Source organism: Lelliottia nimipressuralis (genome assembly GCF_041464075.1).
GTDB classification, from domain to species: Bacteria; Pseudomonadota; Gammaproteobacteria; order Enterobacterales; family Enterobacteriaceae; genus Enterobacter; species Enterobacter nimipressuralis.
Window position 1 is genome coordinate 4,524,063 of record NZ_CP167172.1, and the last position, 57,671, is coordinate 4,581,733.

General features: G+C 55.2%; 44 protein-coding genes, 4 tRNA genes, 3 rRNA genes and 1 riboswitch (2 of these 52 cut by a window edge). Of the genes, 15 read left to right on the forward strand and 36 right to left on the reverse strand.

What is annotated here, in order from left to right; translation table 11 throughout:
• A protein-coding gene (trxA, locus tag ACB496_RS21690; protein WP_002437994.1) for a thioredoxin TrxA crosses the window boundary here: on the reverse strand, positions 1-115 show its 5' portion. 215 nt of this gene lie to the left of the window's left edge; only the first 115 of its 330 coding nucleotides appear in the window; its start codon is at positions 113-115; its stop codon lies beyond the left edge, outside the window.
• 144 nt (positions 116-259) lie between these two features.
• Between trxA and rhlB the strand changes: the two genes are divergently transcribed.
• On the forward strand, positions 260-1,528 hold the full coding sequence (gene rhlB, locus ACB496_RS21695; RefSeq protein WP_100778417.1) for an ATP-dependent RNA helicase RhlB: 1,269 nt from the start codon (positions 260-262) through the stop codon (positions 1,526-1,528).
• A 5-nt stretch (positions 1,529-1,533) separates the two neighbouring features.
• Positions 1,534-3,018, forward strand: a complete 1,485-nt coding sequence (gene gppA / locus ACB496_RS21700) for a guanosine-5'-triphosphate,3'-diphosphate diphosphatase (RefSeq protein ID WP_371973753.1) — start codon at positions 1,534-1,536, stop codon at positions 3,016-3,018.
• A gap of 5 nt (positions 3,019-3,023) precedes the next feature.
• On the opposite strand, the gene rep is transcribed toward gppA, so the two are convergent.
• Positions 3,024-5,045 (reverse strand): DNA helicase Rep, encoded by a 2,022-nt coding sequence (rep, locus tag ACB496_RS21705; RefSeq protein ID WP_371973755.1) that lies wholly within the window; start codon positions 5,043-5,045, stop codon positions 3,024-3,026.
• A 95-nt stretch (positions 5,046-5,140) separates the two neighbouring features.
• Here rep and ppiC point away from each other — a divergent pair, with 95 nt between their 5' ends.
• Positions 5,141-5,422, forward strand: a complete 282-nt coding sequence (ppiC, locus tag ACB496_RS21710) for a peptidylprolyl isomerase PpiC (protein ID WP_015960967.1) — start codon at positions 5,141-5,143, stop codon at positions 5,420-5,422.
• A gap of 151 nt (positions 5,423-5,573) precedes the next feature.
• Here the strand turns inward: ppiC and ilvC are convergent, their stop codons facing one another.
• The gene (ilvC, locus tag ACB496_RS21715; protein WP_100778414.1) at positions 5,574-7,049 is read right to left on the reverse strand and encodes a ketol-acid reductoisomerase; all 1,476 of its coding nucleotides are present in this window, start codon (positions 7,047-7,049) and stop codon (positions 5,574-5,576) included.
• Positions 7,050-7,197: 148 nt separating this feature from the next.
• Here ilvC and ilvY point away from each other — a divergent pair, with 148 nt between their 5' ends.
• Positions 7,198-8,088, forward strand: a complete 891-nt coding sequence (gene ilvY, locus ACB496_RS21720) for an HTH-type transcriptional activator IlvY (RefSeq protein WP_100778413.1) — start codon at positions 7,198-7,200, stop codon at positions 8,086-8,088.
• On the opposite strand, the gene ilvA is transcribed toward ilvY, so the two are convergent.
• The 7 genes from ilvA to ilvL form a co-directional block, all read right to left on the reverse strand.
• Entirely contained in the window at positions 8,085-9,629 is a 1,545-nt protein-coding gene (gene ilvA, locus ACB496_RS21725) for a threonine ammonia-lyase, biosynthetic (protein ID WP_102105673.1), read from the reverse strand. The two genes, ilvY and ilvA, sit on opposite strands and share 4 nt — an antisense overlap.
• Before the next feature lie 2 nt (positions 9,630-9,631).
• On the reverse strand, positions 9,632-11,482 hold the full coding sequence (ilvD, locus tag ACB496_RS21730; protein ID WP_107702630.1) for a dihydroxy-acid dehydratase: 1,851 nt from the start codon (positions 11,480-11,482) through the stop codon (positions 9,632-9,634).
• Between the two features lie 59 nt (positions 11,483-11,541).
• The gene (ilvE, locus tag ACB496_RS21735; RefSeq protein WP_100778411.1) at positions 11,542-12,471 is read right to left on the reverse strand and encodes a branched-chain-amino-acid transaminase; all 930 of its coding nucleotides are present in this window, start codon (positions 12,469-12,471) and stop codon (positions 11,542-11,544) included.
• A gap of 18 nt (positions 12,472-12,489) precedes the next feature.
• Positions 12,490-12,753 (reverse strand): acetolactate synthase 2 small subunit, encoded by a 264-nt coding sequence (ilvM, locus tag ACB496_RS21740; RefSeq protein WP_095283916.1) that lies wholly within the window; start codon positions 12,751-12,753, stop codon positions 12,490-12,492.
• Positions 12,750-14,396, reverse strand: coding sequence for an acetolactate synthase 2 catalytic subunit (gene ilvG / locus ACB496_RS21745; RefSeq protein ID WP_371973759.1), 1,647 nt, complete (start codon positions 14,394-14,396; stop codon positions 12,750-12,752). Before ilvG ends, ilvM begins: the two co-directional genes overlap by 4 nt.
• Complete coding sequence (gene ilvX / locus ACB496_RS21750) at positions 14,393-14,449, reverse strand: peptide IlvX (RefSeq protein WP_194514210.1); 57 nt, start codon at positions 14,447-14,449, stop codon at positions 14,393-14,395. The genes ilvG and ilvX overlap by 4 nt, the downstream gene beginning before the upstream one ends.
• A gap of 86 nt (positions 14,450-14,535) precedes the next feature.
• On the reverse strand, positions 14,536-14,634 hold the full coding sequence (gene ilvL / locus ACB496_RS21755; protein WP_023620831.1) for an ilv operon leader peptide: 99 nt from the start codon (positions 14,632-14,634) through the stop codon (positions 14,536-14,538).
• 342 nt (positions 14,635-14,976) lie between these two features.
• Between ilvL and ACB496_RS21760 the strand changes: the two genes are divergently transcribed.
• Complete coding sequence (locus tag ACB496_RS21760; protein WP_371973761.1) at positions 14,977-16,497, forward strand: YifB family Mg chelatase-like AAA ATPase; 1,521 nt, start codon at positions 14,977-14,979, stop codon at positions 16,495-16,497.
• Between the two features lie 31 nt (positions 16,498-16,528).
• Here ACB496_RS21760 and ACB496_RS21765 read toward each other — a convergent pair whose 3' ends face one another.
• Positions 16,529-16,867, reverse strand: coding sequence for a DUF413 domain-containing protein (locus ACB496_RS21765; RefSeq protein ID WP_100778408.1), 339 nt, complete (start codon positions 16,865-16,867; stop codon positions 16,529-16,531).
• Between the two features lie 118 nt (positions 16,868-16,985).
• On the opposite strand from ACB496_RS21765, the gene hdfR reads away from it, so the two are divergent.
• Entirely contained in the window at positions 16,986-17,807 is an 822-nt protein-coding gene (gene hdfR, locus ACB496_RS21770) for an HTH-type transcriptional regulator HdfR (protein WP_231275227.1), read from the forward strand.
• A gap of 91 nt (positions 17,808-17,898) precedes the next feature.
• On the opposite strand, the gene ACB496_RS21775 is transcribed toward hdfR, so the two are convergent.
• The 9 genes from ACB496_RS21775 to btuB form a co-directional block, all read right to left on the reverse strand.
• Positions 17,899-17,974, reverse strand: a tRNA-Trp gene (locus ACB496_RS21775).
• A gap of 53 nt (positions 17,975-18,027) precedes the next feature.
• A tRNA-Asp gene (locus ACB496_RS21780) sits at positions 18,028-18,104 on the reverse strand.
• A gap of 55 nt (positions 18,105-18,159) precedes the next feature.
• Positions 18,160-18,275: ribosomal RNA gene (rrf, locus tag ACB496_RS21785) — 5S ribosomal RNA — on the reverse strand.
• 95 nt (positions 18,276-18,370) lie between these two features.
• Positions 18,371-21,276: ribosomal RNA gene (locus tag ACB496_RS21790) — 23S ribosomal RNA — on the reverse strand.
• A gap of 207 nt (positions 21,277-21,483) precedes the next feature.
• Positions 21,484-21,559 (reverse strand) — tRNA-Ala (locus ACB496_RS21795).
• Between the two features lie 61 nt (positions 21,560-21,620).
• Positions 21,621-21,697, reverse strand: a tRNA-Ile gene (locus ACB496_RS21800).
• A 71-nt stretch (positions 21,698-21,768) separates the two neighbouring features.
• Positions 21,769-23,308: ribosomal RNA gene (locus tag ACB496_RS21805) — 16S ribosomal RNA — on the reverse strand.
• Together the 16S, 23S and 5S rRNA genes with 4 tRNA genes alongside form the textbook arrangement of a ribosomal RNA operon.
• A 383-nt stretch (positions 23,309-23,691) precedes the next feature.
• Positions 23,692-24,543 (reverse strand): glutamate racemase, encoded by an 852-nt coding sequence (gene murI, locus ACB496_RS21810; RefSeq protein ID WP_102105806.1) that lies wholly within the window; start codon positions 24,541-24,543, stop codon positions 23,692-23,694.
• Complete coding sequence (gene btuB, locus ACB496_RS21815) at positions 24,488-26,332, reverse strand: TonB-dependent vitamin B12 receptor BtuB (protein ID WP_312156595.1); 1,845 nt, start codon at positions 26,330-26,332, stop codon at positions 24,488-24,490. Before btuB ends, murI begins: the two co-directional genes overlap by 56 nt.
• Positions 26,333-26,397: 65 nt before the next feature.
• Positions 26,398-26,575: riboswitch (cobalamin riboswitch) on the reverse strand.
• 104 nt (positions 26,576-26,679) lie between these two features.
• Here btuB and trmA point away from each other — a divergent pair.
• The gene (gene trmA / locus ACB496_RS21820) at positions 26,680-27,780 is read left to right on the forward strand and encodes a tRNA (uridine(54)-C5)-methyltransferase TrmA (RefSeq protein ID WP_371973764.1); all 1,101 of its coding nucleotides are present in this window, start codon (positions 26,680-26,682) and stop codon (positions 27,778-27,780) included.
• A gap of 83 nt (positions 27,781-27,863) precedes the next feature.
• On the opposite strand, the gene ACB496_RS21825 is transcribed toward trmA, so the two are convergent.
• Positions 27,864-28,223, reverse strand: a complete 360-nt coding sequence (locus ACB496_RS21825; RefSeq protein WP_100778403.1) for a YijD family membrane protein — start codon at positions 28,221-28,223, stop codon at positions 27,864-27,866.
• Positions 28,223-28,867 carry an HTH-type transcriptional repressor FabR gene (fabR, locus tag ACB496_RS21830; RefSeq protein WP_129035629.1) on the reverse strand — a complete coding sequence of 215 codons (645 nt, stop codon included), beginning with the start codon at positions 28,865-28,867 and terminating at the stop codon, positions 28,223-28,225. The genes ACB496_RS21825 and fabR overlap by 1 nt, the downstream gene beginning before the upstream one ends.
• Before the next feature lie 196 nt (positions 28,868-29,063).
• Here fabR and sthA point away from each other — a divergent pair, with 196 nt between their 5' ends.
• On the forward strand, positions 29,064-30,464 hold the full coding sequence (gene sthA, locus ACB496_RS21835) for a Si-specific NAD(P)(+) transhydrogenase (protein ID WP_371973767.1): 1,401 nt from the start codon (positions 29,064-29,066) through the stop codon (positions 30,462-30,464).
• On the opposite strand, the gene oxyR is transcribed toward sthA, so the two are convergent.
• The 4 genes from oxyR to argC form a co-directional block, all read right to left on the reverse strand.
• A complete protein-coding gene (oxyR, locus tag ACB496_RS21840; protein ID WP_095283927.1) occupies positions 30,447-31,364 on the reverse strand; it encodes a DNA-binding transcriptional regulator OxyR in 918 nt (305 codons plus the stop codon). The two genes, sthA and oxyR, sit on opposite strands and share 18 nt — an antisense overlap.
• Positions 31,365-31,656: 292 nt before the next feature.
• Positions 31,657-33,030, reverse strand: coding sequence for an argininosuccinate lyase (gene argH, locus ACB496_RS21845; RefSeq protein WP_100778400.1), 1,374 nt, complete (start codon positions 33,028-33,030; stop codon positions 31,657-31,659).
• Between the two features lie 113 nt (positions 33,031-33,143).
• Positions 33,144-33,920 (reverse strand): acetylglutamate kinase, encoded by a 777-nt coding sequence (gene argB / locus ACB496_RS21850; protein WP_095283929.1) that lies wholly within the window; start codon positions 33,918-33,920, stop codon positions 33,144-33,146.
• Positions 33,921-33,926: 6 nt separating this feature from the next.
• Complete coding sequence (gene argC, locus ACB496_RS21855) at positions 33,927-34,931, reverse strand: N-acetyl-gamma-glutamyl-phosphate reductase (RefSeq protein WP_107702627.1); 1,005 nt, start codon at positions 34,929-34,931, stop codon at positions 33,927-33,929.
• 88 nt (positions 34,932-35,019) lie between these two features.
• Between argC and argE the strand changes: the two genes are divergently transcribed.
• The 3 genes from argE (at position 35,020) to ACB496_RS21870 (ending at position 40,024) form a co-directional block, all read left to right on the forward strand.
• Entirely contained in the window at positions 35,020-36,171 is a 1,152-nt protein-coding gene (gene argE, locus ACB496_RS21860) for an acetylornithine deacetylase (protein ID WP_100778398.1), read from the forward strand.
• A gap of 258 nt (positions 36,172-36,429) precedes the next feature.
• Positions 36,430-39,081 (forward strand): phosphoenolpyruvate carboxylase, encoded by a 2,652-nt coding sequence (gene ppc, locus ACB496_RS21865; protein ID WP_100778397.1) that lies wholly within the window; start codon positions 36,430-36,432, stop codon positions 39,079-39,081.
• A gap of 94 nt (positions 39,082-39,175) precedes the next feature.
• Entirely contained in the window at positions 39,176-40,024 is an 849-nt protein-coding gene (locus ACB496_RS21870) for a helix-turn-helix transcriptional regulator (RefSeq protein ID WP_371973771.1), read from the forward strand.
• Here ACB496_RS21870 and ACB496_RS21875 read toward each other — a convergent pair.
• Genes ACB496_RS21875 through ACB496_RS21895 form a run of 5 tightly spaced genes read right to left on the reverse strand, consistent with a single transcriptional unit; the run spans position 40,011 to position 44,970 of the window.
• Positions 40,011-40,367, reverse strand: a complete 357-nt coding sequence (locus ACB496_RS21875; RefSeq protein ID WP_129035626.1) for a PTS fructose-like transporter subunit IIB — start codon at positions 40,365-40,367, stop codon at positions 40,011-40,013. The two genes, ACB496_RS21870 and ACB496_RS21875, sit on opposite strands and share 14 nt — an antisense overlap.
• A 1-nt stretch (position 40,368) precedes the next feature.
• The gene (locus tag ACB496_RS21880) at positions 40,369-41,244 is read right to left on the reverse strand and encodes a [formate-C-acetyltransferase]-activating enzyme (protein WP_371973773.1); all 876 of its coding nucleotides are present in this window, start codon (positions 41,242-41,244) and stop codon (positions 40,369-40,371) included.
• The gene (locus ACB496_RS21885) at positions 41,210-43,504 is read right to left on the reverse strand and encodes a formate C-acetyltransferase (RefSeq protein ID WP_371973775.1); all 2,295 of its coding nucleotides are present in this window, start codon (positions 43,502-43,504) and stop codon (positions 41,210-41,212) included. Before ACB496_RS21885 ends, ACB496_RS21880 begins: the two co-directional genes overlap by 35 nt.
• 51 nt (positions 43,505-43,555) lie before the next feature.
• Entirely contained in the window at positions 43,556-43,876 is a 321-nt protein-coding gene (locus tag ACB496_RS21890) for a PTS fructose-like transporter subunit IIB (RefSeq protein WP_100778392.1), read from the reverse strand.
• 14 nt (positions 43,877-43,890) lie between these two features.
• Positions 43,891-44,970 (reverse strand): PTS fructose transporter subunit EIIC, encoded by a 1,080-nt coding sequence (locus tag ACB496_RS21895; RefSeq protein ID WP_100778391.1) that lies wholly within the window; start codon positions 44,968-44,970, stop codon positions 43,891-43,893.
• Between the two features lie 313 nt (positions 44,971-45,283).
• Here ACB496_RS21895 and ptsP point away from each other — a divergent pair, with 313 nt between their 5' ends.
• The 3 genes from ptsP to ACB496_RS21910 are packed head-to-tail and all read left to right on the forward strand — an operon-like array spanning position 45,284 to position 49,578.
• Positions 45,284-47,785, forward strand: a complete 2,502-nt coding sequence (gene ptsP, locus ACB496_RS21900; RefSeq protein WP_371973778.1) for a phosphoenolpyruvate--protein phosphotransferase — start codon at positions 45,284-45,286, stop codon at positions 47,783-47,785.
• A 14-nt stretch (positions 47,786-47,799) separates the two neighbouring features.
• Positions 47,800-48,462 carry a fructose-6-phosphate aldolase gene (fsa, locus tag ACB496_RS21905; protein ID WP_371973780.1) on the forward strand — a complete coding sequence of 221 codons (663 nt, stop codon included), beginning with the start codon at positions 47,800-47,802 and terminating at the stop codon, positions 48,460-48,462.
• A gap of 12 nt (positions 48,463-48,474) precedes the next feature.
• Entirely contained in the window at positions 48,475-49,578 is a 1,104-nt protein-coding gene (locus tag ACB496_RS21910; protein WP_312156583.1) for a glycerol dehydrogenase, read from the forward strand.
• A gap of 119 nt (positions 49,579-49,697) precedes the next feature.
• Here the strand turns inward: ACB496_RS21910 and katG are convergent, their stop codons facing one another.
• From katG to metB, 4 genes are all read right to left on the reverse strand, one after another.
• Positions 49,698-51,875: a catalase/peroxidase HPI gene (gene katG / locus ACB496_RS21915; RefSeq protein ID WP_371973782.1), complete on the reverse strand. Its 2,178-nt coding sequence runs from the start codon at positions 51,873-51,875 to the stop codon at positions 49,698-49,700.
• A 208-nt stretch (positions 51,876-52,083) separates the two neighbouring features.
• Complete coding sequence (metF, locus tag ACB496_RS21920; RefSeq protein ID WP_102105674.1) at positions 52,084-52,974, reverse strand: methylenetetrahydrofolate reductase; 891 nt, start codon at positions 52,972-52,974, stop codon at positions 52,084-52,086.
• 238 nt (positions 52,975-53,212) lie between these two features.
• Complete coding sequence (locus ACB496_RS21925) at positions 53,213-55,645, reverse strand: bifunctional aspartate kinase/homoserine dehydrogenase II (protein WP_102105675.1); 2,433 nt, start codon at positions 55,643-55,645, stop codon at positions 53,213-53,215.
• A gap of 2 nt (positions 55,646-55,647) precedes the next feature.
• Complete coding sequence (gene metB, locus ACB496_RS21930) at positions 55,648-56,808, reverse strand: cystathionine gamma-synthase (RefSeq protein WP_100778384.1); 1,161 nt, start codon at positions 56,806-56,808, stop codon at positions 55,648-55,650.
• 274 nt (positions 56,809-57,082) lie between these two features.
• Here metB and metJ point away from each other — a divergent pair, with 274 nt between their 5' ends.
• On the forward strand, positions 57,083-57,400 hold the full coding sequence (gene metJ / locus ACB496_RS21935; RefSeq protein ID WP_015960995.1) for a met regulon transcriptional regulator MetJ: 318 nt from the start codon (positions 57,083-57,085) through the stop codon (positions 57,398-57,400).
• A 42-nt stretch (positions 57,401-57,442) separates the two neighbouring features.
• Here the strand turns inward: metJ and ACB496_RS21940 are convergent, their stop codons facing one another.
• Positions 57,443-57,671: the 3' portion of an oligogalacturonate-specific porin KdgM family protein gene (locus ACB496_RS21940; RefSeq protein WP_371973786.1), read on the reverse strand. Its footprint extends 452 nt past the window's final position; only the last 229 of its 681 coding nucleotides appear in the window; its start codon lies off the right edge, out of view; the stop codon is at positions 57,443-57,445.

Sequence of the window (57,671 nt, forward strand, 5' to 3'; positions counted from 1 at the left end):
TCATTTTGCAAGGACCACACCATTCAGCCCAGAAATCGACGAGGATCAGCCCGTCAGCTTTAAGTACGTCCGTGTCAAAACTGTCGTCAGTCAGGTGAATAATTTTATCGCTCATATATAACTCCACAGGAATAAGCCTGGCGTGTTGGTGTAGGATTAATCAACGACGTGTTGATGTAGCATTAACCAACTAAAGGTTGACTTTATTTCACCGGATACGCTTTCGTAAAGCAATAGTAAGCTGATATTCTACCACACTATGAGCAAAACACATTTAACAGAACAGAAGTTTTCCGACTTCGCCCTGCACGCAAAAGTTATCGAAGCCCTTGAAAATAAAGGCTTTCATAACTGCACGCCCATTCAAGCCCTCGCTCTGCCGCTCACGCTGGCAGGTCGCGATGTTGCAGGGCAGGCGCAAACCGGTACTGGCAAAACGATGGCGTTTTTGACGTCAACGTTTCATTATTTACTTTCTCATCCAGCAATTGCTGACCGAAAAGTTAACCAACCGCGTGCGCTGATCATGGCTCCAACGCGAGAACTTGCGGTGCAGATCCATGCCGACGCTGAACCTCTGGCACAGACCACTGGCCTGAAATTAGGGCTGGCTTATGGCGGCGACGGCTACGATAAACAGCTCAAAGTGCTGGAAAGCGGCGTTGATATTCTGATCGGTACTACCGGTCGTCTGATCGACTACGCGAAGCAAAATCACATCAACCTCGGTGCCATCCAGGTTGTGGTCCTCGATGAAGCCGATCGCATGTACGATTTGGGCTTTATTAAAGACATCCGCTGGCTGTTCCGTCGTATGCCACCTACCACGCAGCGTCTGAACATGCTGTTCTCTGCGACTCTCTCTTACCGCGTCCGTGAACTGGCGTTCGAACAGATGAATAACGCCGAATACGTGGAAGTCGAGCCAGAACAGAAAACGGGTCACCGTATTAAAGAAGAGCTCTTCTATCCATCGAATGAAGAGAAGATGCGTCTGCTGCAAACGCTGATCGAAGAAGAGTGGCCAGATCGCGCCATTATCTTTGCCAACACTAAGCATCGCTGCGAAGACATCTGGGGCCACCTTGCCGCAGACGGACATCGCGTTGGCCTGCTGACGGGTGACGTTGCACAGAAAAAACGTCTGCGCATCCTTGAAGAATTTACCCGTGGCGACCTGGATATTCTGGTAGCAACCGACGTTGCTGCACGTGGCCTGCACATCCCTGCTGTCACACACGTCTTTAACTACGATCTCCCTGACGATTGCGAAGACTACGTTCACCGCATTGGCCGTACCGGTCGTGCTGGCGCAAGCGGCCACTCCATCAGCCTCGCCTGTGAAGAGTACGCCCTGAACCTTCCTGCCATCGAGACGTACATCGGCCACTCCATTCCGCAGAGCAAATACAATCCGGAAGCCCTGTTGAGTGAACTGCCTCCGGCGAAGCGCCTCACGCGCGCCCGCTCCGGCAATGGCCCACGCCGCACCGGCGGAGCACCACGTAACCGTCGTCGTTCAGGTTAAATATTATGCTCAGTTCCACCTCGCTCTATGCAGCTATTGATTTAGGTTCAAATAGTTTTCATATGCTGGTTGTACGCGAGGTGGCGGGGAGCATACAGACCCTGACGCGCATTAAGCGCAAGGTCCGCCTCGCGGCGGGCCTGAGCAGCGATAATTACCTCTCCCCTGAAGCGATGGAACGCGGCTGGCAATGCCTGCGCCTCTTCGCTGAACGTCTGCAGGATATTCCGCACAATCAAATTCGCGTTGTGGCGACCGCCACGTTGCGATTGGCTGTGAACTCCGTCGATTTTATTGCTAAAGCGCAGGAAATTCTCGGCTGTCCGGTACAGGTCATCAGCGGTGAAGAAGAAGCGCGCCTGATTTATCAGGGTGTCGCCCACACTACCGGGGGTGACGATCGCCGTCTGGTGGTGGATATCGGTGGTGCCAGTACGGAACTGGTCACAGGCAACGGATCGCAGGCGACGTCGTTGTTTAGCCTGTCGATGGGCTGCGTCACCTGGCTGGAGCGCTATTTTACCGATCGTAATCTCGCACAAGAGAACTTCGACGAGGCCGAAAAAGCCGCGCGCGAAGTGCTGCATCCGGTGATGGATGAGCTGCGATATCACGGCTGGAAAGTGTGTGTCGGCGCGTCGGGCACCGTTCAGGCTCTGCAAGAGATCATGATGGCGCAGGGAATGGACGAGCGGATTACGCTGGCGAAACTTCAGCAGCTTAAACAGCGCGCTATTCAGTGTGGACGTCTGGAAGAGCTGGAAATTGAAGGGCTGACGCTTGAGCGCGCGCTGGTGTTCCCGAGCGGTCTGGCGATCCTGATCGCCATTTTCACCGAATTAGAAATCCACTGCATGACGCTGGCTGGCGGCGCGCTGCGCGAAGGGCTGGTTTACGGCATGCTTCATCTGGCTGTAGAACAAGACATTCGCAGCCGGACGCTGCGTAACGTTCAGCGTCGTTTTATCGTTGATACGGAACAGGCACAGCGCGTGGCCCAACTGGCCTCAAGCTTTGCCGATCAGGTGGCAACCACCTGGGCGCTCGAACCCTTGAGCCGCGATTTACTCCTGAGCGCCTGTGCGCTGCATGAGATTGGCCTGAGTATCGATTTCAAACAGGCGCCGATTCATGCCGCGTACCTGGTGCGTCATCTGGATCTGCCTGGTTTTACTCCGGCACAGAAAAAGCTGCTGGCGACATTGCTGCTTAACCAGACCAACACGGTCGATCTCTCTTCTTTGCATCAGCAAAATGCCGTTCCGCCGCGCGTGGCCGAGCATCTCTGTCGACTGCTGCGCCTGGCGATTTTGTTTGCCAGCCGTCGTCGCGCGGATCTGCTGCCCGCCATTACCCTTTCTGCGGAAGGCGAAAACCTGACGCTTACGCTGCCGGATAACTGGCTGGATAATCATCCGCTTGGCGCGGAGATGATCGAACAGGAATGCCAGTGGCAGAGTTACGTCCACTGGGCACTGGAAATTAAATAGCGCCGCTATTTTTCTTTGGCTTTCGCCAGCATGGCGCGAATGTTCGCGACGTTCGCCTGGCCCTTGTGCATCCTCTCTTCCGCCGTAATCACTTTTCGTTCCTGTTCCCAGATCAGATCGTCCTGCGGCAGTTCCAACAGGAAACGGCTCGGCTCCGGGCGCACCAGTTCGCCATACTGACGCCGCTCTTTGCACAGGGTAAAAATCAGCTCTTTTTGCGCACGCGTGATACCCACGTAGGCCAGACGTCGCTCTTCGTCGACGTTGTCCTCATCAATGCTGCTCTGATGCGGCAGTAACCCTTCTTCCATTCCCACCAGATAGACATACGGGAACTCCAGGCCTTTGGACGCGTGCAGCGTCATCAGCTGAACCTGATCCGCCTCTTCTTCGCTCTCGCCGCGCTCCATCATATCGCGCAGGGTAAACCGCGTGACCACTTGCGTCAGCGTCATCGGCTCGTCGATATCAGAACCTTCCAGCATCTCGGTCATCCAGGTGAAGAGCTGGTTGACGTTTTTCATGCGCATTTCTGCCGCTTTCGGGCTGGCGGAGGTTTCATATAGCCAGGACTCATAATCCACGCCGTGGATCAGATCGCGCACGGCGGCGATCGGCTCGCGCTCGGCAAGACGCTGGATTTCCGCCAGCCACTGGGTGAAGCGCGTGAGCGACTCGTAGCCGCGCCCGGTCAGCGTCTGGCTAAGACCCATGTCGAAGCTGGCGGTGAACATGCTTTTGTTGCGGGTCATCGCCCACTCGCCCAGCTTTTGCAGCGTCGCCGGTCCAATTTCACGCTTCGGTGTATTCACGATGCGTAAAAAAGCGCTGTCATCGTCCGGGTTAGTCAGCACGCGTAAATAGGCAAGCAAGTCTTTGATTTCAGGGCGGGAGAAGAACGAGGTCCCGCCGGAAATTTTGTATGGAATGCGGTTTTGCATCAGCATTTTTTCAAAGACGCGCGACTGATGGTTTCCGCGATAAAGGATGGCGTAGTCTTTGTACGCGGTTTTGTTGACGAAGTGATGGGCGATCAGTTCGCCGGCCACGCGCTCGGCCTCGTGCTCTTCATTGTTGGCACTTAAGACTTTCAGTTCGGTGCCGTATCCCAGCTCAGAGAAGAGGCGCTTTTCGAACACGTGTGGGTTGTTGGCGATCAGGATGTTTGCCGCTTTCAGGATGCGCCCTGACGAACGGTAGTTCTGCTCCAGCTTAATCACCTGCAACGCCGGAAAATCTTTGCTCAGCAACACCAGGTTTTGTGGCCGTGCCCCACGCCAGGAGTAGATCGACTGGTCATCGTCGCCCACAACCGTAAAGCGCGCGCGCTGCCCCACCAGCAGTTTTACCAGCTCGTACTGGCTGGTGTTGGTGTCCTGGTATTCATCCACCAGCAGATAGCGGATTTTGTTTTGCCAGCGCTCGCGCACCTCTTCATTACGCTGAAGCAGTAGCGTCGGTAGCAGGATAAGATCGTCAAAATCGAGAACATTACAGGCCTTGAGATGGTCATCATACAGGCTGTAACAATGTGCAAAGATCCGATCCCGCTCGCCTTTGGCGCTCGCCGCCGCTTGCGCGGGAGTCATCAGATCGTTTTTCCAGTTTGAGATCGTGGAGATCAACTGCTGGAGAATCGTCTTGTCCTCTTCGAGCCGCCCTTCGGTCAACTCTTTCAGCAGCGCCATCTGATCCGTATCGTCGAACAGGGAGAAATTCGATTTCATTCCCAGCGCGGCGTATTCGCGCTTAATGATATCCAGGCCCAGCGTGTGGAACGTGGAGATCATCAGACCGCGCGCCTCTTTGCGCCCTAGCGTCTGCCCGACACGCTCCTTCATCTCACGCGCCGCTTTATTGGTGAAGGTAACCGCCGCAATGTGACGCGCCTGATAGCCGTAGCCGCGAATCAGATGGGCGATTTTATTGGTGATTACACGCGTCTTTCCGGAACCCGCACCCGCCAGCACCAGGCAAGGTCCGGTGACGAATTCGACGGCTTGTTGTTGTCCGGGGTTTAAACGCATAAGAAGTTCACTCAATGAAGGTCGGGAGGAGAAGAAAAAGGAAAATCGCGTGTGGTAGTATAGCGAGCCTAATCCATACCACTCAAGGCACGATCATGGCAAAAACAGCAGCAGCACTGCATATTCTTGTTAAAGAAGAGAAACTGGCACTGGATCTTCTGGAGCAGATCAAAAACGGCGCGGACTTCGAGAAACTGGCAAAGAAACACTCTACCTGCCCGTCAGGCAAAAAAGGCGGCCACTTAGGTGAATTCCGTCAAGGCCAGATGGTTCCTGCGTTTGATAAAGTGGTGTTCTCCTGCCCGGTGCTGGAGCCAACAGGCCCACTGCACACCCAGTTCGGTTACCACATCATTAAAGTGCTGTACCGCAACTAAGCAGCAAAAAGCCCGGTGGCGGCTACGCCTTACCGGGCTTACTGAGTGTCATTTCGATTTGCAAAAAAGCGCTTAATGCGCACAACCCTACTCAGTGACCGGGCTGTGCGAATGCTGCCAACGCATCTGCAACTCGAAAGGTGATGAGGTATCAGCCAGCGACGGCGATACGCTTCATATCTTTCATATAACCGCGCAGCGTATGGCCCACGCTCTCAATTGCATGGCTACGAATCGCTTCGTTCACATCACGCAGCTGAGCGTTATCCACCGTGCCTTCCGCAATCGCTTTACCCAGATCGCCTGGCTGCAGAGTCGTCATGAACTCTTTCAGCAGAGGTACGCAAGCGTAAGAGAACAGGTAGTTACCGTACTCAGCGGTATCAGAGATAACCACGTTCATCTCGTACAGACGCTTACGGGCGATAGTGTTGGCAATCAGCGGCAGCTCGTGCAGTGATTCATAGTACGCAGACTCTTCGATGATGCCGGAATCCACCATAGTTTCGAACGCCAGTTCAACGCCCGCTTTCACCATCGCGATCATCAGAACACCTTTATCGAAGTACTCTTGCTCGCTGATTTTACCGTCAAACTGGGCAGCGGTTTCGAACGCGGTTTTGCCGGTCTCTTCACGCCAGGTCAGCAGTTTTTTATCGTCGTTGGCCCAGTCAGCCATCATGCCGGAGGAGAATTCGCCGGAGATGATGTCATCCATATGTTTCTGGAACAGCGGCGCCATGATCTCTTTCAGCTGCTCAGAGAGCGCATAAGCACGCAGTTTTGCCGGGTTGGACAGACGGTCCATCATCAGCGTGATACCGCCCTGTTTCAGCGCTTCGGTGATGGTTTCCCAGCCGAATTGAATCAGTTTTTCTGCGTAAGACGGGTCGGTACCCTCTTCCACCAGCTTGTCGAAGCACAGCAGAGAACCGGCCTGCAGCATACCGCACAGGATAGTCTGCTCGCCCATCAGGTCAGATTTCACTTCTGCCACGAAGGAAGATTCCAGGACACCTGCACGGTGACCGCCGGTAGCCGCAGCCCAGGCTTTGGCAATCGCCATGCCTTCGCCCTTCGGATCGTTTTCCGGGTGAACCGCAATCAGGGTTGGCACACCGAAACCACGTTTGTACTCTTCACGCACTTCGGTGCCCGGGCACTTCGGCGCAACCATCACCACGGTGATGTCTTTACGGATCTGCTCGCCCACTTCAACGATGTTGAAACCATGAGAATAACCCAGCGCCGCGCCGTCTTTCATCAGCGGCTGAACAGAGCGCACAACGTCGGAGTGCTGTTTGTCCGGCGTCAGGTTAACCACCAGATCTGCCTGCGGGATCAGCTCTTCGTAGGTACCCACTTTGAAGCCGTTTTCGGTCGCTTTACGCCATGAAGCACGTTTCTCAGCGATCGCTTCTTTACGCAGGGCGTAAGCGATGTCCAGACCGGAGTCACGCATGTTCAGGCCCTGGTTCAGCCCCTGTGCGCCACAGCCGACGATGACCACTTTTTTACCCTGAAGGTAGCTCGCGCCATCGGCGAATTCATCGCGCGCCATAAAGCGGCATTTGCCCAACTGTGCCAGCTGCTGACGCAGATTCAGTGTATTGAAGTAGTTAGCCATGGTGAACTCCGTGATGTTGTGTTGCTTATTGTTCGGGTCGCTTATGCGAGAATGAACTTACTATATGACAGGAAATTTATTGCGGAAATTGATATATTCACAACGTCACATTGCAATTTCTGCAATGTAAAACCGTGGGGAGCGATCTGTGGATTTACGCGATCTCAAAACCTTTCTGCATCTGGCAGAAAGCCGTCATTTTGGCCGCAGCGCCCGGGCCATGCACGTCAGTCCCTCCACGCTCTCCCGGCAAATTCAGCGCCTGGAAGAGGACCTCGGTCAGGCGCTATTTGTGCGCGACAACCGCACCGTAACGCTCACGGAAGCGGGTGAAGAACTGCGAACGTTCGCCCAACAGACCTTACTTCAGTACCAGCAGTTGCGGCACACCATCGATCAGCAGGGGCCGTCCCTCTCTGGCGAACTGCATATCTTCTGCTCCGTGACGGCGGCTTATAGCCACCTGCCGCCGATTCTCGATCGTTTTCGTGCTGAACATCCGTCGGTAGAAATCAAGCTCACCACGGGCGATGCCGCAGATGCGATGGAAAAAGTGGTGACGGGTGAAGCGGATCTGGCGATTGCGGGTAAACCCGAAACGCTGCCCGGTGCGGTCGCGTTTTCGATGCTGGAGAATCTGGCCGTGGTGTTAATCGCTCCGGCTCTTCCGTGCCCGGTGCGCAATCAGATATCCGTCGATAATCCTGACTGGGCAACGGTACCGTTCATCATGGCCGACCAGGGGCCCGTCCGCCGCCGCATCGAACTGTGGTTCCGTCGCCAAAAAATCAGCAACCCGTCGATTTATGCGACAGTAGGCGGGCACGAAGCAATGGTGTCGATGGTGGCGCTCGGCTGTGGCGTGGCGTTGCTGCCGGAAGTGGTGCTGGAAAACAGCCCGGAGCCGGTGCGTAATCGCGTGATGATTTTAGAGCGGAGCGATGAGAAAACGCCGTTTGAGCTTGGCGTATGCGCACAAAAAAAGCGGCTACATGAGCCGCTTATTGACGCGTTTTGGCAGATATTGCCGAACCACTAGCCCGCCAGGAAGAACCTGAACGCCGGGTTATGGGTCTCGTCGTGACAATCGTAACCCAGCTCATTCAGCCGCGTTTCGAAATCCGGTTCGTGCTCGCCCAGTTCGAATGCCGCTAACACACGCCCGTAGTCGGTACCATGGCTACGGTAGTGGAACAGAGAGATGTTCCAGTGCGTGCCGAGGGTGTGCAGGAACTTCAGCAACGCGCCCGGTGATTCCGGGAACTCAAAGCTGAACAGACGTTCCTGTAACGGCTTCGACGGACGCCCGCCGACCATATAGCGCACATGCAGCTTCGCCATTTCGTCATCAGAGAGATCCACCACGCTGTAGCCGCCTTCATTCAGCAGGTGGAGGATCTCTTTGCGCTCCTCCAGCCCACGGCTCAGACGCACACCGACAAAAATGCAGGCATCTTTCGCATCGGCAAAGCGATAGTTAAACTCTGTGACGGAACGCCCGCCGAGCAGCTGGCAGAATTTGAGGAAACTGCCCTTCTCTTCCGGGATTGTCACCGCCAGCAGCGCTTCGCGTTGCTCACCCAGCTCGCAGCGTTCGGACACGTAGCGCAGGCCGTGGAAGTTGACGTTCGCGCCGGACAGCACATGCGCCAGGCGTTCCCCGCGAATGTTGTGCTGAGCGATGTATTTTTTCATTCCCGCCAGCGCCAGAGCACCCGACGGCTCCGCGACTGCACGGACATCCTCGAACAGATCTTTCATAGCCGCGCAGATCGCATCGCTGTCGACGGTGATGATGTCGTCGAGATACTCCTGGCAAACGCGGAAGGTCTCATCGCCAATGCGCTTGACCGCAACGCCCTCAGCAAACAGCCCGACGCGCGGGAGATCGACCGGATGACCGGCATCCAGCGCCGCTTTCAGGCAGGCGGAATCTTCCGCTTCCACCGCAATCACCTTGATCTGTGGCATCAGCTGTTTGATAAGCACTGCGACACCCGCCGCCAGACCACCGCCGCCCACCGGGACAAACACCCTATCGAGATGCGCATCTTGCTGCAACAGCTCCAGCGCCAGCGTGCCCTGCCCTGCAATCACCATAGGGTGATCGAACGGTGGCACCCAGGTAAAGCCCTGCTGCTGCGCCAGTTCGATGGCGCGTGCCTTCGCTTCGTCAAAATTGGCACCGTGCAGGAGCACTTCGCCACCAAAACCGCGAACCGCATCCACTTTGATATCCGCCGTGGCCACCGGCATCACGATCAGCGCCTTCAGCCCTAAACGCGCGGCGGAAAACGCCACGCCCTGGGCGTGATTCCCCGCAGAGGCGGTGATGACGCCGCGTGCTTTTTGCTCTTCGGTTAGCCCGGCCATCATCGCGTAGGCACCGCGCAGCTTGAAGCTGTGTACCGGCTGGCGATCTTCGCGTTTCACCAGGATCACGTTATCGAGACGGGACGACAGCTTGTCCATTTTCTGCAGCGGCGTGACCTGCACAGCCTCATAGACCGGTGCGCGCAGCACCGCTCTGAGATATTCCGCCCCCTCAGGGGCGGCGGATAAGGGTTGTGATTCGGCCATCATTAGCCCCCAAGCTTGGATTTATCGCGCACCGCGCCTTTGTCCGCACTGGTGGCAAGGGTGGCATAAGCGCGCAGGGCGAAGGAGACTTCACGCTGGCGATCTTTTGGCGTCCAGGCTTTATCGCCACGGGCTTCCTGTGCTTCACGACGCGCGGCAATTTCCTGCTCGCTCAGCTGCAGCTGAATGCCGCGATTTGGAATGTCGATCGCAATCATGTCGCCGTCTTCAATGATGGCGATGTTGCCGCCGCTCGCGGCTTCCGGAGAAACGTGGCCGATAGAGAGACCAGAGGTACCGCCGGAGAAACGACCATCGGTGATCAGTGCGCAGGCTTTGCCGAGACCCATGGATTTCAGGAAGGTGGTCGGATAGAGCATTTCTTGCATGCCCGGCCCGCCTTTTGGCCCTTCGTAGCGGATAACAACCACATCGCCCGCCACCACTTTACCGCCCAGAATCGCGTCTACCGCAGCGTCCTGGCTTTCGTACACTTTCGCCGGACCGGTGAATTTCAGAATGCTGTCGTCCACACCCGCTGTTTTTACGATGCAGCCGTTTTCAGCAAAGTTGCCGTACAGCACGGCCAGACCGCCGTCCTTGCTATAGGCATTTTCCAGAGAACGGATGCAGCCTTCAGCGCGGTCGTCATCCAGGGTGTCCCAGCGGCAGTCCTGCGAGAAGGCTTGCGTGGTGCGAATACCTGCCGGACCGGCGCGGAACATCTTTTTCACCGCATCGTCTTTGGTCAGCATCACGTCGTACTGCTCCAGCGTTTGCGGCAGCGTTAGGCCGAGAATGTTTTTCACTTCACGGTTCAGCAGACCGGCACGTTCCAGCTCGCCGAGAATACCCAGCACGCCACCGGCACGGTGTACGTCTTCCATGTGGTATTTCTGCGTACTTGGCGCGACCTTACACAGCTGCGGCACTTTGCGGGAAAGCTTGTCGATGTCACTCATGGTGAAATCAATTTCAGCTTCCTGCGCCGCAGCCAGCAGGTGCAGAACGGTATTGGTGGAACCGCCCATGGCGATATCCAGCGTCATGGCATTTTCGAACGCCGCTTTGTTGGCGATGTTGCGCGGCAGTGCGCTGACGTCGTCTTGCTCGTAATAACGTTTGGTCAGTTCCACGATGCGAGTACCCGCATTCAGGAACAGCTGTTTGCGGTCGGCGTGCGTTGCCAGCAGGGAGCCGTTACCTGGCTGGGAAAGGCCGAGGGCTTCGGTCAGGCAGTTCATGGAGTTGGCGGTGAACATCCCGGAACAGGAACCGCAGGTCGGACACGCTGAGCGCTCAACCTGATCGCTCTGCTCGTCGGAGACTTTCGGGTCCGCGCCCTGAATCATCGCGTCGACCAGGTCGAGCTTGATGATTTTGTCAGAAAGCTTGGTTTTACCGGCTTCCATCGGGCCGCCAGAGACGAAGATCACCGGAATGTTCAGGCGCAGGGACGCCATCAGCATCCCTGGGGTGATTTTGTCGCAGTTGGAGATACACACCATCGCATCGGCGCAGTGGGCGTTAACCATGTACTCGACCGAATCGGCGATCAGCTCGCGCGACGGCAGTGAATAGAGCATGCCCCCGTGGCCCATCGCGATACCATCATCGACAGCGATGGTATTGAACTCTTTCGCCACGCCGCCTGCGGCTTCAATTTGCTCAGCAACCAGTTTACCCAGATCGCGCAGGTGGACGTGCCCCGGCACAAACTGGGTAAAGGAGTTAACCACAGCGATAATCGGCTTACCGAAGTCAGCGTCGGTCATCCCGGTAGCGCGCCACAGCGCGCGGGCACCGGCCATATTACGGCCATGGGTGGTGGTGGCGGAACGATACTTAGGCATGCTCTTTTACTCCCGTCTGAATATTCACTGGGACGGTGCGTGCCGTCCCAAAATTATGCTTATGAATTAACTTGATCCAACCAGCCCCATTTATCTTCCGTTTCACCGGTGAAGAGGCCAAAGAATGCATCCTGAATACGTTTGGTGACCGGGCCACGACGGCCTTCGCCGACCTGAATGCCGTCCACGCTGCGAACCGGGGTGATTTCAGCCGCGGTACCGGACATAAATACTTCATCTGCCAGGTACAGGGATTCGCGGGACAGAACCTGCTCACGGACTTCGATACCCAGATCTTTCGCCAGCTTGATGATCGCATCACGAGTGATGCCCGGCAGTGCAGAGGAGGTGAATGGCGGGGTAAACAGAATGCCATCTTTCACTTCAAACAGGTTTTCACCGGCGCCTTCTGAGATGTAGCCGTTCACGTCCAGAGCGATACCTTCCTGATAACCGTGGCGGCGCGCTTCGCTACCGACCAGCAGGGAAGAGAGGTAGTTACCGCCCGCTTTCGCGGCCGTTGGGATGGTGTTTGGTGCGACGCGATTCCAGGATGAAACCATTGCGTCGATCCCCTGCTCCAGAGCTTCTGCACCCAGATAAGCTCCCCACGGGAACGCGGCAATGATGACGTCAGTGGAGTAACCGGCTGGCGGGTTAACGCCCATGCCCACATCACCCACGAAGACCAGCGGGCGAATATAGGCGCTGGTCAGATTGTTTTTGCGAAGCACTTCGCGGCACGCTTCCATCAGCTCATCAACGCTCTGAGAGACCGGGAAACGATAAATTTTGGCTGAGTCATGCAGACGCTGCATGTGTTCGCGATGGCGGAACACCACTGGTCCTTTGTGAGAGTCGTAGCAACGGACACCTTCAAACACAGAGGTACCGTAATGCAGGGCGTGAGACATCACGTGTACCGTGGCATCTTCCCAACGAACCATCTCACCGTTGAACCAAATGTAATCAGCTTTCTTCGTCGTCATGTTTTCTTCCTGTCACGCTTAAGCGCGGATTTGTTGTGATGTGGTTGTGCTCTGGCAGATGGCCACATGGGCAACATCTACCAGTTTACTTAACTGGCTAAACAGTAAGTCGACCGACCGTGGACTGGCAACGGTCAATTCGATATTTATGTTCTGGGCATCGGTGGCGGTTTCCATATTCATGGCACAGATCTGAAAACCACGGTGGCGAACTACGCGCAATACGCGTTCTAATGTTTCTGGGTTGAAGCGGGCCTGAACGGCGACCTGATGTTGCATCATGATAATTTCTCCATCATTTGTGCGTTACTGGCGCCAGGTGGCACCAACGGCCAGACATTCTCAAGTTCGTCGATTGAGACATGAAGCAGGTATGGCCCTTCGCTGGACAGCATGGTGTCGAGTGCCGCTTCAACCTGGTCTTTACGGGTGATGTGTTGGCCAGGGATGCCGAAGGCGCTGGCCAGCACGAGGAAATCAGGATTATCAGTGAGGGTAGTTTCGCTGTAGCGCTCCTGGAAAAAGAGCTGCTGCCACTGGCGAACCATGCCTAAACGTTGGTTATCCAGTAACAGGATTTTCAGCGGCAGCTGTTTGCGTTTGACCGTGCCCAGCTCCTGCACGTTCATCATGAACGACCCATCCCCCGAAACGCAGATGACCGTATCATTTGGGCGCGCAACCTGAGCGCCTACGGCTGCTGGCAGGCCGAAGCCCATGGTGCCTAATCCGCTGGAGGTGATGAAATTTTCCGGGCGGGTGTAGGTCATATGCTGGGCAGACCACATCTGGTGCTGGCCGACATCGGTGGTAACGACGCAGTCAGCTGGTTTGCGATCCGACAGCTGTTTTAACAGCAGTGGAGCGTAAATTGCCTCACCAGGATGATCGTAACGCCAGCTATTTTCCACGCGCATCTGCGCCGTGTGCTGACGCCATTCATTGATGGACAACGGCTGCTGCAACGCCGGTAACAGCGCGTTCAGATCGCCCTGCAACGCCACGTGCGCCTGGCGCAGTTTATTCATTTCGGCCGGATCGATATCCATATGGATCACTTTGGCATTCGGGGCGAAAGTGTTCAGCTTACCGGTCACACGGTCGTCGAAACGCGCGCCAACGGCGATCAGGAGGTCGCACTCTTGCACTGCTAGGTTTGCGGCCTTGGTGCCATGCATCCCCAGCATGCCGAGGTAATACGGGTAATCCGCTTCAACAGCACCCAGTCCTTTCAGGGTGCAGGTCGCAGGGATTTGCGTTGCAGCGATAAATTCACGCAGCGCGGGAACCGCTTGCGCCATCCCCACTCCGCCCCCGACATACAGCATCGGCTGCTGCGCCTGTGCCAGCATCTGGCGAGCCAGTTCAACTTCCACCTGCGGGAAAAAGTCATCATTTTCGACAGTGGAGAAGTGCGGTTCTAAATCGCCGACTGCTACCTGAATATCTTTAGGAATATCAATCAGAACGGGGCCAGGACGGCCTGAGTTTGCCACCTGGAAGGCCTCTGCCATGACACGCGGCAGCTCTTCCAGCGACTGCACCAGGAAGCTATGCTTGGTGCAGGCCAGGGACAAACCGAGAACGTCCACTTCCTGAAACGCATCGGTACCAATAAACGGTGAGGCAACCTGCCCGGTAATGGCGACGACGGGAACGGAATCGAGCAGCGCATCGGCAAGGCCAGTGATCAGGTTGGTCGCACCCGGTCCTGAAGTAGCCATGCAAACGCCCGTTTTACCGGTCGCGCGGGCGAAACCAATCGCCGCCATCGCCGCGCCCTGTTCGTGTCGACACAACAGGTGCTCCACGCCGCCGTCATACAGTGCATCGTAAATCGGCATAATTGCGCCACCCGGATAACCGAAGACCGTCTCGACTCCTTGCGCTCGCAACGCATGTACTACCCATTGTGCCCCGTTCATAGTGAGTTCCCCGTCATAAATCTGGAGAAACAGAATTTTGTGCTAGTTGTCATTATCTGCTCCTCATTTAATTTTTTAGGTCATAAAAAAACCCCCGGACCTTTCGGTGCGGGGGTCTTAGTTCGTTAAGGCTTGTTTTTTAAGCCTTTCCTCGTCCAAGTGCAGCCCCGCACGGTGGGATAATAATCACCACCACGCTAATCACGACCAGGCTAATCACTAGTAGAAGGGCTGTCATTTTGAGTTCTTTTGGCATCTTGTTCGAAGGAATACCTAAAGAGGTATCACAGACATTGAATTAAACACAAGAAATATTTATGACGCGATTGCTTAGCCAGCAAATACTTTCGCAAAAAATGTTTGTTTTATATAAGGAAAATAGAAAATGAATATTTTTCATTTTTTAATAGCGTCTCCAACAGAGAAAACGTCGATTTTTGCGCATTTGCGAGCCCTCTTCCGCCATAAAGCAAGTGTGACATTCTTTCACAAAAAAGCATGAACACGCCTCGTAATGTCTGCAATTGACGCTAAAAATCCACAAAACACACTGGCATAGTGACTGGCAAAGGAGAGACCTATGTCACTGTCAGTCGTTTATACTCGCGCAGCGTTGGGCGTTCAGGCGCCGCTGATTTCTGTGGAAGTTCATCTGAGCAATGGACTGCCCGGCTTAACCCTCGTCGGACTCCCGGAAACCACTGTGAAAGAGGCCCGGGATCGCGTGCGCAGCGCTATCATCAATAGCGGTTATACCTTTCCGGCCAAGAAGATTACCATCAACCTGGCCCCTGCCGACCTCCCAAAAGAAGGCGGGCGATATGATTTACCTATCGCCATAGCGCTTCTCTCCGCCTCTGAGCAGCTTAACGCTCCCCATTTGAATCGGTATGAGTTTGTGGGCGAACTGGCGCTTACAGGCGCGTTAAGAGGCGTTCCAGGCGCAATCTCGGGAGCGTTAGCCGCGTTAAAGTCCGGTAGACATATCATTGTGGCTACCGAGAACTCATCAGAAGTCAGCCTCATTGAGGAAAAGGGGTGCCTGATTGCCGGACATTTACAGGAAGTGTGCGCGTTTCTGGAGGGGCGTCATGAGTTGGCTGAACCCGAAGAGAATCGTATCGGTGTGCCGGAACATCTGGAGGATCTTAGCGACATCATCGGTCAGGAGCAGGGCAAGCGCGCGCTGGAAATTACTGCGGCAGGCGGCCACAACCTGCTGCTGATTGGGCCGCCAGGCACAGGGAAAACTATGCTTGCCAGTAGGCTGAACGGTTTGTTGCCCCCACTGAGCAACCATGAGGCTCTGGAGAGCGCAGCAATCATTAGTCTGACGAATTCCACATCCCTACAGAAGCACTGGCGCAGAAGGCCGTTTCGCTCCCCACATCACAGCGCTTCACTCACGGCGATGGTTGGCGGCGGTTCGATCCCGATACCTGGTGAAATTTCCCTCGCCCACCACGGGATTCTGTTTCTGGATGAATTACCTGAATTCGAAAGACGTGTTCTGGATGCCCTGCGCGAACCGATCGAGTCCGGGCAGATTCATATCTCCCGTACCCGGGCCAAGATCAGCTATCCGGCACAGTTCCAACTCATTGCTGCCATGAATCCCAGCCCATCAGGCCATTACCAGGGCAACCACAACCGGAGTACACCTGAGCAGACACTTCGCTATCTGGGACGACTGTCAGGCCCGTTCCTCGACCGCTTCGATCTCTCGCTCGAAATCCCACTGCCGCCACCGGGAGTGCTCAGCCAGATGAGTAACACAGGGGAGAACAGCAGCACCGTACGGGAACGCGTGATTCGTGCCCAGGAACGGCAGTACTTACGTCAGAAAAAGCTCAATGCGCGACTCGATAACGCAGAGATCCGTCAGTTTTGTTGTCTGTCCGAAGTTGATGCACGCTGGCTGGAAGAGACGCTGATGCGATTTGGCCTCTCAGTACGAGCATGGCAACGCCTGTTGAAGGTGGCGCGCACTATCGCTGATTTGGAGGGGAGTGGTGATATCGCGCGGCAACATCTGCAGGAAGCGCTAAGTTATCGCGCAATAGACCGTTTGCTGCTGCACCTGCAAAAGATGCTGGCGTAAAAAAGGGGCCGCAGCCCCTTTTCACATCATATCAATCGTCAGATTCGGTGTAGTCTTCTGCACCTTCCATCTGCGGCTTACCGCCGGAGAGAGTATGGAAACGCTTTGGTCGCTTAATGCGAGCCATGTATTTGATCCATACGCGTTCTGCTTCAGATTCTGGCTCACGCTCACCACGGCAAACGGCAACAAACAGTTTTTCGTCTTCAGTTGCAGGCTCACGTTTCCCCAGATCCAGCTCGTTAAAGGCATAACCATGGCGCTCAAGCAGTTGCGCCTCTTTGATGGTGAAATCGCCATGACGAGAGAACCCGCGCGGATAATTTTTATTGTCGAAAAAACGATTAGTTGTCGTAAAGCTTTCCGCCATCCTACACGCTCCTAATTCTTTGGCCGAGCTATTTATGGCGCGGAGTATTAGTTACGCTTGACAGAGCGTCAAACAAAACATTTAAATCATCACGACAAATAATTTTGCGGAGAAAGATGTGGATACGGAATTGCTAAAAACTTTCCTCGAAGTGAGCAGAACGCGTCACTTTGGGCGAGCGGCGGAAGCACTCTACCTGACACAGTCAGCGGTGAGTTTTCGTATTCGTCAGCTGGAAAATCAACTCGGTGTGAATCTTTTTACCCGCCATCGCAACAATATTCGCTTAACGGCGGCTGGTGAGAAGCTCTTACCCTACGCTGAGACACTGATGAATACCTGGCAGGCGGCGCGAAAGGAGGTGGCACATACTTCCAGATACAACGAGTTTTCTATCGGGGCGAGTGCATCCCTTTGGGAATGCATGCTGAGTCAGTGGCTTACACGATTGTATAAGTCGCACAACAACCTGCAATTTGAAGCCCGAATTGCACAGCGGCAGTCGCTGGTGAAGCAGTTACATGAGCGGCAGTTAGATCTGCTGATCACGACTGAAGCCCCCAAAATGGATGAATTTAGCAGCCAGATCCTTGGACAATTTAACCTGGCACTCTATGCTTCTCAGCCTTCGATGATGAAAGCGGATCTCAGCTATTTACGACTGGAATGGGGCCCCGATTTCCAGCAGCATGAAGTGGGTTTGATCGCGGCGGATGATGTCCCTTCACTGACGACCAGCTCTGCAGAGATTGCCTGTCAGCAATTAGCCCTTCTCAATGGTTGCACCTGGTTACCCACTCGTTGGGCGGATAACAAACCCGGACTGCATACTGTCTCTGATTCTACAACGCTTGTCCGGCCACTCTATGCGATCTGGCTTCAGAACAGCGACAAGCATGTCCAAATTAAAGATCTATTGAAAATCAATGTGATGGATTAGTTTTGAGAGTCTTGCAGGGACGCAAGAAAGACAGGGTTTTTGAGGTATTCAAAGCAAAAAAAAATCCTTTGCCGAAGCAAAGGATTATATATGGCAGGGGCGGAGAGACTCGAACTCGCGACACCCGGTTTTGGAGACCGGTGCTCTACCAACTGAGCTACGCCCCTAAATCTTCTTGCTATTAAGCCTGCTAGGTAAGCAGGCTTAATATCTTAATAAGTGGCGGAACGGACGGGACTCGAACCCGCGACCCCCTGCGTGACAGGCAGGTATTCTAACCGACTGAACTACCGCTCCACCGAAGACTTCTGTAATCACCGGATTTATGCACCGGTTTACTACTTAATTTGATGCCTGGCAGTTCCCTACTCTCACATGGGGAGACCCCACACTACCATCGGCGCTACGGCGTTTCACTTCTGAGTTCGGCATGGGGTCAGGTGGGACCACCGCGCTAAAGCCGCCAGGCAAATTCTGTATCAACACGCATCTCTGCGCATCAAGTAATCTGTATCAGCTGAAAATCGTCTGTCTCTGCTTCGCCAAAACATCTTCGGCGTTGTAAGGTTAAGCCTCACGGTTCATTAGTACTGGTTAGCTCAATACATCGCTGCACTTACACACCCAGCCTATCAACGTCGTAGTCTTCAACGTTCCTTCAGGACTCTCAAGGAGTCAGGGAGAACTCATCTCGGGGCAAGTTTCGTGCTTAGATGCTTTCAGCACTTATCTTTTCCGCATTTAGCTACCGGGCAATGCCATTGGCATGACAACCCGAACACCAGTGATGCGTCCACTCCGGTCCTCTCGTACTAGGAGCAGCCCCCCTCAATTCTCCAGCGCCCACGGCAGATAGGGACCGAACTGTCTCACGACGTTCTAAACCCAGCTCGCGTACCACTTTAAACGGCGAACAGCCGTACCCTTGGGACCTACTTCAGCCCCAGGATGTGATGAGCCGACATCGAGGTGCCAAACACCGCCGTCGATATGAACTCTTGGGCGGTATCAGCCTGTTATCCCCGGAGTACCTTTTATCCGTTGAGCGATGGCCCTTCCATTCAGAACCACCGGATCACTATGACCTGCTTTCGCACCTGCTCGAGCCGTCACTCTCGCAGTCAAGCTAGCTTATGCCATTGCACTAACCTCCTGATGTCCGACCAGGATTAGCTAACCTTCGTGCTCCTCCGTTACTCTTTAGGAGGAGACCGCCCCAGTCAAACTACCCACCAGACACTGTCCGCAACCCGGATTACGGGTCTACGTTAGAACACCAGCCATTAAAGGGTGGTATTTCAAGGTTGGCTCCACGCAGACTGGCGTCCACGCTTCAAAGCCTCCCACCTATCCTACACATCAAGGACCAGTGTTCAGTGTCAAGCTATAGTAAAGGTTCACGGGGTCTTTCCGTCTTGCCGCGGGTACACTGCATCTTCACAGCGAGTTCAATTTCACTGAGTCTCGGGTGGAGACAGCCTGGCCATCATTACGCCATTCGTGCAGGTCGGAACTTACCCGACAAGGAATTTCGCTACCTTAGGACCGTTATAGTTACGGCCGCCGTTTACCGGGGCTTCGATCAAGAGCTTCGCGTTGCCGCTAACCCCATCAATTAACCTTCCGGCACCGGGCAGGCGTCACACCGTATACGTCCACTTTCGTGTTTGCACAGTGCTGTGTTTTTAATAAACAGTTGCAGCCAGCTGGTATCTTCGACTGGTTTCAGCTCCGTCCGCAGGGACTTCACCTACACACCAGCGTGCCTTCTCCCGAAGTTACGGCACCATTTTGCCTAGTTCCTTCACCCGAGTTCTCTCAAGCGCCTTGGTATTCTCTACCTGACCACCTGTGTCGGTTTGGGGTACGATTTGATGTTACCTGATGCTTAGAGGCTTTTCCTGGAAGCAGGGCATTTGTTACTTCAGCACCGTAGTGCCTCGTCATCACACCTCAGCGTTAAAAAGGTACCGGATTTACCTGGAACCTCCGCCTACATGCTTAAACCGGGACAACCGTCGCCCGGCTAACATAGCCTTCTCCGTCCCCCCTTCGCAGTAACACCAAGTACAGGAATATTAACCTGTTTCCCATCGACTACGCCTTTCGGCCTCGCCTTAGGGGTCGACTCACCCTGCCCCGATTAACGTTGGACAGGAACCCTTGGTCTTCCGGCGAGCGGGCTTTTCACCCGCTTTATCGTTACTTATGTCAGCATTCGCACTTCTGATACCTCCAGCATGCCTCACAGCACACCTTCAACGGCTTACAGAACGCTCCCCTACCCAACAACACCTAAGTGTCGCTGCCGCAGCTTCGGTGCATGGTTTAGCCCCGTTACATCTTCCGCGCAGGCCGACTCGACCAGTGAGCTATTACGCTTTCTTTAAATGATGGCTGCTTCTAAGCCAACATCCTGGCTGTCTGTGCCTTCCCACATCGTTTCCCACTTAACCATGACTTTGGGACCTTAGCTGGCGGTCTGGGTTGTTTCCCTCTTCACGACGGACGTTAGCACCCGCCGTGTGTCTCCCGTGATAACATTCTTCGGTATTCGTAGTTTGCATCGGGTTGGTAAGCCGGGATGGCCCCCTAGCCGAAACAGTGCTCTACCCCCGAAGATGAGTTCACGAGGCGCTACCTAAATAGCTTTCGGGGAGAACCAGCTATCTCCCGGTTTGATTGGCCTTTCACCCCCAGCCACAAGTCATCCGCTAATTTTTCAACATTAGTCGGTTCGGTCCTCCAGTTAGTGTTACCCAACCTTCAACCTGCCCATGGCTAGATCACCGGGTTTCGGGTCTATACCCTGCAACTTAACGCCCAGTTAAGACTCGGTTTCCCTTCGGCTCCCCTATACGGTTAACCTTGCTACAGAATATAAGTCGCTGACCCATTATACAAAAGGTACGCAGTCACCCCATAAAGAGGCTCCCACTGCTTGTACGTACACGGTTTCAGGTTCTTTTTCACTCCCCTCGCCGGGGTTCTTTTCGCCTTTCCCTCACGGTACTGGTTCACTATCGGTCAGTCAGGAGTATTTAGCCTTGGAGGATGGTCCCCCCATATTCAGACAGGATACCACGTGTCCCGCCCTACTCTTCGAGTTCACAGCGTGTGCATTTTTGTGTACGGGGCTGTCACCCTGTATCGCCGGACTTTCCAGACCGTTCCACTAACACACGCGCTGATTCAGACTCTGGGCTCCTCCCCGTTCGCTCGCCGCTACTGGGGGAATCTCGGTTGATTTCTTTTCCTCGGGGTACTTAGATGTTTCAGTTCCCCCGGTTCGCCTCATGCCACTATGTATTCATGACATGATAGTGTGTCGGAACACACTGGGTTTCCCCATTCGGGTATCGCCGGGTCAAAGGTTCATATCACCTCGCCGACGCTTATCGCAGATTAGCACGCCCTTCATCGCCTCTGACTGCCAGGGCATCCACCGTGTACGCTTAGTCGCTTAACCTCACAACCCGAAGATGTTTCGTAAAACACCCTCGTGTCGCGAAAATTTGAGAGACTCGAACACACCGTCATCCTGTTCTTATTACGGAGAACAGACGCAGCGTGTCGTTTCAATTTTCAGCTTGATCCAGATTTTTAAAGAGCAAAACTTCGCAGTGAACCTTTTCAGGTACACTCTGAAGTTTTCTTGTTGTTCGCAGTAAAAGGATGGTGGAGCTATGCGGGATCGAACCGCAGACCTCCTGCGTGCAAGGCAGGCGCTCTCCCAGCTGAGCTATAACCCCATCACAAATGCTAAATCTCTTACCCGTTCATTTCCTGCCAGAACTTACCAAAGGAATGAATTGGTAGGCCTGAGTGGACTTGAACCACCGACCTCACCCTTATCAGGGGTGCGCTCTAACCACCTGAGCTACAAGCCTGCAGAGATTTTTTACTGCTTATTTTTCATCAGACAATCTGTGTGGACACTACAAAGGCAGGTTCTTTCAGGTAAGGAGGTGATCCAACCGCAGGTTCCCCTACGGTTACCTTGTTACGACTTCACCCCAGTCATGAATCACAAAGTGGTAAGCGCCCTCCCGAAGGTTAAGCTACCTACTTCTTTTGCAACCCACTCCCATGGTGTGACGGGCGGTGTGTACAAGGCCCGGGAACGTATTCACCGTAGCATTCTGATCTACGATTACTAGCGATTCCGACTTCATGGAGTCGAGTTGCAGACTCCAATCCGGACTACGACGTACTTTATGAGGTCCGCTTGCTCTCGCGAGGTCGCTTCTCTTTGTATACGCCATTGTAGCACGTGTGTAGCCCTACTCGTAAGGGCCATGATGACTTGACGTCATCCCCACCTTCCTCCAGTTTATCACTGGCAGTCTCCTTTGAGTTCCCGGCCGAACCGCTGGCAACAAAGGATAAGGGTTGCGCTCGTTGCGGGACTTAACCCAACATTTCACAACACGAGCTGACGACAGCCATGCAGCACCTGTCTCACGGTTCCCGAAGGCACTAAAGCATCTCTGCTAAATTCCGTGGATGTCAAGAGTAGGTAAGGTTCTTCGCGTTGCATCGAATTAAACCACATGCTCCACCGCTTGTGCGGGCCCCCGTCAATTCATTTGAGTTTTAACCTTGCGGCCGTACTCCCCAGGCGGTCGACTTAACGCGTTAGCTCCGGAAGCCACTCCTCAAGGGAACAACCTCCAAGTCGACATCGTTTACGGCGTGGACTACCAGGGTATCTAATCCTGTTTGCTCCCCACGCTTTCGCACCTGAGCGTCAGTCTTTGTCCAGGGGGCCGCCTTCGCCACCGGTATTCCTCCAGATCTCTACGCATTTCACCGCTACACCTGGAATTCTACCCCCCTCTACAAGACTCTAGCCTGCCAGTTTCGAATGCAGTTCCCAGGTTGAGCCCGGGGATTTCACATCCGACTTGACAGACCGCCTGCGTGCGCTTTACGCCCAGTAATTCCGATTAACGCTTGCACCCTCCGTATTACCGCGGCTGCTGGCACGGAGTTAGCCGGTGCTTCTTCTGCGAGTAACGTCAATCACTGTGGTTATTAACCACAATGCCTTCCTCCTCGCTGAAAGTACTTTACAACCCGAAGGCCTTCTTCATACACGCGGCATGGCTGCATCAGGCTTGCGCCCATTGTGCAATATTCCCCACTGCTGCCTCCCGTAGGAGTCTGGACCGTGTCTCAGTTCCAGTGTGGCTGGTCATCCTCTCAGACCAGCTAGGGATCGTCGCCTAGGTGAGCCGTTACCCCACCTACTAGCTAATCCCATCTGGGCACATCTGATGGCAAGAGGCCCGAAGGTCCCCCTCTTTGGTCTTGCGACGTTATGCGGTATTAGCTACCGTTTCCAGTAGTTATCCCCCTCCATCAGGCAGTTTCCCAGACATTACTCACCCGTCCGCCGCTCGTCACCCGAGAGCAAGCTCTCTGTGCTACCGCTCGACTTGCATGTGTTAGGCCTGCCGCCAGCGTTCAATCTGAGCCATGATCAAACTCTTCAATTTAAGTTTGATGCTCGTGAATTAAACTTCGTAATGAATTACGTATGTTCACTCAGAGACTTTGGTATTCATTTAGCGTCTTGCGACGTTTAGAATCCATGTCACTTTGAGTGCCCACACAGATTGTCTGATAAATTGTTAAAGAGCAGTGCAACGCGGCTTTCGCTCACCGTTGCGAGGTCCCGTATAATACGTTTTCCTCATTCAGAGTCAAGCGTTTAATTTCGCTTTTCGCTGTCGGCGTTCATCGCTGAACCCCTTCTGTCCCGGCGGCTTGCGTGCCGTTGTTCCGTGTCAGTGGAGGCGCATTATAGGGAGTTCTCAGACGTTGACAACCCCTCTTTTAAAAAAAACTTTCAACCGCCTTTTTTTTGTTCAAAACCGTGCTATAGCGCCAGTTTTTCGAGCGTTTCAAAGCCATATCGGCGTAAGACGGGTAAAAGTTGCTCAGTCTCAGGGGTGAGCGCCATACAGAAAGCAATATTCTTGTCACTGGATTTGGCATCTGGCGCTTCATGTTCAAGAAGCCAGGCAGTGCGCCGGGCAATCGCTGCACCGGAGTCGACCAGACGCGTGCCTTCCGGCAAGACCTCAAGCAGCTCGTCCTGTAATAGCGGGAAATGCGTGCAGCCCAGCACAACCGTATCCGGTGGTTCAGCCATTCGTAGCCATGGACGCAAAATGCGACGCAGTTCCTCCAGCGGCACCGGATGACCATGCAGCTTCGCTTCGGCCATCTCCACCAGTTCGGCTGAGCCGAGCATGGCAATCGAGCATTCGTTAGCGAAGCGGTCAATCAGCTCACGCGTATAAGGACGCTTCACCGTCCCGCGCGTCGCCAGCAGGCCGACGATACCGTTCGCCGTCAGACGAGCCGCAGGCTTAATCGCCGGCACCACGCCCACAACAGGGAACGGGAATTTTTCGCGTAATGCAGGAAGGGAAACGGTGCTTGCGGTATTACAGGCAATCACGGCCAGCGCTAAGGGATAACGCTGTTGGACGGCAGTGACGATTTCCAGGACACGCTCAACGATAAAGTCTTCGCTCTTTTCCCCATAAGGAAAAGCGACGTTATCGAAGGCATAGATGTAATGAAGATCCGGCAGAAGATGCCGAATCTCATCGTAGACCGAAAGCCCACCGACGCCGGAGTCAAACACCAGCACGGTGGGACGTGGATCAGAAGGTGTAGCTGCCAGACAAGGTGTATTCCCGTCCTGCAGTTTGGTAGCCATAAACTGTCTCGTAATCTTTATCGAACAGGTTAGCTATTTTACCACGAACTGTCAGATGTGAGGTGACAGGATATGAAACTGCGACATCCCACAGACTTACGCCACCCATTTTCACTTCACGAGACGGAAAACTGCTGAAATCGTCGTCGTAACGAGTTCCCAAATAACGGTAGGCAAGATTCCAGTCGAAATCCCATACCTGAGTATCCAGCTGGTATTTCACCTGCTGTTTGGAGCGACGCTTCAGCACTTCGTTGGTTTTCGCATTACGCGGATCTACATAATCATAAGAAATCTGATGACCAACTGGACCGGTATCAAACTGTGCCGTCGCTTCAATACCCTCAATACGAGCTTTGTTGACGTTATAAGGACGGTTGTTCGCATCGTAGCCCACCAGATTATCGACATCATTACGATACGCGCTCACGCGCCAGCTCACCGGTCCCGTCAGACCTTCAAAGCCCCCTTCCCACTGTTTGCTCTCTTCAGGTTTCAGATCCGGGTTGCCATACTTCTCGCTATGAATCTGGCTCATGGTTGGCGCTTTATACGCAGTGCCGTAAGAACCAATAATGCGATACCCTTCGACAAACTCCCACGCGGCGCTGGTTTGCCATGTGCTGTGGTTGCCAAAATTAGAGTTATCGTCGTTACGAGCAGCCGCTTCCAGCGTTACGCTATTAAACTGCTGCATCGCGGAGAGAAACACGCCAGTGTTACGCTGTTCATAACCACTTTTCAGGCTAGCTGTTCCTGCTTCGGTTTTCTGCTTCTGCCAGTCCAGACCCGCTCCAATGTTGCCGTGGCCAACAGTGAAGGTGTTCATCCATTGCGTGGTGTATTGTTTCACATCATCCATACTGGACGATGCCGCATAGCGCCCTTTACTCGGATCGTAGTTCAGATCTTTGCTGCGACCATAACCGGCCACCAACTGTGAATGATAAATCCCTTGGTTGTAGCGCAGCCCGGTATCCCAATTCTGGCTATACAGCTGCCGCATGTCTGGCGTGCCGGTCATGTTGTAGTTATCGTCATAGCTATCATAACCGTCATACGCAGTACGGTTGTCATAGCCAAAGCCACGGAAGAAGCCGCTCACGCTGTCGGTGATTTGCTGCTCCACGGAGCCGTAAAGAGACTTACTCATAAAACCGTCGCGATCCGGCTGACGCGGTGCATCTTGCGCATCAATATCAAAACCGCGGGTATAGGTATAGTTGCCCGCAAGGGTGACTTTGGTTTTATCGAATAGCTGCTGGAATGAACCGTCGTAAGACTGATAGCCCTTCGACCCCACGCCCGCAGAGATCTCACCGCCAGGCTGATCGCGTCCGGTGATAATGTTGATTACGCCGCCAATCGCATCGGAACCATACAGCGCAGACCGTGGACCGCGAATGTACTCAAGACGCTGGATAAGAGAAGTAGGGATTTGGCTAAGATCGGCGACATTACTGATCCCGGCGTTGTTCAGCGGGATGCCGTCAATCAGCACCAGAACGTGACGTGATTCTGTACCGCGTATAAAAGTAGAAGCGTTTGCCCCCATGCCGCCGCTTTGGGCGATATCCACACCCGGCAGGCGCTGCATGACTTCCACGACGCTCTTGGCCTGCCAGCGTTCGATATCTTCACGGGTCACCACCGACGTCGGCGCCAGAACGGTATTTGCCGGTTGCTCAAAACGGTTTGCTGTCACCACCAACGAGTCAGCGCTTTCCTGCGCCCAGCCCGAAAAAGCCGTGACGGAAAGCGCCGTCATCAGCGATACTTTTTTAATCATTGTTAAAGCATCCACAATATAAGAAGGATGCCGCAGGCGTCATCTATAGCACGCGATGATGAAACCAAATGCGACGTAACACCGGCAGGTCTTCGGGCTTGGTGGCGTGTGTGGATGAAGACTTCCCACTCGAAAGCAGTGTCTACAACATTCATCCCGCCAGTCTTTACCGCTGCGCGTCAGCTCCAGATTTACACTGGATTCCCTTTTCACTTACAGGAGACCGGAAACAGAATGCTACAATTAGAAACGTATGGATGTCCAGACAGCTATGCATGATTAAATCTGGACATCCCCTGTACAGTGCTTACAATCCCCGCGAAATTGTTTACCACTCAGGATGCATCATGACCCCCGAACACCTCCCGACAGAACAGTACGACGCGCAGCTGGCAGAAAAAGTGGTCCGCCTGCAAAGTATGATGACGCCTTTTGCGGCGCCCGTTCCCGAGGTGTTCCGCTCGCCGGTCAGTCACTATCGCATGCGCGCTGAATTCCGTATCTGGCATGACGGCGATGATCTGTACCACATCATTTTCGATCAGCAGACCAAGTCCCGCATCCGCGTAAACAGCTTCCCGGCCGCGAGTGAATTAATTAACCAATTAATGACGCTGATGATTGAAGGCGTACGTGAAAACCCGATTCTGCGCCACAAATTGTTCCAGATTGATTACCTGACCACGCAAAGCAATCAGGCGATCGTCTCCCTGCTCTATCACAAAACCCTGAATGATGAATGGCGTCAGGAAGCGGAAGCACTACGCGATGCGCTGCGTGCCCAGAATATCAATGTGCATCTGATTGGCCGCGCCACCAAAACCAAAATCATGCTCGATCAGGACTACGTGGATGAACGTCTGTCGGTGGCCGGGAAAGAGATGATCTATCGCCAGGTCGAAAACAGCTTCACGCAGCCGAATGCGGCGATGAACGTGCAGATGCTGGAGTGGGCGCTGAACGCCACCGAAGGGGCAACGGGTGATTTGCTCGAACTATACTGCGGGAACGGCAACTTTTCCCTCGCGCTGGCGCGCAACTTCGAGCGCGTATTAGCCACCGAAATTGCTAAACCCTCCGTCGCGGCAGCGCAGTACAACATCGCGGCGAACCACATTGATAACGTGCAAATTATCCGTATGGCGGCCGAAGAGTTTACGCAGGCGATGAACGGCGTGCGTGAATTTAACCGCTTGCAGGGAATCGATCTGAAGAGCTACCAGTGCGAGACGATTTTCGTCGATCCACCGCGCAGCGGGCTGGACAGCGAAACCGAGAAGATGGTGCAGGCCTATCCGCGTATTCTTTACATCTCCTGCAATCCGGAGACGCTGTGTAAGAATCTGGAAACATTAAGCCAGACGCACAAGGTTGAACGTCTGGCGTTGTTCGATCAGTTCCCGTACACGCACCACATGGAGTGCGGCGTACTGTTAACGGCGAAGTAAAATCTCGTAGGCCGGATAAGCGAAACGCCATCCGGCTTTTTTTCGGCAGGTGGCGCTACGCCTGTCTGCCCTACAACATCCCGTTATTCATGGATTTGATGCTTACGGTTACGCATCTTAATACCAATCCAGAACACCAGCGCCACTGACAGCACCGCAGGCAGGAAGTTAGAGCCGATATCCGGATATTCCGCGCGCACCACGGTGCTATACAACAGAACGCCCAGGATAAAGAACGCGGCAGCCAGGCCCGGTAAACCTACCGGCATGGTACGGTTCTGATAGCGCTGATGCAGGCAGTAAACCGTCAGCACCAGAGCGATAAGCGGGAAGATCGAAAACGGCACAATCGAGCTGAACACGGCTGCAAATGTTCCGTTAATAGATAAGCCAGCGATCAATGCCAGCAACAACGTACCTTTATCCTGACCTGACTGTTTCATTACTCACCTTCGTCGATTTGATGCGCCGACTTTTCTTGTTCCCGGCGGTACCAGTAATACGCTCCTTTGGAAATCATCCTCAGCTGTAATACCAGTCGCTCTTCGAGTTGCTTGCGTTGTTCAACGCCAACATCCAGTGCTTCGGCACCCGCACTGAAAACAATGGTCACCATCGCCTCGGCCTGCGCTTCCGTGAAGGCGCGTGGCATATGGTTTTCGATTTCGAGATAGTCGGCAAGTTCCGCAATAAAATGCTGAATTTCACGCGCAACGGCGGCACGAAACGCGGCAGATGTCCCCGAACGTTCGCGCAATAACAGTCGAAACGCGTTGGGATTGTTGCCGATAAATTCCATAAACGTGGAAACGGACGTGCGGATCACGCTGCCGCCTTTGGCGATACGCTGACGCGCCTGGCGCATGAGCTGGCGCAGCATCAGGCCGCTCTCATCCACCATGGTCAGACCCAGCTCATCCACATCACGAAAATGACGATAAAAGGACGTTGGCGCAATCCCGGCCTCGCGTGCGACTTCGCGCAGGCTCAAACTGGCAAAACTTCGCTCAGCACTCAGTTGACTAAATGCCGCTTCCACCAGCGAACGCCGGGTTTTCTCTTTTTGTTGTGCTCTTACGCCCATCACAATAGTTGAATCCTTCCAAAGGCCTTCAGGCACTATACCAGAGAATAAAATTAATCTGTTTGCATCACTTTGTGAATGATTGTTTACGCGAGGTTTGTGCTCCACAGCTCGAAAAGAGCACAACGATAATTGGGTTATCCTGCTAATGATGTTACTATTCTGTTGCTTTTATGTATAAGAACAGGTAAGCCTTGCCATGCCACACACCTACGATTACGACGCAATAGTTATTGGTTCCGGCCCCGGCGGCGAAGGCGCTGCTATGGGACTGGTGAAACAGGGAGCCAGAGTAGCGGTCATCGAGCGCTACCATAATGTTGGCGGCGGTTGCACCCACTGGGGCACCATCCCTTCTAAAGCCCTCCGCCACGCCGTTAGCCGCATTATTGAATTTAACCAGAACCCTCTTTACAGCGACCATTCCCGACTTCTTCGTTCTTCCTTTGCCGACATCCTCAACCATGCTGATAATGTGATTAATCAGCAAACGCGGATGCGCCAGGGGTTTTACGAGCGCAATCACTGCGAAATTTTGCAGGGCGACGCGCACTTTGTTGACGAACACACGCTGGCGCTGAAGTGTCATGACGGTTCCGTCGAGACGATGACCGCCGAGAAATTTGTCATCGCCTGCGGCTCACGCCCGTACCATCCAACCGACGTCGATTTCTCTCATCCGCGCGTCTACGACAGCGACTCAATTCTGAGCCTGCACCACGAACCGCGCCACGTGCTGATCTACGGCGCAGGGGTGATTGGCTGCGAATATGCGTCGATCTTCCGTGGAATGGACGTGAAAGTCGACCTGATCAACACCCGTGACCGTCTGCTGGCGTTTCTCGATCAGGAGATGTCCGACTCCCTCTCCTACCACTTCTGGAACAGCGGCGTGGTTATTCGCCACAACGAAGAGTACGAGAAAATCGAAGGCTGCGATGACGGTGTGATCATGCACCTGAAATCCGGGAAAAAGCTCAAAGCCGACTGCCTGCTGTATGCCAACGGGCGTACGGGTAACACCGATTCGCTGGCGCTGGAAAACATCGGCCTTGAAACGGACAGCCGCGGTCAGCTGAAGGTCAACAGCATGTACCAGACTGCCTTACCGCATATCTACGCGGTGGGTGATGTGATTGGTTATCCGAGCCTGGCTTCCGCCGCTTACGACCAGGGCCGCATCGCTGCACAGGCGCTGGTAAAAGGCGAAGCGACTGCGCATCTGATCGAAGATATTCCAACCGGGATTTACACCATTCCGGAGATCAGCTCGGTGGGCAAAACCGAACAGCAGCTGACGTCAATGAAGGTGCCTTACGAGGTGGGTCGTGCGCAGTTCAAGCATCTGGCGCGGGCGCAAATCGTGGGAATGAGCGTGGGAACGCTGAAGATTTTGTTCCATCGCGAGACGAAAGAGATCCTCGGGATTCACTGCTTCGGTGAACGCGCGGCGGAAATCATTCATATCGGTCAGGCCATCATGGAGCAAAAAGGTGGCGGTAACACGATTGAGTACTTCGTGAACACCACCTTTAACTACCCGACGATGGCGGAAGCCTATCGGGTAGCAGCGCTGAACGGTTTAAACCGCCTGTTTTAACGCACCGTCAAAGTGGCCATCCATCGAACTGCGGATGGCCTCTGCCAGCTGCTCATAGCGGCTGCGCAGCGGTGATCCTGGACGATAGACCAGACCAATGGTACGACGCGGCTCAGGTTTAATGCACGGCAGATAAACCACACCATCGCGTTTGCGCTCGCGCGGTACGGCCAGCGCAGGCAGCAGTGTAATACCACTTCCCGCCGCCACCATATTGCGCAGCGTTTCCAGGCTGGTTGCACGGAAATGGGTATCTTCATCCGCACCCGCTTCAAAGCAAAAACCCATCGCCTGATCGCGCAGACAGTGACCATCTTCGAGCATCAGCAGCTTTTCACCCGCCAGATCGGACATCGGCACGCGATCGCGGTTCGCCCACGGGTGATCCTCATAGATCGCCAGCATCATCGGCTCATCAAACAGCGGCACTTCGATAAAGGCTTCGCTCTCTTTGACCAGCGCCAGAATGGCACAGTCGAGCTTACCGCTATCCAGCTGCGCCAGCAGTTGATGGGTCTGGGCTTCGTGCAGATACATTTCGAGTTTCGGGAAGGTCTGGTGCAGCATCGGGATAATTTGCGGCAACAAATAGGGGCCAACGGTAGGGATCAGGCCAATGTGCAGTGGGCCGGACATGGCTTCCCCCTGCTGGCTTGCCATTTCCTTGAGCACTTTGACCTCGCGCAGCACGGTGCGCGCCTGATCCACCAGCAGCAAACCGGCCTGGGTGAACAGCACTTTACGACTGGTACGTTCCAGCAGCATCACGCCCAGCTCATCTTCCAGCTTGCGGATCTGACCGCTCAGGGTCGGCTGGCTGACGTGGCAGGAATCTGCCGCGCGGCGAAAATGACGATGCTCAGCTAACGCTACCAGGTATTCAAGATCACGAATATTCATTATTCATCCTCCGTCGCCACGATAGTTCATGGCGATAGATAGCATAGCAACGAACGATTATCCCTATCAAGCATTCTGTTGAATAATACACCACATAGACGAGGCGGTGACTGTTTGACCCTTGAAGCACCGCCGCGTTATACGAGTTTCTCTCAAAACTCGAACAACTAAAGCCAACGTGAACTTTTGCGGACCCTGTGTCCGCTTTTTTTTGCATAAAAAAAGCCCGGCAAACGCCAGGCCTGATTTTTATTGGCCGGGTAAGCGCTGCGCCACCCGGCAATGTACCGACTTAAATCAGTCGATCCTTCGCATCCGCAATTGCCTGCGCTACCTGCTTCGGCGACACACCGCCTTTCGCCGCACGCTTATCCAGGCAGGATTGCAGCGCCAGAATCGGATAGACGTCATCGCCAATCACCGCACTGAATTTCTGCAGATCGGCAAGCGTAAGATCTTCCAGCGGCTTGCCCTGACGAATCGCCTCAACCACCGCTTCGCCCACAATATGGTGCGCCTCACGGAACGGCACGCCTTTCGCGACCAGATAATCCGCCAGCTCCGTAGAGTTCGCATAGCCCTGCTGCGCCGCTTCCTGGCAGCGCGGACGTTTCACCTGAATACCGTCCAGCACCAGCGCGCCCATATGCAGGCAATCGAGCCAGGTGTCGAGAGCATCAAACAGCCCCTCTTTATCTTCCTGCATGTCTTTGTTGTAGGCCAGTGGCAGCCCTTTCAGCGTCATCATCATGCCGGTCAGCGCACCCTGCACGCGGCCACATTTACCCCGGATCAGCTCCAGCGCATCCGGGTTTTTCTTCTGCGGCATCAGGGAAGAACCGGACGTCACGCGATCAGACAGCTCAACAAACCCGGCTTCACCGGAGTTGAAGAAAATCAGATCTTCGGCAAAGCGCGACAGATGCACCATGCCAATGGACGCATTCGACAGTAGCTCCAGCACGTGGTCGCGATCGGAAACGCTGTCCAGGCTGTTACGGGTGGCAGAAGCAAAGCCCAGCCAGCCGGCCAGCTGTTCACGGTCGATTTCATACGCCGTGCCGGCCAGCGCGCCGCTGCCCAGCGGGCTGACGTCCAGACGCTTCAGGGTATCCTGCAAACGGCTCTCATCGCGCGCCAGCATTTCAACATAGGCCAGACACCAGTGAGCAAACGTCACGGGCTGCGCGCGCTGCAGGTGGGTATAACCCGGCATCACCGCATCCTGATTGTGATGCGCGGTTTCCACCAGCGCACTCTGCAGCTGGCGATTCGCCGACAGCAGCTCCACAACAGTGTCTTTACACCACAGCTTCAGGTCAGTTGCGACCTGATCGTTACGGCTACGCCCGGTGTGCAGCTTTTTACCCAACTGGCCAACCTTGTCGATCAGTTTGCCTTCCACCCAGCTATGAATATCTTCAGCATCGCTCTCGAGGATCTGCTGCGGATTCAGGCGCACCTCTTCCAGCAGATTGTTCAGCGCCTCTTCGAGCTGCACTTGTTCGTCTGCCGTCAGCACGCCAACGGTAACCAGCGCTTTAGACCAGGCCACAGAGCCGACGATATCCTGTTCGGCCAGGCGGTAGTCGAAGCGCAAAGAGTCATTGAACTGTTTGAAACGCTGATCCGCTGCCTGTGTAAAACGCCCACCCCAAAGTGCCATAACATGCTTCCTTAAATTCGGTTAGTTCTGTCGGGTCGCGCTGCGCTTACCCGACCTGCAATCATCAATACTCTTTTTTTGTCCGGTAACGCTACGCTTACCGGCACAAAATATTAGGCCAGAATACGTGTACCAATCGGCGTGCCGTTAAACAGCGCGGGCAATTGTTCCGCGTGACGCCACGAAGCGATATCGACCGGGCGACCCAAAGTGCGAGCAGCATCCAGCGCGGCATTCACCTTCACAATCATGCCGTCGGTAATAATGCCCTGGTCGATTAACTGCTCAGCCTTCGCCGCCGTCATCTCGGCAATGCGCTGGCCTTTTCCATCCAGAATCCCACTCACATCGGAGAGCAGAATCAGATCCGCGCCCAGCGTCGCCGCCAGCGCCGTGGCCGCCTGGTCGGCATTCACGTTCATCAGTTGTCCCTCTTCGGTCACCCCGATAGAGCTCACAACCGGCAAGAAACCGCCTTCCAGCAGAGTGTTAATCAGCTTAGGTGAACCCGGCTGCGCCAGTCCAACATGGCCCAGTTCTTCGTCGAGCTGGGTCACATTTACGCTATCACCGTCGCCCAGATACAGACCCACGGAGGCGATATGGTGTTTCTTCGCCCACGCCAGCAGCGTTTTGTTTGCGGTTCCCGCCAACGCGCCGGTAATGATGTCGATCTGATCGGCAGGCGTCACACGCAGGCCGTTTTTCTTCTTCACCGGCAGATTCAGCCCTTTCATCAGCTCATCCACCACGCAGCCGCCGCCGTGTACAATCACCAGTGGACGTTGGTGTGATTCACGATAGTTCACCAGTGCAGTAAACAGACGCTCCAGTGCTTCTTCGCTGTCCAGCAGTACGCCACCGAGTTTGATAATTAATGGATTCATCATCACACCTTAAATAAGAGACTGCGTTTCGGCGAAGCCAAAACGAATGTTTGCGCACTGCACCGCCTGGGCGGCAGCGCCTTTGAGAAGGTTATCTTCTGCAGCCACCACGATCAGATGCTCGCCCTGAACGGCAAAACCGATATCGCAGAACGGCAGGCCGACCACGTTTTTCAGCGCCGGGACGCCTTTGTCATACAGACGCACCAACGGTTTATCGGCATAAGCCTGGTTAAAGGCTTCGGCTACCTGATCTTTGGTCACGCCCGGTTTCAGACGGCAGGTGATGGTTTCCAGAATCCCACGCGGGAAGTTGCCCAGATGCGGGGTGAAAATCACTTCCGCGCCCAGGTGTGTGGTGATTTCCGGGTGATGACGGTGGTTGAACACGCCATACGGCTGCAGGCTCACTTCGCAGAAGCTGTTAGAAATGGCCGCCTTACGCCCGGCACCGCTGACGCCACTGGTGGCGTTGATCACAGGCCACTGATTGAGATCCAGCAGACCTGCGTCGATCAAAGGTTTAAGAGAAAGCTGCGCCGCCGTTGGATAGCATCCCGGAACGGCAATCAAATTGGCTTCTTTCAGCTTATCCGCGCTCCACTCCGCCAGACCATAAACCGCTTTTTTAAGCAAATCCGGATGCTGGTGAGTAAAGCCGTAATATTTTTCATAAAACGCACTGTCGTTAACGCGGAACGCGCCGGAGAGATCGAAAACCACACAACCGGCCGCCAGGAACTGCGGTGCCAGGTCGTGGCTAACTTCGTGGGCGGTGGCCAAAAACACCACATCCACACCGTCGGTAAACTCGCTGATGTCGGACATCGGCTGCAACGGCAAATCCACGATTCCCTTAAGCTGCGGATGCAAATCAGAAATTAATTTTCCCGCATCATTGCTTTGCGCTGATACGGTCAAAGCGGTTATGGTCATATGAGGATGGCGATTCACGTAGCTTACAAGCTCTGCGCCCGCATAACCGCTAGCGCCCACAATCAGCGTATTCAACATCGGGTTCCTTTACGATCAACGTTAGTGTATTTTTATTCACATTTAGTGCATGAATATTGATACTATCACGACCTAAGGTATGTCAACAATGAAAATGAATTTACCACCCTTTATCGAGATTTACCGCGCCCTGATTGCCACGCCGTCCATCAGTGCGACCGAAGAAGCGCTCGACCAGAGCAATGAGTCTTTAATCAATTTACTGGCTGGCTGGTTTAGCGAACTCGGGTTTAAGGTGGAAGTTCAACCCGTTCCAGGAACCCGCAATAAATTCAACCTGCTCGCCAGTACCGGCGAGGGTGCTGGCGGCCTGCTGCTGGCCGGACATACGGATACCGTTCCCTTTGATGATGGCCGCTGGACGCGCGATCCCTTCACCCTGACCGAGCACGACAACAAGCTCTACGGTCTGGGCACGGCGGATATGAAAGGCTTCTTCGCCTTTATTCTTGATGCCCTGCGTGACGTGGATGTGAAAACCCTGAAAAAGCCGCTCTATATTCTGGCCACCGCCGATGAAGAGACCAGCATGGCGGGTGCGCGCTATTTTTCGGAGAATACCGCCCTGCGCCCGGATTGCGCCATTATCGGTGAACCGACCTCACTGCAACCGATTCGCGCCCACAAAGGCCATATCTCTACCGCCGTACGCGTGATGGGCCAGTCCGGCCACTCCAGCGATCCCGCTCGTGGCGTCAACGCTATCGAACTGATGCATGATGCGATTGGCCGTATCATGCAGCTTCGCGACTCCCTGAAAGAGCGCTATCACCACGACTCGTTTACCGTACCGTACCCAACGCTGAACCTGGGCAGTCTGCACGGTGGTGACGCCTCCAACCGCATCTGCGCTTGCTGCGAACTGCATATGGATATCCGCCCGCTGCCGGGCATGACCTTAAGCGATCTGGATGGGCTGTTGACGGAAGCCCTGGCCCCTGTGAGCGAGCGCTGGCCGGGCCGTCTGACCATTTCCGAGCTGCACCCGCCGATCCCTGGCTACGAATGCCCGCCGGACCACCAGCTGGTGCAGGTGGTCGAAAAACTGCTCGGCGCGCAAACCGATGTGGTGAACTACTGCACCGAAGCACCGTTTATCCAGACGCTGTGCCCGACACTGGTGCTTGGCCCGGGCTCCATTAATCAGGCTCACCAGCCGGATGAATACCTGGAAACCCGCTTTATTAAGCCGACACGCGAATTAATTACCCAGGTTGTGCATCATTTCTGCTGGCACTAACGGTTCTTTTTGAGTGCCCTCTTCCGCCGGGAGAGGGCACCAGAACGCATGATCCCCGTCACATTCTCATAAGCATCTCTTATCTGACGCGAAGCGAATTAAATTTCGTAAATTGCCCACATTTATTCGTTTGCTGAACCGTTTTCGCAGCAATTGACGGCAGGGGGTTTACGTGGCTTTATAAAGGGAGATGACAAATAAATGTCCAAAAGATTTCTGAATGGGCATAAACAAAAATGATGGGGTGACTGGGTTTTTATGAACGAACAATATTCCGCGTTGCGTAGTAATGTCAGTATGCTCGGCAAAGTGCTGGGAGATACCATCAAGGACGCGCTGGGAGAGAATATTCTCGACCGCGTTGAAACCATCCGTAAGCTGTCCAAATCCTCCCGTGCAGGAAATGAAGCGAACCGCCAGGAGCTGCTCACCACCTTGCAGAACCTGTCCAACGACGAGCTGCTGCCCGTCGCGCGCGCGTTCAGCCAGTTCCTGAATCTGGCTAACACCGCCGAGCAATACCACAGTATTTCGCCGAAGGGCGAAGCTGCCAGCAACCCGGAAGTGATTGCCCGCACGCTCAGAAAACTCAAAGACCAGCCCGATCTCAACGAAGAGACCATCAAAAAAGCGGTGGAATCCCTCTCCCTGGAACTGGTGCTCACTGCGCACCCGACCGAGATCACCCGTCGTACGCTTATCCACAAAATGGTGGAAGTGAACAACTGCCTGAAGCAGCTTGATAACAAAGACATTGTCGATTACGAACGCAACCAGCTGATGCGTCGTCTTCGCCAGCTGATTGCCCAGTCCTGGCACACGGATGAAATCCGTAAGTACCGTCCAAGCCCGGTTGATGAAGCCAAATGGGGCTTCGCAGTCGTGGAAAACAGCCTGTGGGAAGGTGTGCCAAACTACCTTCGCGAGCTAAACGAACAGCTCGAAGAGAATCTGGGCTACCGCCTGCCGGTGGATTTTGTGCCGGTGCGCTTCACCTCCTGGATGGGTGGCGACCGCGACGGCAACCCAAACGTCACCGCTGAAATCACCCGCCACGTCCTGCTGTTGAGCCGCTGGAAAGCTACCGACCTGTTCCTGAAAGATATTCAAATCCTGATTTCTGAGCTGTCGATGGTTGAAGCGACGCCAGAGCTGCTAGAACTAGTGGGCGAAGCGGGCGCCAGCGAGCCGTATCGTTACCTGATGAAAAACCTGCGCAGTCAGCTGATGGCGACCCAAGCCTGGCTGGAAGCGCGCCTGAAAGGCCAGCGTCTGCCGAAACCGGCGGGACTGCTCAGCCAAAACGAACAACTGTGGGACCCGCTCTACGCCTGCTATAAATCACTACAGGCATGCGGAATGGGCATCATCGCCAACGGCGAGCTGCTCGATACCCTGCGCCGCGTGAAGTGTTTCGGCGTGCCGCTGGTACGTATCGACGTGCGTCAGGAAAGCACCCGCCACACCGAAGCGCTGGGCGAGCTGACCCGCTATCTCGGCATTGGCGACTACGAAAGCTGGTCTGAAGCTGACAAACAGGCCTTCCTGATCCGCGAGCTGAACTCAAAACGCCCTCTTCTCCCGCGCAGCTGGGAGCCGAGCGAAGAGACCAGCGAAGTGCTCAACACCTGTAAAGCGATCGTTGATGCGCCAAAAGGATCTGTCGCCGCCTATGTGATCTCCATGGCGAAGACCCCGTCCGACGTGCTGGCCGTACACTTGCTGTTAAAAGAAGCCGGTATTAGCTTTGCGCTGCCGGTGGCTCCACTGTTTGAAACTCTCGACGACCTGAATAACGCCAACGACGTTATGACCCAGCTGCTAAATATCGACTGGTATCGCGGCTTTATTCAGGGCAAACAGATGGTAATGATTGGCTATTCCGACTCTGCGAAAGACGCGGGCGTAATGGCGGCCTCCTGGGCGCAGTACCAGGCGCAGGACGCGCTGATCAAAACCTGCGAAAAAGCGGGTATCGAATTAACGCTGTTCCACGGACGCGGCGGCTCTATCGGTCGCGGCGGCGCACCAGCGCACGCGGCACTGCTTTCGCAGCCGCCGGGCAGCCTGAAAGGCGGCCTGCGTGTCACCGAGCAGGGCGAGATGATCCGCTTTAAATATGGCTTGCCGGAAGTAACCATCAGCAGCCTGTCGCTCTACACCAGCGCGATTCTGGAAGCGAACCTGCTGCCACCACCGGAGCCAAAAGACGCATGGCGTCATATCATGGACGAGCTGTCAGATATCTCCTGCGATCTGTACCGTGGCTATGTGCGTGAAAACAAAGATTTCGTCCCGTACTTCCGCTCGGCAACGCCGGAACAGGAGCTGGGCAAACTGCCGCTCGGTTCACGTCCTGCGAAACGCCGCCCAACCGGTGGCGTAGAGTCTCTGCGCGCCATTCCATGGATCTTCGCCTGGACGCAAAACCGTCTGATGCTGCCTGCCTGGCTGGGCGCCGGTGCGGCGCTGCAAAAAGTGGTCGAAGACGGCAAGCAAAGCGAGCTGGAAACCATGTGCCGCGACTGGCCGTTCTTCTCCACCCGTCTGGGAATGCTGGAGATGGTGTTCTCCAAAGCCGACCTGTGGCTGGCGGAATACTACGATCAGCGCCTGGTCAAACCGGAGCTGTGGGGCCTGGGTAAAGAGCTGCGCGAGCTGCTGGAAGGCGATATTAAAGTCGTGCTGGATATCGCCAACGACTCGCACCTGATGGAAGATTTACCGTGGATTGCCGAGTCCATCCAGCTGCGTAACATCTACACTGACCCACTGAACGTACTGCAGGCAGAACTGCTGCACCGTTCCCGTCAGGCGGAAGAAGCCGGCAAAGAGCCAGACCCGCGCGTGGAACAAGCGCTGATGGTCACCATCGCGGGCGTCGCTGCGGGCATGCGTAACACGGGCTAATCTCTGTTTTGCGCTCATCAGGCCACACCATGTGTGGCCTTTTTTTATGCTTGCAGGTAAGGTTTTCTCTTTGGTCAACACGGAAGGAAATGCCATGCAGCAAGATATCAGCCTGATCCTGGCCGAATTGATTGAAGGCCCGGCATCCCTGCGGAAAGTGCATTTTGCTAACTCCGCGACTCCCGCACCAGAGCTGGCGCTGCAGGTTGATTTTCCACGTCTGGAGATCGTGCTGGAAGGGTCCGTGAAAGACGTATCGACCGGAGTTTTGCAGGCTCAGGATGTCTTATATGTCCCGGCAGGCGGCTGGAACTCGCCGCAATGGCAACAACCCGCTACCGCGTTAAGCATTCTGTTTGGCAAACAACAGCTTGGTTTTAGTCTGGTGCAGTGGGATGGCATAGTCCTGCGCAATCTGGCGAAACAGCACGTTGCACGCCGAGGCCCGCGAATTGGCTCATTCCTGCTGCAAACATTGCATGAAATGCAGATGCAGCCACAGGAGCAGCAAACGGCCAGGCTGATTACCTTAAGCCTGCTCAGCCATTGCACCGACTTGCTCGGCAGCCAGATCCAGACCGCTTCACGCAGCCAGGCCCTGTTTGGCGCCATTCGTGACTATATTGATGAGCACTACGCGTCGCCGCTGACCCGTGAATCCGTCGCGAAAGCGTTCTACATCTCACCCAACTATCTTTCGCATCTTTTCCAGAAGACAGGCGCGGTGGGATTTAACGAATATCTGACGCATACCCGGCTCGAACATGCTCGCCGGTTGCTGAAGGGGTATGATTTGAAGGTCAAAGAGATCGCACACAGCTGCGGGTTTATTGACAGTAACTATTTTTGCCGACTGTTCCGCAAAAATACGGAACGCTCGCCGTCTGAGTATCGCCGCCAGTACCATAGCCAGCTCACCGGAAAGTCGGTTAATCCAGAATAAGCTGGGTATGTTGCGGGGCAGACAGCAGTTTACGGACGGCAACCATCACCTTTTGCGGGTCGCGTAAGAACGCATTGATGCCGCATTTCACATAGCGACACTGCTCGAATCGCTCCACGCCAGCCAGTTCAATATCCGTAATGAGCAGAACCACTTCCGCCTGACGAATGTCCTCTTCTGTCAGTTCGCATTCAATGCCCAGAGCACCCTGGGTTTCGATTCGAACGTTCCACTTTTCCTGGTGGCAGAGCTTTTCCAGCCGTTCAGCTGCCATGTAAGTATGGGCGACACCGCTTACACAGGCGGTCACTGCGACAATTCGGTGTTCCGCGATAGCGGCCATATTAACCTCCCACGGTTACCAAAAATCCTGCACGCTCGGCCATCTGTCGCACCCGGGCGATATCCTCTTCCGTCGGTACAGCCACCTGGCTCATGGTCCACGCGTGTCCGAGCAGCCGATATTTCGGCTCGCCGTACTGATGGAAGGGCAGCAAGTGCAATTGCCGTATATTTGAGGGTATCAGAAATGCCAGTACGCGATTCATATTCGTCTCACTCAGCGTATAGCCGGGGATGAGCGGCACGCGAGGGATCACGTTGATCCCCTCTTCCACCAGACGCAGCAGATTATCCAGCACCCTCGGTAAATTCATATTTATCACGGTTTTCGCCTGGTCTGAATCCATGATTTTCAGATCGAACAGCACTTCATCGCACTGCTTCGCTAGGGGTAAAAGGCGGGAAAGCGGCGCATCGCCTGCGGTTTCAATGGCGGTATGAACTCCCCACCGACGCAGCCGTTGCAATAGCTGAGTGGCAAAGGGGGCTTGCATTAACACCTCACCGCCGGAGAGCGTTACCCCTCCGCCGGAGGAGCGAAAGAAGACCTCATCTTTCATCACCTCGCGTTCAAGTTCTTCAAGCGTAACATCGCGACCAATGTGCTCAAACGCACCGGAAGGGCATTCGTCAACATCTCGCAAGCAGGGTGCGCAGTGCAGACATTTGCTCTCCCTGCGCACGGTTTCGATCTTTGGCGAGATGGATTCCGGATTCGCGCACCACGGGCAGGAATGGGGGCAGCCTTTGAAAAAGACCACCGTGCGGATGCCCTGCCCGTCATTCAGGGAGTAGCGCTGGATGTTAAAAATACGTGCCTGGTCAGCGCGTGTTTCTATCACTTCACAGCTGATGCGCGGTGCGGCGGATAATGTCATCCTGAATCTCCTTCGACAGCTCAACAAAGAACGCGCTGTACCCGGCGACGCGGACCACCAGCCCGGCAAAATCCTGCGGGCGTTGTTGCGCTTCGCGAAGCGTATCCGCATTCACCACGTTGAACTGAACATGCTGTAATTTCAGCTGGGTGAATGCACGCAGGAAATCGGCCAGTTTTTGTAACCCTGCGTCGCCTTCGAGCGTGGCTGGCGTGAATTTCACATTCAGCAGCGTGCCATTAGAGAGCAGATAGTTATCCAGCTTACTCACAGATTTCAGCACCGCCGTCGGGCCCTGCATGTCCTGGCCGAGCATCGGCGACAGGCCGCCGTCCGCCAGTTGCTCACCGGCAAAACGCCCATCCGGCGTGGCTCCAACGACAGCACCGAGCGGCACGTGGGCTGAGACGGTATAGGATCCCGGCGTGAATTGCCCCCCGCGCGGATTACGATACTTTTCGACCTCTTTGCAGTAGTGGCGCAGGAGTTCAGCGCTGATATTGTCGACCTCGTCGATATCATTGCCGTATTTTTCGAAGCGATGGATAAGCCGCGCACGGATCTTTTCCCCCTCGGGCGTCGCGAAGTTCGCTTTGAGTACCGCCAGCAGTTCATCAAAACTTAAGCGCTGCTGCTCAAACACCAGCCCTTTTAAGGCATGAAGCGAATCACTCAGATTGGCGATCCCAATACCCTGTACGCCGGAGAAGTTATACCGTGCCCCGCCTTCGGTAATGTCCCGGCCATTATCAAGACAGTCGCTGATAAAGGAAGAGAGCAGCGGAACCGGTGCCCAGTCGCGATGGCCAATGTCGCAGATATTGCTGCCTTCGACCATTAACGCAATGTAGTGGTTAATTTTGGTGCGGATATGTTCCAGCAATTCGTCATAACTCAGCGCCGTATTACCTTCGTTCTCCTGCATCGCAATTTCCATTACCTTCAGCAGGTTAAACATGGCGATATCGTGCAGACCGTAGGTTTTACCCGGAATCGATAACTCAACGCAGCCGACAACCGCGTAATCGCGCGCATCTTCCAGCGACACCCCGCGATTCAGGAAAGCGGGCACTACCACCTCGTCATTGAAAATCTGCGGAATACCGGTGCCCAGACGAATAGTTTCCGCTGTCTTGAGCAGGAACGGCCTGTCGATAAACTCATTGACGCGAACGCCAAGGTTCGGCTGCGGTAACTGGATACTCTGATAGGCATCGAGGCAGAGGAATGAGAGCACGTTTACCGCGCTGCGGCCATTTTCCGTCAGACCGCCCAGCAACGCGGTGTAGCCCGTCGGGAACCCGGCAAAATAGCGGGCGCTGCTGGTCGAGCGCAACAACACCACGTCGTTGCATTTCACCCATAGAGATTCTAATAACTCTTTGAGGAACGCCGCGTCTTCGTCCTGGCTCAGCGAGGCCTGATAAAACGGCAGCATGTACTGATCGAAGCGGCCAATAGAGAGCGAACTGGCGTTAGATTCATACTGCAAAATGACGTTCATGTACCAGAACAGCTGACACGCCTGCCAGAAGCTTTGCGGCTTGTATTGGGCGTTGTGGCGCGAGTTTGCAGCGATGGTCAACAGCTCCAGCCGACGCGGTTCGTCATAGCGTTCAGCCATCTCTTCCGCTAGCGCCGCGTAGCGCAGGATATGGCGTTGCGAGGCTTCAAGCAGCAGCAGCGCGGCCTGGTAAAATGCATTCTGCGGCTCGCGCTGACAGTGCTCGTTCATCTCAGCCACCAGTGCACCCAGCCCGTTGTTCAACAGACGCGGATAATCAATGATGATGTGCCCCTGGCCTTTATCCGTCTGGTTAACGCTGAAAATCTGCGTGCTCACCGCCGCTTTGACCTCTTCCGTCATCTGGCTATTGATGAAGTCCTTCATCGACCGCTTTTCCCAGTACGGATAAAGCACGTCGCGGTAGAGGCGTTTGTCTTCTTCGCTGATATTAAAGCGATCCTGCGGGCGAGTGGAGAACTGCTCCAGCTCTTTCAGCAGCCAGTACGGGTCCATTTCGGGCGACATAATCCCGGCGCGCGGTTTCACCGTGCGGTTACCGGCAATCAGCTCATCATCACGAATCGCGATCTCAACGTGGTCGAGAATATACGCCGTCGCTTTCGCTCGACGCAGAATGACCGGTTCGCCTTCCGTCTGCTGATGGCTTTCGGTGTAGAGCAGCGCACGTTCAAGCGAGATTTCACGTGGGCTGGCGAACAATGCGTCTTTCAAGCGCTGAATACGATTCGTCATGATTAAACTCCAGTAACTGAAAACAAGCCCGCCCCGAAGGGCGGGAAGAGGTCAGGCGGTTTGCGCCAGGTGGGCATCAATTTTGTTCATGATGGCTTCTGCGCGTTTGACCGCATCACTGATGTTGACGCGCACAATGGTTTTTCCGGCGAAGCGCTCTTCAAACTTAATGCCGATATCTTTGGTCAGGATGACCATATCTGCTGCGGCAACGTCTTCAGCCGTCAGTTCGTTTTCGAGGCCGATAGACCCCTGGGTTTCGACTTTGACTTCCCAGCCTTTGGCTTTAGCGGCGCTTTCCAGCGCTTCGGCGGCCATGTAGGTGTGGGCAACGCCAGACGGACACGCGGTGACTGCAATAATTCGGGCCATGTTTTCTTCCTCACTCAGTTAATTTCGAAATCCAGATCCAGGTCGTCTTCCTTCTCTTCGACCTGTTTCGCGTTCTTACGCGCAATGCTTTTCAGTACGTTGACGCTGACCGCCGTGACCACGGCCCCCACGGCAACGGCCGCGATATACCCGAGCTTGCCTTCCACTACGGGCAGCACAATCAGACCACCCCACCCGGCATAACATTGCGCGCCAAATACGGCTGCTGTGACTGCACCGCAGGCTGAGCCAAGCATGATGGAAGGAATGACGCGCAGCGGATCGGCGGCGGCAAAAGGTATTGCCCCTTCCGTCACGCCCACGCAGCCCATCACCAGCGCGGCTTTACCCGCTTCGCGCTCTTCTGCGTTGAAATTCTTGCGGTTGATCAGCGTCGCCAGCCCCAGTCCTAATGGCGGTACGCAGATCCCAACCGCCGCGATAGCCACCACGGTATAAACCCCCTGCGCCACGCAAATCAGCATGAACGCGTAGGCCACCTTGTTGATAGGGCCGCCCATGTCGAAGGCCAGCATGAGCCCCATGATGACGGCAAGTACCACGATGCTGCCCTGCTGCATGCCTTGCAGCCACTGCGTTAATCCGGTGGTGAGTGCGCCGACAGGTTCACCGAGACCCCACATCATGATGCCGGCGGTGATAAAGGTGCCGATGATAGGGATGATGAAAATCGGCATGACCGAGCGAAGCACTTTCGGCACTGGCAGTTTTTTCAGGTAGAAGACGACGATACCGCCGAGGATCCCGGCGATGATGGCGCCGAAGAACCCTGCGCCGAAACTGTTACCGACCCATGCTGCGATAGCACAGGGTGCGAGTGCCGCGCGTTCGGCAATGGAATAACCGATATAGGCCGCCAGGAAAGGCACCATCAGCGTTAAGCCCGCCACGCCAAGATCGAACAGTTTTTTCAGATTGGGATCGGTGGCAGCGTCCGGAACGGCCCCTTTGCCATAGAGCATGACCGAAACGGCCAGCAAAATACCGCCTGCGACGACGAAGGGGATCATGTGCGACACCCCTGTCATCAGATGCTGCCGCGTGTTCTTGAGAATATGCATCAACTCTTTCATGTGTCGCTCCCGGGCTTTCGCTCGCCTATATCCATAAAGATGTTGTGGCAACAATAGGCAATCGGAAAGCGGGCTGACAGTGGACAAAAAGGGCATTTGCTGGATTTTTGTAATACAGAAAGAAAAATGCGATCCGCCTCGAAATTTCCACCCTCCTTCAAAAAGCGCAAAAAAGTGAACCTGTGAGTCAAATCTCACTTTTCGCCGGACATTACATTTGTCCAGTGTTTGGCAGTTTTGTCACATGGCGCGTCTCACCGTCGCGCTCGTATGCTTTCCACTAATAGTGATTTTGGTTTTCAGGAGTGTGCGTATGACCCAAGTTGTGGATTTTGTCTGTGATTTGCCCAATGGCGTACATGCACGCCCGGCAAGTCATGTTGAAACACTGTGCAATACTTTTACCTCGCAGATTGAGTGGCACAATCTGCGCAGCGATCGGAAAGGCGATGCCAAAAGCGCGCTCGCCCTGATCGGCACCGATACTCTGACGGGTGATGCCTGTCGCCTGGTGATTACCGGTGCAGATGAACTGCATGCCTATCAGCGCCTGGCGCAGTGGCTAAAAGAGGAGTTTCCCCACTGTGACGCCCCGCTCGCCGCCACGATTAGCACCGACCTCGACCCGTTACCGGAATCCCTGACTCGCCTCAACCCGACGCTCTTTCGCGCCCTGCCCGTATGCAGCGGCAGCGATCGCGGCGTGCTTACACTGCTGACTTCGCTGGATCTCAACGCGTTAACGTCACTCCCTGACGCCCGAGGCGCGGAGGAAGAACAATCTTCACTGGATAAAGGTCTGACGCTGCTGGTGAAAAGCATTGAACTGCGCGCGCTGGATAGCGACAGCACCGCAAGCGCCATTCTGGAAGCCCATCGCTCGCTGGCGACGGACACCTCACTGCGTCAGCATCTTCTTGCAGGCGTCAATCAGGGGCTAAGTTGCGCACAGGCGGTTATCGCCACGGCAAATCATTTCTGCGCTGAGTTTTCGCGCTCCAGCAGCAGTTATTTACAGGAGCGCGTACTGGACGTACGCGATGTCTGCTATCAACTCTTACAGCAGATTTACGGCGAGGAGCGCTTTCCGGCACCGGGTCAGCTGACGCAACCGTCCGTCTGTCTGGCAGACGACCTCACGCCGGGCCAGTTCCTGGAGCTGGATAAAACCCTACTGAAAGGCCTGCTGCTGAAAAGCGGCGGCACCACTTCCCACACTGTGATTCTGGCGCGTTCGTTTAACATCCCAACGCTGGTGGGCGTCGACAGCGATAGCCTGCTGTCATGGCGCGATCAATCGGTGTTTATTGACGGCAATGCCGGTGCCATCGTGGTGAATGCCAGCGAGGCGGTTGCCCGTTATTACCAGCAGGAAAAGGCCGTGCAGGAGCAGCTTCGCGAACAACAGAGCGTCTGGCTCGATCGCGAAGCGAGAACCGCGGATGGTTTGCGCATTGAAATTGCCGCCAACATTGCCCATTCGGCAGAAGCGCAGGCCGCCTTTGGCAACGGCGCAGAGGGCGTAGGCCTGTTCCGCACCGAAATGCTGTACATGGATCGCGCCTGCGCGCCCTGTGAAAACGAGCTGTACAACATTTTTTGTCAGGCTCTGGAAAGTGCAAACGGGCTGAGCATCATTGTGCGCACCATGGATATCGGCGGTGATAAACCCGTTGAATATCTGAATATCCCGGCGGAGAACAACCCGTTCCTCGGCTATCGTGCCGTCCGTATTTACGAAGAATATTCCGCGCTGTTTACCACTCAGCTCAGGGCGATCCTTCGCGCGTCTGCGCATGGCAGCCTGAAGATCATGATCCCGATGATCTCCTCGATGGAAGAGATCCTGTGGGTGAAGGAAAAACTTGCTGAAGCCAAACAGCAGCTACGTGCCGAACATATTCCGTTTGAGGAGAAAATCCAACTCGGCATCATGCTGGAAGTGCCGTCGGTGATGTTCATCATCGACCAGTGCTGTGAAGAGATTGATTTCTTTAGCATTGGCAGTAATGACCTGACGCAGTACCTGCTGGCGGTCGACAGGGATAACGCCAAAGTGACCCGCCATTACAACAGCCTGAATCCGGCATTTCTGCGGGCGCTCGATTTCGCCGTGCAGGCCGTGCATCGTCAGGGGAAATGGATTGGTCTTTGCGGTGAACTCGGGGCAAAAGGCTCTGTGCTGCCACTGCTGGTCGGGCTGGGGCTGGATGAACTTAGCATGGGCTCGCCGTCGATTCCGGCGACCAAAGCGCGTCTGGCACAGCTGGACAGCCGCGCGTGTCGTCAGTTACTCAATCAGGCGATGGCATGCCGCACGTCCCTTGAAGTGGAGCATCTGTTAGCCCAGTTCCGTATGAATCAGCAGGACACCCCGCTGGTCACGCCGCGCTGTATTTCTCTTGATAACGACTGGATCAGCAAAGAAGAGGTCATGAAGGGCATGACCGACAAGCTACTGCTGGCCGGACGTTGCCGCTACCCGCGCAAACTTGAAGCCGATTTATGGGCGCGGGAAGCCGTTTTCTCGACCGGTCTTGGTTTCAGCTTTGCCATTCCGCACAGCAAATCTGAGCACATTGAGCAATCCACCATCAGCGTCGCGCGCCTGAAAGCCCCCGTCCAGTGGGGCGATGAAGAGGCGCAGTTCATCATTATGCTGACCCTCAACAAACACGCCGCGGGCGATCAGCACATGCGTATTTTCTCGCGTCTGGCGCGCCGCATCATGCACGAAGATTTCCGCAACGCGCTGGTTAATGCCAGCTCCGAAGAGGCCATCGCGGTCCTCCTGCAACGTGAATTAGAACTGTAAACAGAGGAAGAGTCATGGAACTGTATCTTGATACCGCCAACGTGGCGGAAGTTGAACGTCTGGCCCGTATTTTTCCGATTGCTGGCGTGACCACCAATCCCAGCATTGTCGCCGCCAGCCGCGAGTCTCTTTGGGACGTGCTGCCGCGCCTGCAAAAAGCCATCGGGCCGGAGGGCACCCTGTTTGCACAAACGATGGGCCGTGATGCCGAAACCATGGTGGCCGAAGCCAAACGTCTGAGCAACGTACTGCCGGATATCGTGGTCAAAATCCCTGTCACCGCGGAAGGGCTGGTCGCAATCAAAGCGTTGAAAAAAGAAGGCATTACGACGCTCGGCACCGCCGTTTACAGCGCGGCACAGGGTTTATTGGCCGCGCTGGCGGGAGCGAAATATGTCGCGCCATACGTTAACCGCGTCGATGCCCAGGGCGGCGACGGGATTCGCATGGTGCAGGAGCTGCAGTCCCTGCTGGAACTGCATGTCCCCGACAGCAAAGTGCTGGCCGCCAGCTTCAAAACGCCGCGTCAGGCTCTCGACTGCCTGCTCACCGGATGTGAGGCAATCACACTTCCTTTAGATGTAGCGCAACAAATGCTCGGCACGCCAGCGGTAGAGTCAGCAATAGAGAAGTTCGAGCACGACTGGAAAAACGCGTTTGGTAACCTCAATCTCTAAAGGAGAAACGTTATGGACCGTATCATTCAATCACCGGGAAAATACATTCAGGGCGCGGATGTTCTCAGCCGCCTTGGTGACTACCTGAAACCGCTGGCCGCGCGCTGGCTGGTTGTCGGTGATAAATTCGTTCTCGGCTTTGCCGAAGAGACGCTGCGTCAAAGCTTCAAAAATGCTGAACTGCATGTCGAAATCGCTCCGTTTGGCGGCGAATGCTCCCAGACGGAAATTGATCGTCTGCGCAAGCTGGCAAAAAGCGCCGATTGCCAGGCCGTTTTAGGTATTGGCGGCGGGAAGACGCTGGATACGGCCAAGGCGCTCGCCCACTTTATGGATGTGCCGGTCGCTATCGCGCCGACCATTGCCTCAACGGATGCACCGTGCAGCGCCCTTTCAGTCATCTACACCGACAGCGGCGAGTTCGATCGTTATCTGATGCTGCCGCACAATCCGAACATGGTTATCGTCGACACCAAAGTCGTGGCCGGTGCGCCTGCCCGCCTGTTAGCGGCAGGGATCGGCGATGCGCTGGCAACCTGGTTCGAAGCACGCGCCTGCTCCCGCAGCGGCGCCACCACTATGGCGGGCGGGAAATGTACCCAGGCCGCATTGGCTCTGGCCGAGCTGTGCTACAACACGCTTATTCAGGAAGGCGAAAAAGCGATGCTCGCCGCCGAACAGCATGTCGTGACCCCCGCCCTTGAGCGCGTGATCGAAGCCAACACCTATCTGAGCGGCGTCGGCTTTGAGAGCGGCGGATTAGCCGCAGCGCATGCGATCCACAACGGTCTGACGGCCATCCCTGATGCGCACCACTATTACCACGGTGAAAAAGTCGCGTTTGGCACCCTCACCCAGCTGGTGCTGGAAAATGCCCCGGTTGAGGAGATCGAAACGGTGGCCGCGCTGTGCCATAGCGTCGGATTGCCGATCACGCTGGCGCAGCTGGATATCAAAGAGGATATTCCGGGCAAAATGCGTCTGGTGGCAGAAGCGTCATGCGCAGAAGGCGAGACGATTCACAACATGCCTGGCGGGGTGACGCCGGATCAGGTGTACGCAGCACTGCTGGTTGCCGATCAGTACGGGCAGCGTTTTTTACATGAGTGGGAGTAATTCCTGTCGCCGGGTGGCACTGCGCTAACCCGGCCTACGAACTGCTTAGGAGCACACAAGCACAGCCGCCGCAGAATAAAAAAATCCCCGCCAGAGCGGGGATTTTCATCTGTACTGAATTACAGCAGGTCGAAACGGTCCAGATTCATCACTTTCACCCAGGCGGCGACAAAGTCCTTCACGAATTTCTCACCGGCATCCTGGCTGGCATACACTTCTGCCAGTGCACGCAGAACCGCGTTAGAACCGAACACCAGATCGGCACGCGTTGCGGTGTATTTCACCTCTCCGCTTTGACGATCGCTGCCAGCAAACAGCTCATTTGAGTCATCGGTGGCTTTCCATTGAGTGTTCATATCCAGCAGATTGACGAAGAAATCGTTGCTGAGCACGCCAACGCGATCGGTGAAGACACCGTTCTGACTGCCGTCAAAGTTGGCCCCCAGAACACGCATCCCACCCACCAGCGCAGTCATTTCTGGCGCAGTGAGCGTCAGCTGCTGGGCTTTGTCGATCAGCAGAGATTCTGTCGTCGCGCTGTTCTGCTGAGCGCGATAGTTACGGAAACCATCGGCAACCGGCTTGAGCAGCTCAAACATTTCGATATCCGTCTGATCCTGACGCGCATCCACGCGGCCCGGCGTAAACGGTACGGTGATGTAAACCCCTGCCGCTTTCGCAGCCTGTTCAACACCCACCACACCGGCCAGCACGATGATGTCGGCCAGAGACGCTTTATGGGCAGATTTATAGATGCCCTCAAGGGTTGGCAACGCGCGTGCTGCAGCGGCGTTAACATCCCAGTCGCGCTGCGGTGCCAGCGCCAGACGCGCCCCGTTGGCCCCCCCGCGTTTATCGCCACCACGGAAGGTGGAGGCCGATGCCCAGGCAACCGACACCAGTTCGCTAACGGACAGCCCGGAAGCTGCAATTTCTGCTTTCAGGCTTTCGATGTCCGCAGCCGTTGGCTGGAAGAATGCCTGCGGCAGCGGGTCCTGCCAGATCAGATCTTCTTTCGGGACTTCCGGACCGATGTACCGCGCTTTTGGCCCCATATCACGGTGCGTCAGTTTGAACCACGCGCGGGCAAAGGCTTCGTTGAACGCCTGCGGATCGTTGAGGAAACGACGAGAAATCTTCTCGAATTCCGGGTCCATACGCAGGGTCAGGTCGGTGACCAGCATGGTTGGCTTACGTTTTTTCGACGGGTCGAACGGATCAGGAATCATCTCTGGCGCGTCGACAGCTTCGAATTGAATTGCGCCTGCCGGACTGCGCGTCTGCACCCATTCGAATTTGAACAGGTTCTCGAAGAAGTAGTTGCTCCACTGAGTTGGGGTTTGCGTCCAGACCACTTCCAGACCGGAAGTGATAGCGTCTGCGCCCACGCCGCTGCCGTGGGTGCTCGCCCAGCCTAAACCTTGAGATTCAATCGGTGCGGCTTCTGGATCAACGCCAACATGCGTCGCTTCTGCGGCGCCGTGGGTTTTACCCAGCGTGTGACCGCCCGCGATCAGGGCCACGGTCTCTTCGTCGTTCATACCCATGTTGCCGAAGGTGGCGCGAATAGCCGCCGCCGCAGACAGCGGTTCACCGCTGGCATTTGGCCCTTCCGGGTTGACGTAAATCAGCCCCATTTCAGTCGCGGCTAACGGACGTTTCGCCAGCGCTTCCGGATCACGATGAGCCAGCCAGGTTTTTTCATCACCCCAGTTCACATCCAGATCCGGTTCCCAGACATCTTCACGCCCGGCACCAAAACCAAAGGTACGGAAGCCGGAGTTTTCCAGCGCCACGTTACCGGCCAGGATAAACAGGTCGGCCCAGGAGATTTTCTGTCCGTATTTTTGCTTAATCGGCCATAACAGACGGCGCGCTTTATCAAGGCTGACGTTGTCCGGCCAGGAGTTTAAAGGTGCAAAACGCTGTTGACCGCGCCCTGCACCGCCGCGACCGTCAACGGAACGGTAGGTGCCTGCGCCATGCCATGCCATACGGATAAACAGGCCCGCGTAGCTGCCCCAGTCGGCAGGCCACCACGGTTGAGAATCGGTCAGAAGGGCTTTGAGATCGCCTTTGAGGGCGGAGTAATCAAGTTTGCTGAATTCTTTGCGGTAGTCGAAGTCTTCACCCAGCGGGTTAGAACGGTTGGAATGTTGATTCAAAAGATCGACGCGAAGTTGCTTGGGCCACCAGTCGCGGCTGTTCGTGCCAGCGCCCGCGCTTTGGTCAGGCCCGCCTTTATGAAAAGGGCACTGTCCGGTTGATAACGTGTTATGGGTATCGTCTGTGCTCATCTCTCATGCTCCCTCTACAGTATTTAGCTTAAAGATATACACCTCTGCTTAGAAGGTATAGTTGAGATAACGCACGGATTCGATAGTTATTTCCGTTTAATTGACCCTAGAAATTATCTGCCTATTGTGTGCAGTGGCGGTGGCGTTGATATGACGGGGGAAGCGGAGGGAGAAGAAAATAAAAAACCCTCCGAAGAGGGTTTGTCGATTACAGGCCAGGGCGAACGCCGAGGGTGTGGCAGATGGCGTAACTCATTTCGGCGCGATTCAGGGTGTAGAAATGGAAGTCTTTGACCCCTTCACGGCTTAAAATCTTCACCATGTCCATCGCGATATTGGCACCGACCAGCTTGCGCGTTTCGGCATCATCGTCCAGCCCTTCGTACATTTTTGACATCCACAGCGGGATGCGCACGTTGGTCATGTCGGCGAATTTCTTCGCCTGCTTGAAGTTGGACACCGGCAGGATGCCTGGAATGATCTCAACATCAATGCCCGCCGTGATGCAGCGGTCGCGGAAACGCAGATAACTTTCCACGTCGAAGAAGAACTGTGTGATCGCACGGTTTGCACCGGCATCCACTTTGCGTTTCAGGTTGAGCAGATCGGCCTGCGCGCTTTTCGCTTCCGGATGCACTTCCGGATACGCCGCCACAGAGATATCAAAATCGCCGACCTCTTTCAGTAACGCCACCAGGTCGGTTGCGTACATGTCCGGTTTGCCACTGCCCGGTGGCAGGTCGCCGCGCAGGGCGACGATATGGCGAATGCCGTTGTCCCAGTAGTCCTGGGCGATAGTGCGCAGTTCGTCGCGGGTCGCGTCGATACAGGTCAGATGCGGTGCCGCTTCCAGACCGGTGCGATCCTTAATGCCTTTAATAATGCTGTGCGTACGGTCGCGCTCACCGGAGTTGGCGCCGTAAGTCACAGAGACGAACTTCGGTTTCAGGCTGCTCAGGCGATCGATAGAGCTCCACAGGGTTTGCTCCATTTCACTGGTGCGCGGCGGAAAGAATTCAAAAGAGACGTTAATCTGGCCCTGCACTTCAGCCAGGCTCTGATTCAGGGCTTCCCGCTGGTTGGCGTGAAAAAAGCTCATACCTTACCTCATCAATCGCGTGATAATTATTGCTGTTTATAAACATCTATCCATTTAGACGTCTGGATGTAAAAATGACGGAAAAGCGGGATGACGTCAACAGAAATCATCGGCATTAACGGTGAGGAATGTTCAGGAAAGATGAAGAACGTTCATGATGGCGGGGAGAAGTGCAGGGTGAGCGCGGTCTGGCGCCCTCACCCTTGCCCTCTCCCGTCGGGAGAGGGAATCAAAAAGACTACAGCAGCTGCGCCAGGCGATTAATGTCTGACTGAATCGCCCCGGCGGTGACGTCGCGCCCCGCGCCTGGCCCACGAATCACCAGCGGGTTATCACGGTACCAGCGGCTTTCGATGGCGAAGACGTTATCGCACGGCAGCAACGCCGCCAGAGGATGCTCAGGGCGAACGGCCTCAACACCCACGCGGGCTTTACCGTTAGCGTCAAAACGGGCCACATAGCGCAGAACCAGCCCCATTTCGCGTGCAGCTTCCAGGCGTGACACCATCTGTTCGTTCAGCTCCTCACCGTTCTCGAAGAAGTGATCGACTGACCCCTCTTCGCAACCGGCCGGAACCAGCGACTCCACACGCACCTGGCCTGGCTCAATATCGTAACCCGCTTCGCGCGCCAGAATGACCAGCTTGCGCATCACGTCTTTTCCGGCGAGATCCACGCGCGGGTCCGGCTCCGTCAGCCCCTGCTGCCACGCCTGGTCCACCAGGTCCGTAAACGGAACGGTGCCGTCAAACTGCAGGAACAGCCAGGAGAGGGTACCGGAGAAGATACCGCTGATTGCCAGAATGCTGTCGCCGCTGTCGATCAGGTCGCGCACGGTGTGGTTCACCGGTAGACCGGCACCCACAGTGGCGTTATACAGCCAGTGACGACCGGTTTTTTCAAACGCGTCGTGGATTTGGCGGTATTTATCGGTGCTGCTTGCGCCGGCCAGTTTGTTCGCGCTGATGACGTGGAAACCGTGGCTGGCAAAATCGAGGTACTGATCGGCCAACTGCTCGCTGGCAGTGACGTCCAGCACGACCAGATCGTCGTACGGGTGCGCGCGCATCCACAGGAACAGGGACTCTTCGTCCTGCTCGACCGCTTCATCGTTGAAAAATGCGAGCGCGCGGCTGGCGTCCAGCCCGTCGTAGTTCAGCAGGCTACGGCGGCTGTCCACCACGCCCGCCAATACAAATTCAAAACCGGTGCGTGCAGAGAGCGTCGTTTGCTCGCGGGCAAACAGCTCCAGCCAGCGGGAACCGATATTCCCCTTACCGAACAACACCAGGCCGATACGTTTTTCCGCGCGGAACAGGGTGGTGTGCAGCCCCTGAATCAGGCTCTCGGTTGGGCCTTTACGCAGCACGGCGACCAGGCTGATGCCCTCTTCCGACTGCCAGGTGAACTCCACCGGCTGGCCTTTCAGCTGTTGCCAGAAACGGTGGCAATGGAGCGGGTTACGGGTGACACCCGCGCCGACCATCGCGACCAGCGCCAGCCCCTGACGCAGGCGAAGTTCGCCCGGCAATCCGGCTTCATCAAGGATTTTCAGCGCGCTGTCAGCCACTTCGGCGGTGTAGCAGAACTGCAGCAGCTGGCGGTCATTGTGCACGCCAACGGCCAGAGGGCGCACCTGGGCACGCTTGAGGATCAGGTCGATATCTTTGTGCGCCAGTTTGAAATCTTGTCCGGCAGGCACCTGGAATTCGATCAGGCAAATATCATCGTGACTGGTCACGATGCGTGCACCTGTGCCCGAGGCCAGTACGCGTTCGATGCGGGTCGAACCTTTATCTGGGGTGTAGCTACAGCGCAGCTGCAGGTCGATATCGCTGCCCGAAACAGGCTGTAAGGTACGGGCGTGCAGCACCGGTGCTGCCAGACGCGCCAGCTCACTGGCTTCGTCCAGACGCAGCAGCGGCAGCAGACAGGCATCTTTTACTTTGCGCGGGTCGGCGCTATACACCCCGGCCACATCGCTCCAGATAGTGACGCGAGACGCCCCCGCCAGCGCACCGATTTGCGTTGCCGAGTAGTCCGAGCCGTTACGGCCCAGCAGCACGGTTTCGCCCGCGTTGCTGCGGCTGATAAAGCCCGTCACGACGATGCGTTTGCCCGGATGCTGCACCAGCAGCTGTTGCAGCAGAGGATAAGAGAGGCCCTCGTCGACCTGCGGTTGCGCCGCACGCTCAGCGCGCAGGAAATCGCGCGCGTCCAGCCATGCGGCCTCCAGCCCTTGCTGCTCGAGGACTGCCGCCATCAGGCGCGCAGACCAGACTTCACCGTGGCCGACCACTTCTGCGTAAACCGCTTCGGTCACGCCGCTGTCCAGTAATCCGGCCAGACGCTCCAGATCGTGAACAAATGCGCTGATGAGGCTGTCTGCCGCGTCCGCAGGCAGCAGGCCGGCGATCAGATCGCTCTGATAGCGGCGTAACGTTTGTTGAACCTGATGCGCAGAAAGGCGATCGGTCTGGCTTAATTTCAGCCAGCTAATCAACTGGTTGGTAGTGCTGCCTGCCGCCGAGACAACCATCATGTCGCCCGGCATCGAATACTCCGCCATGATCCCTGCGACACGCAGGTAACATTTCACATCAGCAAGACTACTACCACCAAACTTGTGCAGCTGGCGACCCTTCGCCCCTGCCTGCGCTATCACACTCATGATTACCCCTTGGCTGCGACCCGGAAGGCATTTTCCAGATCGGCAATTAAATCTTCACAGTCTTCAATACCGGTTGAGATGCGTAACAGCGTCTCGGAAATTCCGGCGGCGGCACGCGCCTCTGGCGCCATGCCTGCGTGCGTCATTGTCGCGGCGTGGGAGATCAAGCTTTCGACTCCCCCTAAGGATTCCGCCAGCGTAAACAGTGACAACCCGCTCAGGAAGCGACGCAGCGTTTGCTCATCGCCATCCAGTTCAAAACTTAACATCGCGCCAAAACCTTTCTGCTGGCGCGCGGCAATCTCGTGGCCCTGATTTTCCGGCAGCGACGGGTGATATAACTTTTTCACCAGCGGCTGCTTTTTCAGGAACTCGACAATCGCCTGGGCATTACGCTGTGCCACTTCCATGCGCGGCGACAGTGTACGCAGACCGCGCAGCAGCAGATAGCTATCGAACGCGCTGCCGGTGACGCCAATGTTATTGGCCCACCATGCCAGTTCAGTGACAACCTCCGGATCTTTTGCAATCACCACCCCGGCGACCACGTCCGAGTGGCCGTTCAAATATTTGGTGCATGAATGCAATACCAGATCCGCACCCAGCGAAAGCGGGTTCTGAAGCGCCGGACTGAGGAACGTATTATCCACTACACTTATCGCTCCCGCATCCCTTGCGAGCTGACAAATTTTCGCAATATCGACAACGCGCAGTAATGGATTGCTTGGACTTTCCACCAGAACCAGCTTTGGCTTTTGGGCCAGCGCCTGTTGTAGCGCTTTTTCGTCATTCTGATCGACGAATAAAACACGGTAACAGCCGCGTTTTTCCAGGCTGTCGAACAGACGGTAGCTGCCGCCGTAACAGTCATGCGGAGCCACCAGCAGATCGCCAGGTTTCAGGAACACGGTCGTCACCAGGTGAATGGCTGACATGCCGGTATTGGTCAGTACCGCGCCTGCACCGCCTTCCAGCTCCGCCAGCGCGCGCTGGGTCACGTCACGCGTAGGGTTGCCACGACGCGAGTAGTCATGCGCACGGGGTTCATTAAATCCGGTGAAATTGTAAGTACTGGAAAGATGAATCGGCGGGACAACGCAGCCGTACTGCTCGTCATCATTTAATCCGCTACGCACTGCGATAGTGGCCTGTTTACGCGTCATGGTGAAGGCTTCCTGGCGAAAGAGGTGAAAAGTCAGGCACCAGAGTAAACACTGAAACTATAGACGTCAATACATCTGGACATCTAAACTTCTTTGCGTATAGATTGAGCAATGCGAGAATAGCCGTTAAAATTACATGCTTTAGGACACGCCGCCGACGCAATATCCGTGTCACGGTATCGTCCTTACGGTAAACTACGCGAGATTACGGTTAAAAGCCTTATCAAAGGTAAGGTTTTAGCCTTTATTAATGACAAAGAGGATTAAAGGTCTCATGGCTGAATGGAGCGGCGAATATATCAGCCCATACGCTGAGCACGGTAAGAAGAGTGAACAAGTAAAGAAAATTACGGTTTCCATTCCTCTGAAGGTGTTGAAGATCCTCACCGATGAACGCACGCGTCGTCAGGTGAACAACCTGCGTCACGCGACCAACAGCGAACTGCTGTGCGAAGCATTTCTGCATGCGTTTACTGGTCAGCCGTTGCCGAACGATGAAGACCTGCGCAAAGAGCGTAGCGATGAAATCCCGGAAGCGGCGAAAGTGATCATGCGTGAACTGGGTATCGACCCGGATACGTGGGAATACTAACTGCGGTGTGATCCCGCTGAGGTGACTCAGCGGGATGGTTTCTTAGAAGTTGTAGCCCAGGCCGACACGCAGACGCGTCTGGCGATCGTCGCTGGTGGCCGTGTTATAGCCTGAAGAGACGTTGCCCACTTCGATAAACGGGATCCATGAGTCGATGTTATAAGCCACGCGGAAGTTATATTCGTAATCTTCTTTTTTATTGTTATACAGATTTTCGTTGTCGGCGAACTTATAAATTCCGTTCAGCTCGAACATCCAGTTATCAATATTA

Coding starts and splice junctions, on each gene's coding strand:
- rhlB (WP_100778417.1), top strand. CDS start 260: ATGAGCAAAACACATTTAACAGAACAGAAGTTTTCCGACTTCGCCCTG.
- gppA (WP_371973753.1), top strand. CDS start 1,534: ATGCTCAGTTCCACCTCGCTCTATGCAGCTATTGATTTAGGTTCAAAT.
- rep (WP_371973755.1), bottom strand. CDS start 5,045: ATGCGTTTAAACCCCGGACAACAACAAGCCGTCGAATTCGTCACCGGA.
- ppiC (WP_015960967.1), top strand. CDS start 5,141: ATGGCAAAAACAGCAGCAGCACTGCATATTCTTGTTAAAGAAGAGAAA.
- ilvC (WP_100778414.1), bottom strand. CDS start 7,049: ATGGCTAACTACTTCAATACACTGAATCTGCGTCAGCAGCTGGCACAG.
- ilvA (WP_102105673.1), bottom strand. CDS start 9,629: ATGGCCGAATCACAACCCTTATCCGCCGCCCCTGAGGGGGCGGAATAT.
- ilvD (WP_107702630.1), bottom strand. CDS start 11,482: ATGCCTAAGTATCGTTCCGCCACCACCACCCATGGCCGTAATATGGCC.
- ilvE (WP_100778411.1), bottom strand. CDS start 12,471: ATGACGACGAAGAAAGCTGATTACATTTGGTTCAACGGTGAGATGGTT.
- ilvM (WP_095283916.1), bottom strand. CDS start 12,753: ATGATGCAACATCAGGTCGCCGTTCAGGCCCGCTTCAACCCAGAAACA.
- ilvG (WP_371973759.1), bottom strand. CDS start 14,396: ATGAACGGGGCACAATGGGTAGTACATGCGTTGCGAGCGCAAGGAGTC.
- ilvL (WP_023620831.1), bottom strand. CDS start 14,634: ATGACAGCCCTTCTACTAGTGATTAGCCTGGTCGTGATTAGCGTGGTG.
- ACB496_RS21760 (WP_371973761.1), top strand. CDS start 14,977: ATGTCACTGTCAGTCGTTTATACTCGCGCAGCGTTGGGCGTTCAGGCG.
- ACB496_RS21765 (WP_100778408.1), bottom strand. CDS start 16,867: ATGGCGGAAAGCTTTACGACAACTAATCGTTTTTTCGACAATAAAAAT.
- murI (WP_102105806.1), bottom strand. CDS start 24,543: ATGGCTACCAAACTGCAGGACGGGAATACACCTTGTCTGGCAGCTACA.
- btuB (WP_312156595.1), bottom strand. CDS start 26,332: ATGATTAAAAAAGTATCGCTGATGACGGCGCTTTCCGTCACGGCTTTT.
- trmA (WP_371973764.1), top strand. CDS start 26,680: ATGACCCCCGAACACCTCCCGACAGAACAGTACGACGCGCAGCTGGCA.
- ACB496_RS21825 (WP_100778403.1), bottom strand. CDS start 28,223: ATGAAACAGTCAGGTCAGGATAAAGGTACGTTGTTGCTGGCATTGATC.
- sthA (WP_371973767.1), top strand. CDS start 29,064: ATGCCACACACCTACGATTACGACGCAATAGTTATTGGTTCCGGCCCC.
- oxyR (WP_095283927.1), bottom strand. CDS start 31,364: ATGAATATTCGTGATCTTGAATACCTGGTAGCGTTAGCTGAGCATCGT.
- argH (WP_100778400.1), bottom strand. CDS start 33,030: ATGGCACTTTGGGGTGGGCGTTTTACACAGGCAGCGGATCAGCGTTTC.
- argB (WP_095283929.1), bottom strand. CDS start 33,920: ATGATGAATCCATTAATTATCAAACTCGGTGGCGTACTGCTGGACAGC.
- argC (WP_107702627.1), bottom strand. CDS start 34,931: ATGTTGAATACGCTGATTGTGGGCGCTAGCGGTTATGCGGGCGCAGAG.
- argE (WP_100778398.1), top strand. CDS start 35,020: ATGAAAATGAATTTACCACCCTTTATCGAGATTTACCGCGCCCTGATT.
- ppc (WP_100778397.1), top strand. CDS start 36,430: ATGAACGAACAATATTCCGCGTTGCGTAGTAATGTCAGTATGCTCGGC.
- ACB496_RS21870 (WP_371973771.1), top strand. CDS start 39,176: ATGCAGCAAGATATCAGCCTGATCCTGGCCGAATTGATTGAAGGCCCG.
- ACB496_RS21875 (WP_129035626.1), bottom strand. CDS start 40,367: ATGGCCGCTATCGCGGAACACCGAATTGTCGCAGTGACCGCCTGTGTA.
- ACB496_RS21880 (WP_371973773.1), bottom strand. CDS start 41,244: ATGACATTATCCGCCGCACCGCGCATCAGCTGTGAAGTGATAGAAACA.
- ACB496_RS21885 (WP_371973775.1), bottom strand. CDS start 43,504: ATGACGAATCGTATTCAGCGCTTGAAAGACGCATTGTTCGCCAGCCCA.
- ACB496_RS21890 (WP_100778392.1), bottom strand. CDS start 43,876: ATGGCCCGAATTATTGCAGTCACCGCGTGTCCGTCTGGCGTTGCCCAC.
- ACB496_RS21895 (WP_100778391.1), bottom strand. CDS start 44,970: ATGAAAGAGTTGATGCATATTCTCAAGAACACGCGGCAGCATCTGATG.
- ptsP (WP_371973778.1), top strand. CDS start 45,284: ATGACCCAAGTTGTGGATTTTGTCTGTGATTTGCCCAATGGCGTACAT.
- fsa (WP_371973780.1), top strand. CDS start 47,800: ATGGAACTGTATCTTGATACCGCCAACGTGGCGGAAGTTGAACGTCTG.
- ACB496_RS21910 (WP_312156583.1), top strand. CDS start 48,475: ATGGACCGTATCATTCAATCACCGGGAAAATACATTCAGGGCGCGGAT.
- katG (WP_371973782.1), bottom strand. CDS start 51,875: ATGAGCACAGACGATACCCATAACACGTTATCAACCGGACAGTGCCCT.
- metF (WP_102105674.1), bottom strand. CDS start 52,974: ATGAGCTTTTTTCACGCCAACCAGCGGGAAGCCCTGAATCAGAGCCTG.
- ACB496_RS21925 (WP_102105675.1), bottom strand. CDS start 55,645: ATGAGTGTGATAGCGCAGGCAGGGGCGAAGGGTCGCCAGCTGCACAAG.
- metB (WP_100778384.1), bottom strand. CDS start 56,808: ATGACGCGTAAACAGGCCACTATCGCAGTGCGTAGCGGATTAAATGAT.
- metJ (WP_015960995.1), top strand. CDS start 57,083: ATGGCTGAATGGAGCGGCGAATATATCAGCCCATACGCTGAGCACGGT.